Below are 54,469 nucleotides of genomic sequence, written 5' to 3' on the forward strand. Positions count from 1 at the left end.
GCCTCGACATCGTCGCGAGGGTTGCCCCCGCCCACGCAGACCAACGACGATCCGATCGCCCGCTTCGCGAACGGCAACTTCTGAGCCGCTCGCTCCGCTTCGCTCCATTCAATCGGCCGTGTCGAAGGCACGGCACAGCGACACCGCCGATCTGCTATCGTCACCGATATTCTTCCGACACCGGGTGGCAACCATGGATCTTGGGCTGAAAGGCAAAGTCGTGTTGATCACGGGCGGCAGCAAGGGAATCGGTTTCGCCTGCGCGCGCGCGTTCGCTCAGGAAGGCGCGAAAGTCGCAATCGTTTCGCGCGATCCCGCCAATCTGGCGCGCGCGTACGAACAGTTGCAACAGGAAGGCCTGCACGTGCACCGCACTCGCGCCGATCTCCACGAACCGCACAGCGCCGCCGATATCGTCGAGGAAGTCGGCGCCGCGGTAGGCCCGATCGACGTGCTGATCAACAGCGCCGGCGCGGCGCGCCGCTATGACCCGGAGACGCTCGACGCCGAGGCGTTCAGGGCGACGATGGAAGCGAAGTATTTCCCGTACATCTATCCGCAGCAGGAAGTTCTGCGCCGCATGGCGGAACGCGCGAAGACGGGCGGCGGAGAGCCTGGCACGATCGTCAATATCATCGGCATGGGCGGCAAGATCGCGAGCGATATCCACATCGCCGGCGGCGCCGCGAATGCCGCGCTGATGCTCGCCACCGTCGGCCTCGCCCACTACTACGCGCGCTATGGCATCCGCATCAACGCCATCAATCCGGGCGCGACGCTGACCGAGCGCGTCGAGGAAGCGGTCAGGCTGGAAGCCGCGCAGCAAGGGATCGAGAACGCGGAAGCGCTGGCACGCGGGCAAGCCAGAGTACCGCTCGGACGCTATGCAAGACCGGAAGAAATCGCCGACGTCGCGCTGTTTCTGGCGAGCCGCCGCGCAAGTTACGTAACGGGCGCGATCGTCCCGATGGACGGCGGTAGTGCGCCGCTCATCTGATCGACGCGCGCCGGAGGACTGGCGCTGAAGCCTCGCTGCAGCCAGACTCCCGCGCGGGCGGCTGTTGACGCGTCAGCGCCGTCAGCGCGGCCCGCGGCGCTGCCCGCACTGGCGCACGCACTTACAGGAAATGGTGCCCAACCCACCAACCCGCCGCGGACAGCAGCGCGGAGGCCGGAATCGTCAGAATCCACGCCCACACGATGTTGCCGGCCACGCCCCAGCGCACCGCGCTGAGCTTCTGCGTCGCGCCGACACCGACGATCGCGCCGGTGATCGTATGCGTGGTTGACACTGGAATGCCGAGCCAGGAAGCGGTGAATAGCGTGATCGCTCCGCCGGACTCCGCACAGAAGCCGCCGACCGGCTTGAGCTTGGTGATCTTCTGGCCCATCGTGCGGACAATCCGCCAGCCGCCGAACAGCGTGCCCAGGCCCATCGACAGATAGCAGCCGCCAATCACCCACAGCGGGGGCGCGTCGGCAAGCGACGACGCAAAACCGGTTGCGATCAGCAGCATCCAGATGATACCGATGGTTTTCTGCGCGTCGTTACCGCCGTGCCCGAGGCTATACAAGCCGGCCGACACCAGTTGCAAACGGCGAAACCGCCGATCCACCTTGCTCGGCGGCGTGCGGAAGTAGAGCCACGACACCGCCAGCATGAAAAACGAGCCGAGCACGAACCCGAGCAGCGGCGAAATGAAAATGAAGGCCACCGTCTTCATCAGGCCGTCCATGTTGAGCGAACCCCAGCCCGACTTGGCGAGCGCCGCGCCCACGAGCCCGCCGATCAGCGCATGCGACGAGCTCGACGGAATGCCGTAGTGCCACGTGATGATGTTCCAGCCGATGGCCCCGAGCAGCGCGCCGAAAATCACGTAATGGTCGACGATGTTGGGGTCGATCGTGCCCCGCCCAACGGTCGCGGCCACTTTCAGGTGAAACACGAAATACGCAATGACATTGAACGCTGCCGCAAACGCCACCGCCTGCTGCGGTTTGAGCACGCCCGTCGAAACGACCGTGGCGATCGAATTCGCCGCGTCGTGAAAGCCGTTCATGAAGTCGAAAATGAGCGCGACGGCAACCAGGCCGGCGACGACCCAGATAGCAAGTTGTATCGAATGCATTATGCGTTTTCCAGCACGATGCCTTCGATGATGTTTGCGACGTCTTCACATTTGTCCGTGATCGTCTCGAGCAATTCGTAGATTGCCTTGAGCTTGATCAGGGTCTTGACGTTGTCCTCTTCCCGGAACAGTTTCGACATGGCCGAGCGCAGCACGCGGTCGGCTTCGGATTCCAGCCGGTCGATTTCTTCGCAGGCCTTCAGGATCTGGCTCGCCTGCTTCATGTCCGACAGCAGACTGACGGCGAACTGCACGCGCTCGGAAGTCGCAGTGCAGATGTGCGCGAGCTGGCTCGCTTCCGACGTCACCGAGCGCACGTCGTACAGCGAGATAGCGGTGGCGACGTCCTCCATCAGATCGAGGATGTCGTCCATCGTGGTAATCAGTTTGTGGATTTCATCGCGGTCGAGCGGCGTGATGAAGGTCTTGTGCAGCAGGTCGATGGTCTCGTGCGTGAGTTTGTCAGCGGCCTTCTCGGCCTTTTGCACGTTTTGCTTGTGGGTTTCCGCGTCCTGCAGATTGTCGATGAGCAGTTCGAGTTCGCGGCTCGCCGAGACTATGCACGTTGCGTGCGCATTGAAAATTTCAAAGAACTTGCCCTCGGTGGGCATGAATCGACCGAACATTGGGATCCCGAAAATTGGTCACTAATGGCTGACATAAAATCGCCACATTGTACCGTTGCGGGACCTGCGCCGCGCTTTGGAAAGCGCCGTTACAACAGGCGCCTATTTGGTGCTTTACTCGCCGTAGAAATTCTGAGCACCGGCAAAATTGTCGAACTTCGTGAATTGGCCGTGGAACGTGAGCCGAACCGGGCCAATCGGACCATTGCGCTGCTTGCCGATGATGATTTCCGCGGTACCCTTGTCAGGGCTGTCGGGGTTATAGACTTCATCGCGGTAAATGAACAGGATCACGTCCGCGTCCTGCTCGATTGCACCCGACTCGCGCAAGTCCGACATGATGGGCCGCTTGTTGGGACGCTGCTCGAGACCTCGGTTGAGCTGCGACAACGCGATCACCGGCACGTCGAGTTCCTTGGCGAGGCTCTTGAGCGAACGCGAGATTTCCGAAATCTCGGTCGCACGGTTTTCGCCGGTCGACGACCCGCTCATCAGTTGCAGATAATCGATGATGATCAACCCGAGCTTGCCGCATTGGCGCGACAGGCGCCGCGCGCGCGAGCGCAACTCCATTGGGTTGAGCCCACCCGTTTCGTCGATGAAAATCTGCGCCTCGCTCATTTTCTGCACCGCGTGCGTGAGCTTGGGCCAATCCTCGTCGGTCAGACGGCCGGTCCGCATGCGGTGCTGATCGAGCCGGCCAACCGAGCCGAGCATACGCATGGTGAGTTGCGAACCCGGCATTTCCATCGAGAACACAGCCACCGGCAGGCCATACTCGACCGCGACGTATTCGCCAATGTTCATCGAAAACGCGGTTTTACCCATCGACGGACGGCCCGCGACGATGATCAGCTCGCCACCGTGCATGCCCGAAGTCATGCGATCCAGATCGACAAAGCCGGTTGGCGTGCCCGTTACGTCGCTTGGATTGGCGGTGTGATACAGCGTGTCGATCCGCTCGACGACTTCTGTCAGCAATGGCCCGATCTCGAGGAAGCCTTGCGTGCCGCGCGCGCCGTCTTCGGCGATCGAAAAGACCTTCGATTCCGCTTCGTCCAGCAATTGCCGAACTTCCTTGCCCTGCGGGTTGAATGCGTCGGCGGAGATTTCGTCGGCGACGGAAACCAGCCGGCGCAACACCGCACGATCGCGCACGATCTCCGCATAGCGACGGATGTTGGCCGCGCTCGGCGTGTTCTGCGCCAGCGCGTTCAGGTAAGCCAGACCGCCAACCTCTTCCGCCTTGCCCGACGTGCCGAGCGCTTCATACACGGTGATCACGTCGGCCGGCCGTGTGGCCGCGATCAGCTTGCCGATGTGCTGGAAGATGATGCGGTGGTCGTAACGGTAAAAGTCACTCTGCGCGAGGAAGTCGGCGATGCGGTCCCATGCCGCGTTGTCGAGCAGCAAGCCGCCCAGCACCGATTGTTCGGCTTCGATCGAATGCGGCGGGACTTTGAGCGACTCGAGTTGGGGATCTTTGGACGGTGCGTTCATGGAGAGGAATTATCGGGTAATCGGGCGGCGGCGGCGAGCGGGAAAACGAAAACCCGTGAAAAAACGGCCACAAAAAAAGGCAGGGGCCGGTTACCCGGCCCCTGCCTTGCGCCAGTCACTTCCTGGCAGATACTACCTGACGCGCAGACGCGGTCGGCTTAGACGCAGTCGGCCTATACGTGCTCGCCGATCACAGCCACCGTTACATCGATCAGAACGTCGGTGTGCAGCGAAATCTGAACAGAGTGGTCGCCCACCATCTTCAGCGGGCCTTCCGGCAGGCGCACTTGCGCCTTTTCCACTGCGAAGCCTTGCTTGGCCAGCGCTTCAGCGATGTCGCCGTTGGTCACCGAACCGAACAGACGGCCGTCGACGCCCGCCTTTTGACCGATCTGAACCGTCGAGCCCGCCAGCTTTTCGCCTTGAGCCTGAGCCGTAGCCAGCTTTTCAGCGGCAACCTTTTCCAGCTCCGCGCGGCGCACTTCGAATTCAGCCAGGGCTTCCTTCGTTGCGCGGCGAGCTTGCTTGTTCGGGATCAGGAAGTTACGCGCGTAACCGTCCTTGACCTTCACGATATCGCCCAGGTTACCCAGATTGACGACTTTTTCCAGAAGAATGATTTGCATTCGGATGCTCCTTATCGCGTCGTCGGGTTAGGCCTTGTGCTGGTCGGTGTACGGCACCAGCGCGAGGAAACGTGCGCGCTTGATTGCCGTGTCCAACTGGCGTTGATAATGAGCCTTGGTACCCGTCAGACGCGCCGGCGTGATCTTGCCGTTTTCGCCGATGAAGTCCTTCAGCGTTTCGAGGTCCTTGTAGTCGATTTGATCGACGCCAGCGGCCGTGAAACGGCAGAACTTCTTGCGCTTGAAGAGCGGATTTTGTTGCTGACGACGCTTGTCGAATTTCTTACCAGTCGGGCGGGGCATGTTCAGTCCTTTCCAATGTCCTGCAATGCTGTGATGTGAAATACCAGAGTTCTTGCGTTGCGGTGCTTTTTTGCCAGAAAGCCCGTGAAGAGCGTTTCCACGCCCATTCGACAGCCTTCGAGCTTACCGCTCGCTTCGCCCGCGGCGACCGCTTGCATGGTCAGTTCGACTTGCCTGGCGATGCCGGCCTCGACGACTTCCGTGCAATGGTGCAACGTGCAGCCCGCAATCGGAACGCCGGCGGGGGTGTACCGCACCGGTTCGCGTTCGACGACGCTGGCCGTGAGTTGCAGCCGGTTCATGAAGCCTTTGGCGAGAACGCTTGTTCTGGTAGCTTAAATAGTGCGTCTTAAGCCTGCGCTTCGGACGGTTGCGTAGCAGCCGACTTCTTGGCCTCTTCGCGCTGCACTTCCTTCATCATCGGCGACGGGCCGGTTTCGGCCTTCTTCATCTTGACGATCAGGTGACGCAGAACCGCGTCGTTGAACTTGAATGCGTGTTCCAGCTCGTCGAGCGTGGTCTGGTCGCATTCGATGTTCATGCAGACGTAGTGAGCCTTCGCGAGTTTCTCGATCATGTAGGCCAGTTGGCGACGGCCCCAATCTTCGATACGGTGGATCTGGCCACCGTGCGACGTGATCGTGCTCTTGTAACGCTCGATCATGGCGGGCACTTGCTCGCTCTGATCGGGATGCACGATAAAGACGATTTCATAATGACGCATACACACTCCTTGTGGATTAAAGCCACCCGGGCGTCGGAACCGGTGTGGCAAGTGAGAAGCCAAAGAGTGTAACCCGAATGGGGCCGGGGTGCAAGATATGGCGTCGGCGCGACGCTTGATTCGGGTGTGTTTTCAAAGGTTTAGGGACGACCTGGCGGTGCACGCCGACCCGACCGGAGGCGCGCGAGCCGTATCCCGGCCGTTGTTGCCCGCCTTCGCCAGGATACCGAAGCGCTTTTCGCACTTTCGTGCCAGCGCGGCCGCTGTCTGCCGCGTTCCAGAAACACCGCATTTGCCCGCGCTTGCCGCACCGTCAGCTACTCTCCGTGCGCCCGCTACCGCTTTGCAAGCGCGCCTTCAGCGCGGTCTCGAGCCGGCTCAGCGCGTCGGGCGCGGCGTCGGTGATGGCCCACCAGGTCATGCCGTCGGCGTCCCAGCGCGCAATCGAATACCCTTCCTGCCCAGCCGCCGCGGGCGCCAGCGTCGAGCCGTCCGGGCGCCCGCCCGCAGTTGCCCCTCCGGAACTGGCCTGCGGGAACACGTAGACATCGATCACGTGCTTGCCATAGCGGTACACCAGCACGGCCACCCGCCGATGCCCGAGGTAGTCGAGACGGCCTCCCTCCAGCGCGAACCCGCTTGCCGCCAGGTCTTCGACCGGCGGCGAATAGTCGAGCCGGCCGTTGAACCATGGCTTGACCGTATGGCGGTCGGTCGAAATCACGTCGATGTCGCGTCCCGATATCTGCGCCCGCACGTGGCTTTGCACCAGTTCATCGGTGAACGGCGTGAAGTCGGCTGGACGGCGCAAATTCAGCGTGATGACCGCCGTCGCCGCGCATAGCGCGAGGGCGAGTGCGGCGAACCCGCCCGCCCGGAGCCCGCGGCTCGCGCCGCCGACGGCCACCGGCTCGCCGAAGCCGCCTTCCGGGATGCCCCAACCGGTCAGCCACGCAGGCCAGCGGCGCGGGCGCGTCCTGGGTGCCGGATCGGGCCTCGCGGTGCCTCCAGCGGGCTCGGCCGTTCTCGCTGCATCAGAATCGGCGGCAGCAGACGCCCCGACCTTCTTCGCCCCCGCGTGCGCCCCGCTTCCTTCTGCCGCCTGATCGGCCGTAGATTCAAAGGTCGCCGACGCGTCCTCGAGCGCCGGCAATCCCGCGACGATCCTCACTCGCAAAGACTGCGGCGCGCGCTGATACGGCGCCGCCCGCAGCGCCTGACTCAGCGACCGCAGATTTTCGCTCTCGCGCCGGCAGGCATCGCAGCTCTCGATATGCTGCTGGACGCGCCTCGCATCCGGCGCAGGCAATTCATGATCGGCGTTCGCGTCGAGGAGCGGCCGTGCTTCATTACAGTTCATCCGGCGTCTCCCTGACTGGACCGGCGGGGCTGCCGCCGGGGATGTTGAGCGGCCGGCCATTGGCGGACGCGCGCAGCGGCATGACCGTCGCGGTAGCCGGCTTGCCGGCGGCCGGGATCGCGGCGCGCGCGGGGTTGCCGCCCGTTGCGCTCCGGTTATCGGCCGCCATGCGAGCAGCGCTCTCCGGCGAACCGGTCGAGCCTTGCCGCGGCGGCTCGGAATAGCCCGCGTCGCGCGGCGCCTCGCTACGCCCGGACTCACCTGCGGCTTTCCCGTCCGACGCCCCTGCCGCCGGCGTCGCCCCAAGCAGCGCCGCCAGCTTGCGACGCCCCCGGGCGAGCCGCGACATCACCGTGCCGATCGGCAGATCGGCCACCGCGGCGATCTCCCGGTAACCCATCTCCTCGAGTTCGCGCAAAACAAGCACCTCGCGATATTCGGCCGGCAACTGCGCGAGCGCCTCGTGGACCCGCCGCACGTCCTCGTCGCGGATCAGCAGCATCTGTGGATCGGCGCCACCCGCGCTCCAGCCGTCGAACACGGCGTCGTCCATGGTGTCGTCGAATTCGAGCATGTCGTGCGGCGACGCGCGTCGCCGCCATTCGGTGTACCAGGTGCGCCGCACGATCGCCAGCAGCCACGGCCGCGCGGAGTCGCCGCGAAACGTGTCGAAAAAACGAAACGCGCGCATGAACGCTTCCTGGACCACGTCCTCGGCGTCGCTCGCGTTGCCGCACAACCAGCGCGCGAGGTTGTACGCGGCATCGAGGTGCGGCAACGCGAGCTGCTGGAAGCGGCGGCTCCTGGCTGCGTCGGTTTCGCGTCGCTCGTGAGCGGCGGCGTCTGAATCGGTCTGGACCACCTCGGCCCTCCAGGGCATTGCAGCGATGCTGTGCGGCGCGTCGCAACGCGCTCCTCACCGCTTGACCGGTGATCGGCCCAGTTTATTCCCACGGTCGCCGTCGGATCGGGAAAATACGCGCAAAAAACGCGAGCAGCCGTCCACTAATAAGCCGGCCGGTTCCAGTAGTCCTCGCTCGCGTACACCTCCTTAAGATAGTCGATGAAATAGCGCACCCTCGCGGGCACATAGCGCTGCTGCGGATAGACCGCAAGAATGTCGTAGTCCGGCAGCGCGTATTCGTCGAGCACGGTTTCGAGTTCGCCGCGCGCCAGTTGCTGCTGGATTTCCCACGTCGAGCGCCAGCCGAGCCCGAGGCCTTCGGAGACCCAGCGATGCAGCAGTTCACCGTCGTTGCAGTCGAGCGTGCCGCCCACGCGCACGGTCGCGAGCTTGCCGTTGCGGCGGAAATACCAGCCGCGGTTTTGCCCGCCTTGCAGATTGAATGCGAGACAGTTGTGGCGCGGCAGGTCTTCGAGCGTTTTCGGCCTGCCGTGCCGGCGGAAATAGTCCGGTGTGCCGCACACCACGCGCCGGTTCGACGCCAGCTTCACCGCGACGAAGTTCGGATCGACCGCGCCGCCGATGCGGATCGACAGGTCGTAACCCTCGCGCACCAGGTCCACGACCCGGTCGGTCAGATTGAACGACAGCTGCAACTCCGGCTTGTCGGCGAGAAAAGCCGGCGCGAGCGGCGCGACGTGCTTGCGCCCGAACGCGGCCGGCGCCGACACGATCAGATGGCCGTTGACCGCACGCCGTCCGGCGCTCAGTTCGTTTTCCGCCTGATCCCACTCGGTCAGCAGGCCCCGGCAGCGCTCCAGAAACGCGGCGCCGTCTTCGCTGATCACTAGCCGCCGCGTCGAGCGGTACATCAGTTTCACGCCAAGGCGCTTTTCCAGCGCGTCGATGCGCCGCCCGAGAATCACCGGCGACACCCCCTCTTCCAGCGCCGCCGCCGCGAGGCTGCCCGCGTCCGCGACCCGCACGAAAGTCTCGATCTGTTTGAAGCGATCCATGTGGGTCTCCTGTGGGTGGCGTTCGGTCGCATTCTGCTTGCATTCGGCTTGGACTCGCGTCGAATCCGCGTCGCATTCCAGCGATTCCGGCCGCACTGGACCAGATTCCGCTTGCGTGGCGAGCCCCGCGTCACTCCATACTTTTTGTTCCGAAATAAGCGACCTGGACTGATCTTATCAAACCTTTAGGTCGGGCCTAAAGTTGCTCCTAACAAGCTTCCGTTCGCCCGTTCACAGCTATCCCCCAAGACATTCAGGAGACATTCATGGCCAAGATGAGAGCCGTCGACGCAGCCGTGCTGGTGCTCGAAAAAGAAGGCATCGAGACGGCGTTCGGTGTACCGGGCGCCGCGATCAACCCGTTCTATTCGGCGATGCGCAAGGCCGGCAACATCAGCCACGTGCTGGCGCGCCACGTCGAAGGCGCGTCGCACATGGCCGAGGGCTACACGCGGGCGCGGCCGGGCAACATCGGCGTGTGCATCGGCACGTCGGGGCCCGCGGGCACCGACATGATCACCGGTTTGTATTCCGCCCAGGCGGACTCGATCCCTATTCTCGCCATCACCGGTCAGGCGCCGCGCGCGCGTCTGTACAAGGAAGACTTCCAGGCCGTCGATATCGAAGCGATCGCCAAGCCCGTCACCAAGTGGGCCGTGACGGTGCGCGAACCGGCGCTGGTGCCGCGCGTGTTCCAGCAGGCGTTCCATCTGATGCGCTCGGGCCGCCCGGGTCCGGTGCTGGTCGACCTGCCGATCGACGTGCAACTCGCGGAGATCGAGTTCGACATCGACACGTACGAGCCGCTGCCGGTGTACAAGCCGAAGGCGACGCGCAAGCAGATCGAAGCTGCCTTGAAGATGCTCAACGAGGCAGACAAGCCGCTGATCGTCTCCGGCGGCGGCGTACTGAACGCAGTCGCCGAAGACCTGCTGGTGACTTTCGCCGAAACCGTCGGCGTGCCGGTAATCCCGACGCTGATGTCGTGGGGCGCGATTCCCGACGACCACCCGCTGATGGCCGGCATGGTCGGTCTCCAAACCTCGCACCGCTACGGCAACGCGACGATGCTCGCATCCGACTTCGTGCTGGGCATCGGCAATCGCTGGGCGAATCGCCACACGGGCAGCGTCGAGGTGTACACGAAGGGCCGCAAGTTCGTGCATATCGACATCGAGCCGACGCAGATTGGCCGCGTGTTCGGCCCGGATCTGGGGATCGTGTCGGACGCGAAAGCCGCGCTCGAACTGTTCGTCGACGTGGCGCGCGAATGGAAGGCCGCGGGCAAGCTGAAAGACCGCAGCGCATGGGTCGCCGAATGCCAGGAGCGCAAGCGCACCATGCTGCGCAAGACGCACTTCGACAATGTGCCGATGAAGCCGCAGCGCGTCTACGAAGAGATGAACAAGGTGTTCGGCCGCGATACCTGTTACGTGAGCACGATTGGTCTGTCGCAGATTGCCGGTGCGCAATTCCTGCATGTGTACAAAGCGCGCAACTGGATCAACTGTGGCCAGGCCGGCCCGCTCGGCTGGACCATTCCGGCAGCGCTCGGCGTACGTGCCGCCGATCCGCAACGGCCGATCGTCGCGCTTTCGGGCGACTACGACTTCCAGTTCATGATCGAAGAACTCGCGGCCGGCGCGCAATTCAACCTGCCCTATGTGCATGTGGTCGTGAACAACTCGTACCTCGGGCTGATCCGCCAGGCGCAACGCGCGTTCGAGATGGATTTCTGCGTGCAGCTCGGCTTCGAGAATATCAACTCGCCCGAGACCAACGGTTATGGCGTCGATCATGTAGCGGTCGCCGAAGGTCTGGGCTGCAAGGCGATTCGCGTGTTCAAGCCGGAAGAGCTCAAGCCCGCGCTGCAACGAGCGCAGTCGATGCTCGCCGAGTTCAACGTGCCGGTGATCGTCGAGGTGATTCTCGAACGCGTGACCAATATTTCGATGGGCACGGAGATCGACGCGATCAACGAGTTCGAGGAACTGGCCGCGAAGCGCGAAGACGCGCCGACCGCGATCAGCATGCTGGACTGAGCGTCGCAAGTCATGCGTCGCGAAAGCGATGGGCGGCGTCGCAACGCAGCGCTGCCCGTCAGCGACCGATTCGCGACGCGAATCCAGTTGTCCGAAGCATTTATTTCCCTGACCGACCCTAGAGAGACACAAGCACCATGCCGAAATTCGCAGCGAATCTCACCATGCTGTTCAACGAAGTGCCGTTCCTCGACCGCTTTTCGGCTGCGGCGGACGCAGGCTTTCATGCCGTGGAATTCCTGTTTCCGTATGCGTACCCGATTGCCGAGCTGAGCGAGCGTTTGCAGGAGAACCGGCTGAAGCTGGTGCTGCACAACCTGCCCGCCGGCAACTGGGAAGCCGGCGAACGCGGCATTGCGTGCCTGCCGGATCGCGTAAGCGAGTTTCAGGAAGGCGTCGGCCGTGCGATCGAATATGCGAGCGCGCTGAAGGTGCCGCAAGTGAATTGCCTCGTCGGGATTCCGACGGCCGGTGTGGATGCGCACGAGGCGCGCGCGACGATCGTCGACAACCTGCGCTTCGCGGCGGATCAGTTGAAGCGCGCCGGCATCAAACTGCTGATCGAACCGTGCAACGCGTACGACATTCCCGGCTTCGCACTGAACCGTTCGAGCGAAGGGCTCGACGTGATTCGCGCCGTGGGCTCCGACAACCTGTTCCTGCAATACGACATCTATCACATGCAACGGATGGAAGGGGAACTCGCCGCGACGATCAAAAAGAACCTGCCGCAAATCGCGCACATCCAGCTCGCCGACAACCCCGGCCGCAACGAACCGGGCACCGGCGAAATCAATTACGCGTACCTGTTCGCGCTACTCGACTCGCTCGGCTACGACGGTTATGTCGGCTGCGAGTACAAGCCGCGCACGACCACCACCGCCGGTCTCGGCTGGGTGCAAAGCGTGGCCGGACAAACGCGCGGCGCGGCGCACACGGCGGCCTGAGCGGTTGCTTCGACAGCTGCCCGAGCGATTGCTCGAGTCGTCGTTTCAGCGGTCGCAGTAGCGCCCGATATAAGTCCCACGCGGGACACCACATAACTCTGGAGATCCACACATATGGCAAAGATCGGTTTCATCGGGCTCGGCATCATGGGCTCACACATGGCGCGCAACCTCATCAAGGGCGGTCATTCGCTGTTCGTGAACGGCGCCCACCCGGTGCCGGAGGACCTCGCCAAAACGACCACGGTGCTCGCCAGCTCGACCGCCGTCGCGCAGGCCGCCGACATCGTCATCATCATGGTGCCGGACACGCCTGATGTCGCGAACGTGCTGTTCGCCGACGACGGCGTCGCCGCCGGTCTCACGAAGGGCAAGCTGGTGATCGACATGAGCTCGATCTCGCCGCTCGACACGCAGGCGTTTGCGAAGAAGATCAACGCGCTCGGCGTCGACTATCTCGATGCGCCGGTGTCAGGCGGCGAAGTTGGCGCGCGTGAAGCGTCGCTGACGATCATGGTAGGCGGCCCGGAAAGCGCGTTCGCCACTGCAAAGCCGCTGTTCGAACTGATGGGCAAGAACATTTCGCTGATCGGCGAGAACGGCGCGGGTCAGACGTGCAAGGTGGCCAATCAGATCATCGTCGCGCTGAACATCGAAGCGGTGGCCGAAGCGTTGTTGTTCGCGTCGCGTTCGGGCGCCGACCCCGAGCGCGTACGCAAGGCGTTGATGGGCGGCTTCGCGTCGTCGCGGATTCTGGAAGTGCATGGCGAACGCATGACCAAACGCACGTTCAATCCGGGCTTTCGTATCGAACTGCACCAGAAGGACCTGAACCTCGCACTCGATGGCGCGCGCAAGTTAGGCATCGCGCTGCCGCACACCGCGAGCGCACAGCAACTGTTCAGCGTCTGCGCGGCCAACGGCGGCAAGGCATGGGACCACTCGGCGATGGTGCGCGCGCTCGAGATCATGGCCAATCATGAGCTCGCGCAGGCGCCGGGCAACGAAGCGAAGGCGGCTTGAAGCGGCTCATCGTGTGATCGGGTTGCGCTTTCGCCGGGCAGGTCCGTTGCAGCGCGCGGTGCGTGAAATGGGCGTCGTTGCGTGGTCGTATGAACGCGGCGACGCGTCACGGCGAACCGCGACAGCAAGGCGCACCCACCGGGAAGCCTGCCGCCGGCATCACAGGCAGGAAACAAGAAGTCCATCGCACGATCATACGGTTTGCGGTGATCGCCGCATCGGCGAAACCGTCGCAAACACAGGTGGGGCGCCCGTTCGTCGCGCAGCTTGCGCGGCGCAATGGGCAAATCGTGCCGCTCTGGGCTGAGAGCGGCAAGTGGGGTCCGCAGCGGCACCCGGTGACGCCGGGGAAGCCTTGGTCGGTCAGACGTCGTCGTCGGGTGTCCGCCTGTCGGATTCATGTCATGCTTTTTCCGCCAATCCCTCGCAGCGGGTGCAATCATGCATCGCGCCTGCTTGCACGTCCGTTTGCATTTGCTTGCAACTGCGCTTCGTTGTCCGCACTATTTTTGACACATTGCGGCGCGCTTTTCTCCTACACTCGTTCGGTCTGGTTGGCTGCCTTGGTTGTGCTCGCAAGCGCGACGCGTCTCATCCGCATGACGTGCGTGTGATTCACGTCTGTCGCGCAATCTCGCAGCGAGTGCATAACCCGGTGCCCAACCTGTTCTTGTGCAACTACGTCAGGAGTGTGATCGATGGGTATTCTCAGTTTCATCAAGGAAGCCGGCGAAAAGCTGTTCGGCGCCGCGTCTACTTCCGCGCAAGCCGCCGAGCCGGCCGCGCCCGATGTCGCCGCGCTGAATAAAACCGCAGGCGACGCGATCGCCACCTACATCCGCAGCCAGGGCCTCGACGCCACCAATCTGCAGGTGAGCTACGACGGCACGAGCCACACGGTCACCGTTGCTGGAGAGGCCGCCGATCAGCCGACCAAGGACAAGATCCTGGTCGCCGCCGGCAACGTGCAGAACGTCGACAAGGTCGACGATCAACTCACCGTCACTACCCCAGCCGCCGCGCCGACGCAGTTCCACACGGTCGTGCCCGGCGACAATCTGTGGAAGATCGCCGAGAAGTATTACGGCAGCGGCGCGAACAACGATGCCATCTTCCAGGCGAACACGCCGATGCTGAAGAGTCCGGACAAGATCTATCCGGGCCAGGTGTTGGTGATCCCGGCGCAGTGATGATGCGCTCTCTGGCGTCATAGACCGTCACGCGCGGTCGAAAAGCGCGCATTAAACGGCAACGCGGCGCCTGGATCGAAAACCGGGCGCCGCGTTTTTTTATCGAGCCTGTATCGAGCCTGTATCGGCCCTTCACGCAGACAACAGACGCGTGCGGGCCGCTGGTGGTCAGTTGCGCACCAGCATCAATACGTATCGAACGCCTTTTGCAAAGCCACCGGCCCGGTACCCCCGGCGGCCAGCGCCAGCATCAGCAGAACCCGAGCCTTGTACGGATTGAGCGACCCGGCGCTGATGAAACCGAGCGCGTCGTCGGCAGCCGCGCCGTTGTGCATCACGTGTCCCGAACCCACGCGCGACGAGCGCACCACCGCCACGCCCTGCGAAATGGCGTCGGCAAGCGCGGGCAGCATCGCCGCGTGAATCGAACCGTTGCCGGTGCCTGCCACGACGATCCCACGCACGCCGGCGGCCACCAGCGCGTCTATCGCAATGCGCGACACGCCCGCGTAGCTCATCACGATGTCCACGTGCGGCCACGTCGGCCCGATCACGAATTCGGTCGCGAGCGTGTGCGCGCGCACCACGCTGCGCTGGAATTCGACGCGCCCGTCCTGCACCCAGCCGAGTGCGCCGATCTCGGGCGACTGGAATGCATCGACCGCATAGGTGCTCGTCTTGATCACGTCGCGCGCGCTGTGAATCCGGTTGTTGAACGCGACCAGCACGCCCTGCCCGCGCGAGCCCGCATGCGCGGCAACGCTCACCGCGTTCAGCAGGTTCAGCGGGCCATCGGCGGATAAGGCCGACGCCGGGCGCATCGCCGCGGTCAGCACCACCGGCTTGGCCGATTTGATAGTCAGATGCAGCAGGAACGCGGTTTCCTCGAGTGTGTCAGTGCCATGCGTGACGACGACGCCGTCAATGTCGTCGGCTGCGAGCAGTGTGTTGATGCGTTGCGCGAGCGTGGTCCACAGCGACAATGCCATGTCCTTGCTGTCGACGCTGGCGATCTGTTCGGGCGCGACGCGCGCCACGGTCGAAAACGCCGGCACCGCGGCCAGTAATTGATCGACACCGACGACGCCCGCCTGGTAGCCGGACGTATTGGTGGCGTCGGCGGCGGCCCCGGCGATGGTGCCGCCGGTCGCCAGCACGGCGATGCGCGGCAGCGTGGCGCCGTGTGACGAAGGCGGCGCTGAAGTGGTAGTTGAAGTATTCATGGCGACGATTGTAAGCGATGCGCCACGCGAGAAAAAACGGCCGCCCCCTCTCTGCGCGGCTCACGCGAAGTTTGCGTCGCGTGCGCGCGGACACCGCGCGAAACGACGCAGCGTCGCTACACCGTCAATGCAGATGGCGGACGCCGCAGGCCCGGCGCCCGCGTCAAGCCGCCTCGCGCAGCTGTGCGGCGATGTCGGCCTCGCTCAACTGAGGCGCGAACATCTCGATCAGACGGTACGCGTAGGCGCGCAAGAACGCGCCCTTGCGCAGGCCGACGCGCGTCGTGCTCGCTTCGAACAGATGCTGGGTGTCGAGCGCGACGAGTTCGGTGTCGCGCTTCGGATCGTACGCCATGGCCGCGACCACGCCGATGCCCATGCCGAGTTCGACATACGTCTTGATCACGTCGGCGTCGATTGCGGTCAGCACGACGTCGGGCAACGCACCGGCTTTCGCAAACGCCTGGTCGATGTGCGAGCGGCCCGTGAAGTCCTGGTCGTAGGTGACGATCGGGAATTCGGCGATCTCGTCGAGCGTCACATTCGGCCGCTCCACCAGTGGATGCCCCTTCGGCACGACCACCACGTGGTGCCACGAATAGCACGGGAACGTGACGATATCCGGGAAGCGGTCGAGCGCTTCCGTTGAAATGCCGATATCCGCTTCGCCGTTGATGATCATCTGCGCGATCTGCTGCGGGCTGCCCTGGCGCAGCGCCAGATGCACTTTCGGATACACCTCGGTAAAGCGCCGAACCACCTTCGGCAGCGCGTAGCGCGCCTGCGTATGAGTGGTCGCGACCACCAGATGGCCGCTATCCTGATCGGCGTACTGGCGCGCGACGCGACGCAGATTCTCCGCATCGAGCAGCATCCGCTCGATCAGCTGATGCACCGCCTTGCCCGGTTCCGTGAGGCCCGTCAGGCGCTTGCCGCGCCGGATGAAAATGTCCACGCCGAGTTCGTCCTCCAGATCCTTGATCTGTTTGGACACGCCCGACTGCGACGTGTACAGCACGTTCGCCACTTCGGTCAGATTCATGTTCTGACGCACGGCCTCGCGCACGAAGCGCAGTTGCTGGAAATTCATCTGTATGTCTCCGGTTCGGCCAGAGTGGAATTATTCGAGTGTTCGACTGCAGCGCCCGATGCTCACGCGTTACGTTGAACCGCTTGATGCGCGGGAAAAACGCGCAACGCACGCGGCACCGCGGTCACGCCATCGCCGATCCCCAGTCTAAGCTCGCGCCACGCTTCGCGATCGAGTTCGGCTTCGAGCACATTGCCCTCGCGCCCGGCCAGTTCGACCCGCACCGAGCCGCCCAGCGTCACCACGCGCCGCACGTCGACGACGATCCCTTCGCGATGCCCCGACGCCTGCGGATACAACTGCAGATCGTGCGGCCGCACATACGCGAATGCGGGACCGCGAAAATCCGCGCTGATCGCAACCGGCAGCGCAGCGCCGTCGACCACGAAGCCGCTCGCGTCGACGTTGCCGTGCAGACGGTTGGCCGCGCCGAGAAACTCGTAGACGAACGAGGTCTGCGGATGATCGTACACGTCCTGCGGACTGCCCACCTGCTCCACATGGCCGCGATTGAGCACGACGATGCGATCGGCCACTTCGAGCGCTTCTTCCTGATCGTGCGTGACGAAGATCGTCGAGATGTGCAGATCGTCGTGCAGGCGCCGCAGCCAACTGCGCAGTTCCTTGCGCACCTTTGCGTCGAGCGCGCCGAACGGTTCGTCGAGCAGCAGGACCTTCGGCTCGACTGCGAGTGCGCGCGCGAGGGCGATGCGTTGCCGCTGGCCACCCGACAATTCCGACGGATAGCGTTGCGCGAGCCAGTCGAGCTGCACGAGCTTCAACAGATCATGCACCTTCTCGCGGATCACCGCTTCCGCGGGCCGCTCCTTGCGCGGCTTCACACGCAAGCCGAAGGCTACGTTCTCGAACACGGTCATGTGGCGAAACAGCGCGTAATGCTGGAATACGAAGCCGACTTCCCGCTCGCGTGCGCCGACCGCCGCGACGTCCTGGCCGTGCAGCACGACCTGGCCGCCGTCCGCGTATTCGAGCCCGGCGATCACCCGCAGCAAGGTGGTCTTGCCGCAGCCCGACGGCCCGAGCAGCGCAACCAGTTCGCCTGGCGGGAAGTCGAGCGAGACGTTGTCGAGCGCGACGAAATCGCCGAAGCGCTTTTGCAGGTTACGAACGGTGATACCCATTACAGCTCTCCTTGCTTGAGCGGGTGTTGCTGCGTCGCATGCGCCACGTCGACGGACTGCGGGAATGAATCTGAAGCCGAACGTGCTGCGGCCTGCGCTCGTGCCGGCGCGGCGGCCGACTGCGCCGGCGGCCCGGCATGCGCGGGCACATCGCGCGCGGCCGATAGCTGCGCCGACATGTGGCGCTCGGCGAGCAGCTTGAGCGCCAGCGTCACGAGGGCGAGCAAGGCCAGCACCGACGCTACCGCGAACGCCGCCGAGAAGTTGTATTCGTTGTAGAGAATCTCGACGTGCAGCGGCATCGTGTCGGTCTGGCCGCGAATATGGCCCGACACCACCGACACCGCGCCGAATTCGCCCATCGCCCGCGCATTGCACAGGATCACTCCGTACAGCAGACCCCACTTCACGTTCGGCAGCGTGACCCGGCGAAAGATCTGCCAGCCCGATGCGCCCAGCACATGCGCGGCTTCCTCTTCGTCGTTGCCTTGCGCCTGCATCAGCGGAATCAGTTCGCGCGCGACGAACGGGAAGGTGACGAAGATCGTCGCGAGCACGATGCCCGGCACCGCGAAGATGATCTGCACGTCATGGTCCTGCAGCCACGGACCGAACCAGCCCTGCGCGCCGAACATCAGCACGTAGATCAAACCCGAGATCACCGGCGACACCGAGAACGGCAGGTCGATCAGCGTGGTCAGCAGTGCCTTGCCGCGGAAGTCGAACTTGGCGATACACCACGAGGCCACGAGACCGAACACGAGATTCAGCGGTACCGCGATCGCGGCGGTGATCACGGTCAGCTTGATCGCGGCCAGCGCATCGGAATCGGCGAGTGCTTCAAAATAGAAAACGAGGCCCTTGTTCAGCGCCTGATAAAACACGGCCACCAGCGGCACGACGAGAAACAGCGCCAGGAAGAGCAGCGCAATGCCGGTCAGCAGCCAGCGCACCACCGGTCGTTCGGTCACAGGATGGGGCCGGTGGGCGACGTGCAGCGGCGCACGCGGCGCAACGGCTACCGCGGCGCTGTCGCTCGCGCGGTTCGCACGGTTCGCGCTGTCCGCATGAGTCGTGTGGTTCACTGATCGGCCGCTCACTGCACTCCTCCGCCAATCGCCGCGACACTTGTTGCGGCGACCGCCGCCGGCCCGCTGCCGCCGCCGCGGCTCGTGCGCCGCTGCAAGTACCACTGCAAGCTGTTGACGAACAACAGCATCAGAAACGACACGACGAGCATCACTACCGCCAGCGCGGTCGCGCCCGCGTAGTCGTATTGCTCCAGCTTCGTGATGATCAACAGCGACGTGATCTCCGATTTCATCGGCACGTTGCCGGCAATGAAGATGACCGAGCCGTATTCGCCGAGCGCCCGCGCGAACGCGAGCGCGAAGCCGGTCAGGAGCGCCGGGAACACCGCCGGCAGCATGACGCGGCGAAACGTCAGCCAGCGCGAGGCCCCGAGGCACGCGGCCGCCTCCTCCTGCTCGCGCTCGAACTCCTCGAGCACCGGCTGCACCGTACGCACGACGAACGGCAGGCCGATGAAGGTCAGCGCGACGAGCACTCCCGCCGGCGTGAAGGCGATCTTGATGCCGAGCGGTTCGAGAAACTGGCCGATCCAGCCATTGCCCGAGTACACCGCCGCGAGCGAAATGCCGGCCACCGAAGTGGGCAGCGCGAACGGCAGATCGACCACCGCGTCGACGATACGCTTGAATGGAAATGTGTAGCGAACCAGCACCCACGCGACCAGAAAGCCGAACACCGCGTTGACCAGCGCGCCGCCGAGTGCGGCAAAAAACGTCAGGCGATACGACGCGAGCACCCTGGGCGACGTCACGGCGCGGACGAACTGATGCCAGTCGAGCGTCGCGGTCTTGAGAAAGGTCGCCGCCAGCGGGATCAGCACAATGAGGCTCAGATAAGCCACCGTGATGCCGAGTGTCAGGCCAAAGCCGGGCAACGCGCTCGGCTTTCGGAAGGTCAACGTGGTCATGCTGGATACTCTTTCAGTTTGATGCGTGCGTGGCGATACGGATCTTCGGCTGCCCGATTCCGGTTGATCAAAAGCGCGCCCAGGGGCGCGCTCGGACCTGGCGCGTTGCCGCGCCGCATGCCGGGTGTCGAGGCCCGGTACGGGCACCCATGCGCAGATTTACTGTGGCTGATAGATCGAATCGAACACGCCGCCGTCGGCAAAGTGGGTTTTCTGCGCGTTGCTCCAGCCGCCGAACGAATCGTCGACCGTGTAGAGCTTGAGCTTCGGAAACTTCGCGGTCAGGTTGGCCGGCACCTTGTTCGAACGCGGACGGTAGAAGTTCTTCGCGGCGATCTCCTGGCCCTCTTCGCTGTACAGGAAGTTCAGATACGCGTCGGCGAGCTTGCGCGTGCCGTGCCTGTCGACCACTTTGTCGACCACCGCGACCGGCGGTTCGGCCAGAATGCTCACCGACGGCGCGACGACTTCAAACTTGTCGGGGCCAAACTCCTTGAGCGACAGGAACGCCTCGTTCTCCCAGGCGATCAGCACGTCGCCGATACCGCGCTGCACGAAGCTGGTGGTCGCGCCACGTGCGCCCGAATCCAGCACACCGGCGTTCCTGTACAACTTGCCGACGAACTCCTTCGCCTTCTGCGCATTGCCGCCCGGTTGATGTTCGGCATAGGCCCAGGCGGCCAGATAGTTCCAACGCGCGCCGCCCGAAGTCTTCGGATTGGGCGTCACGATCGACACACCGGGCTTGATCAGGTCGTCCCAGTCCTTGATGTGCTTCGGGTTGCCCTTGCGCACCAGGAACACGATCGTCGACGTATACGGCGACGCGTTGTCCGGCAGACGCTTTTGCCAGCCTTTGTCGAGCAGGCCTTTGCTGGCGAGCGCATCAATGTCGTAGGCGAGCGCGAGCGTCACCACGTCCGCCTGCAAGCCGTCCAGCACCGAGCGCGCCTGCGCCCCCGAGCCGCCGTGCGACTGCTTGAACGTGACCGTCTCGCCGGTCTTCGCCTTCCATTGCTTGCCGAACGCCTGGTTGACGTCCTGGTAGAGCTCGCGCGTCGGATCGTAGGAGACGTTCAGCAGCGTTGTGTCGGCCGCCTGTGCCTGGCCGAGGGCGCCCAGGGTAGCGAGGGTGCCGAGCGCGCCGAACGCGAGCGCCCCGATGAGTTGCCTGGTTCTGCCCGCCAGCCCCGTGTGCTTATGGCTCATGTTCGATTTTCTCCGCGTGGTCGTCTGCTGAAGCAGCGTTTGAGGTGGTGTTTGCGTCGCGGTCACGTGCACATGAGCGCCGATCCGGAGGCCAGTCTAGCGACGGTCTTTCATCATTAAAAATAATGTTTCTTCATTTTTTTATACGTAAAAGTGGTAATCGCAGCTGGGTAAGGCGTTGCGGCACGAAAACCGTTGTCTGGACGCCGCGAATCGGCGTTTGAGCAACACGCCCCGAAGCGAACTTAAAGTAAAGCTTGAATTGCGCCCAATACTGTATAAAAATACAGTCACCTGTTCATACATACAGTGGCCATGACAAAACTCACCGCACGACAGCAGCAGGTTTTCGATCTGATCCGCCGGGCGATCGAACGCACCGGTTTTCCTCCCACGCGCGCCGAAATTGCCGCCGAACTCGGCTTTAGCTCGGCTAACTCGGCCGAAGAACACCTGCGCGCCCTCGCTCGCAAAGGCGTGATCGAACTGGCGGCCGGGGCGTCGCGCGGCATTCGCCTGCTGGCAGGCCCGGAAGACGCGCCGCATCAGTTCACGCTGCCGCACGCCAGCATCATGCAACTGTCGCTGCCGCTCATCGGCCGCGTCGCGGCCGGTAGTCCGATCCTCGCGCAGGAACATATCTCGCAGCACTACGCGTGCGACCCGGCACTGTTCTCCAGCAAGCCCGACTACCTGCTGAAGGTGCGTGGGCTTTCCATGCGCGACGCGGGGATCTTCGACGGCGACCTGCTCGCAGTGCAAAAGAGAAGCGAAGCAAAAGACGGCCAGATCATCATTGCCCGGCTCGGCGACGACGTCACGGTCAAGCGCTTGAAGCGCCGGCCCAACGGCATCGAGCTGATCGCGGAGAACCCGGACTACGAGAACATCTTCGTTGAAAGCGGCAGTGCCGACTTCGCGCTGGAAGGGATCGCCGTGGGGCTGATTCGACCCGGCGAGTTCTAAGCCGCAGGTGCGGCGCCGGGCCGGCGCGTAGGCGTCGCTCGGACTTCGCTTGCGCTTCGCCTGTCGGTCGTATCGCTCGTATCGCTCGTATCGCTCGTATCGCTCGTATCGCTTGGCCACACTCAACTGCATCAACGCTGCACCGCCTGGAGAGACTCATGGAACGCCTTGCCCGCCTGCTGCCTTTTCGCCAGTTCGGCCGTCTGCGCCATTTGCGCAATCTGGTGTCGTGCTCATTGATCGAAGCCCCGGCCGCAAGTACTGCGCCGCTGTTCGACACGTCCGCCGATGCGGCGAGCCTGCCCTCTGCATTGCCGGCGTTTGCGCGCGTCTCGTTGAACTCGGGGTTGAACACGGCCGAGCCGGCGCGGCGCGCGCCGGTGCGGGTCTATCACGGGCCGTCGCGGCTGATCATGGTCGGCACGGTCGACGCAGTGTGCCGCATGATCGACCGGTGCATCGCCGACGAAGCCAATATGCATGGCGCGGTATTCGAGGCTTGAGTGCCTGTCGGTGTCGAACCCGAAAGCGGCTGCCCGATGCATCGCGCGTAGTCGTTGACTGCGTCCATTTTTGAATTAAGTCGTCTGATATTTGCCTAGAATGGGATTGTTTCTGCGTGACCGAGGTCCACGTTAGACCCAACCTGATAAGGAGTCCCATCTGATGACAGTTCCAGGACGCAACAAAGGCATCGCCACCCGGCCGCTGATCATCACGTTGATCGTGATCGTGGTGATCGCCGTGCTGGGCTTTGCTTACGCATCACCGTATATCGCATTGAACAATCTCAAACGCGCGGCCGATGCCCGCGATGTGCAAACCGTCAATGAGTACGTGGATTTCCCCGCGTTGCGCGACAGCCTGAAGCTGCAGATCGCCGGTCTGCTGTCACGTCGGCTGGGCGCAGATAACGACAGCAAACTCGCCACGATTGGCGCCATGATCGGCGTGACGCTGATCGGTCCGCTGGTGGATGCGTATGCGACGCCGGACGGCGTCGCGGCCTTGCTCAACGGTATGCCGCCGAGCGGCAACCCCGGCGAGCGACCGCCTGCAGAGCCCGCCGCTAACAATGCACCGGTTGCGGGCGCGCAAACACCGGCGTCGCCAGCCGCCGGCGATGCCAACAGCAGCGCCGACGGCAACGCTGCTCCCGTGCAACGGCAAACGTCGGCGGGTTATCGCAGCCTCAATGAGTTCGTGGTGACTTACCGCCGTGGCGGCGAGGCCGCTGCACATTACGCGGCGATTTTCAGACGCGAAGGTCCGTTCACGTGGAAGCTCGCCGCAATCGATCTGAACGAGTGATCGGCGAGCACCACGGGCAATCACCTGACTGCCCCCTTGGCCCGTCCGCTCGCAGGGGCATCAGTGTGTGTGAAGGCAAGCCGCCTCAAGCCGCGGCTTGCTGCTGTTCCTGCGCGGAAGAACAGGCCACCAGAATGCTGCACGACACGCGGTCGAGCAAAGGTGTATTGCCCGCGCCCATCCACCATCTCGAGAGGCCGGTGCGGCAGCGATGCCCGACCACGACCAGGTCGACATGCAACTCGTTGGCGAGATTGGCGATCTCGTCGATCGGATGGCCGAACGCGAAATGCCCTTGCGCGTTCACGCCCCGCTCGGTGAGCCAGGTTACGCCTTCCTGCAGAATATCGCGCGCGGTCTTTTCGAAACTTCCGCAAGCCACATCGGTCAGCAGGCCAGCGCTTTGCGCGATACTGGAGCGCATGTCCACTACCGACAGCAGGTGCGTTTCCGCCTTCAGATCCAATGCGAGATCGGCGCCACAACGCAGAGCTTTGCGGCCTTCGCGCGAGCCGTCATAGCACAGCAGGATTTTTTGGTAGCTCGCCATGGTTTTCTCCTTCGCGCGGAAAGCGCGGTCTGAATCAATCATGGTGCGCCGCAATTGAACTGGCAAGGGATGGAAAACGCTAAGTGCGCATTTGACGCGCCCTGGTCCGGTGCGCACTGGATCGGGCATCGATGGCAACGCTTGTGCGCGCCTATGCCGCACTGCAAAAGAGGCTCCGCCGCTGCCCGAGTGCACTCGACGTTAGCGGGCGATAGCCTAGAATAGGCGGCCTTGCGGGCAATGACCGCCATTTTCCCGGAGCCTCGATCGACATCTATGCCTGAAGCCGCCATTGAATTTCAGGAGGTCAAAAAGAACTACGGCGAAAGGACGGTCGTTGACGGACTGTCGTTTCATGTGAACGCCGGGGAATGTTTCGGCCTGCTCGGCCCCAACGGCGCGGGGAAAACCACCACGCTGCGCATGCTGCTCGGCATCGCGGCACCCGACGCCGGCAGGATCCGGCTATGCGGCGAACCGATCCCCGGCCGAGCGCGCTTCGCGCGGGCGCGGGTCGGCGTGGTGCCGCAGTTCGACAATCTCGATCCCGATTTCACGGTGCGCGAAAACCTCCTGGTGTTCGGCCGCTACTTCGGCTTGAGCGCCGCGCAATGCCGCGCGGCGGTGCCGTCGCTGCTTGAATTCGCGCGTCTGGAGAGCAAGGCGGATGCCCGCGTGAGCGAGCTGTCCGGCGGCATGAAGCGGCGCCTCACGCTCGCGCGCGCGTTGATCAACGATCCTGACGTGCTGATCATGGACGAACCGACCACCGGCCTCGATCCGCAGGCGCGGCATCTGATCTGGGAGCGGCTGCGTTCGCTGCTCGCGCGCGGCAAGACTATCCTGCTGACCACGCACTTCATGGAGGAAGCCGAACGGCTTTGTCACCGGCTGTGCGTGATCGAGGAAGGGCGCAAGATCGCCGAAGGCGCGCCCAGGGCGCTGATTGCCTCGGAAATCGGCTGCGATGTGATCGAGATTTTTGGACCCGATCCGTTTGCGCTGCGCGATGAACTGGCGCCGCTCGTCGAGCGCACGGAAATCAGTGGCGAGACGCTGTTCTGCTATGTGAGCGACGCGCAGCCGGTGCACGCACGTCTGAAGCAGCGCGCCGATTTGCGCTATCTGCATCGGCCGGCGAACCTGGAAGACGTGTTCCTGCGGCTCACCGGCCGCGAGATGCAGGATTGAAGTGAAAAGGCAAACAATGATGAGCGCACTGTCTCGATAGTTGAAACGAAACTGCGAGGAAACCGCTGGGCACGCCAACCAAACGCCCGCGCTAGAGCGTCGCCACCACCACGCCCTCACCTCACGTCACCCCATCACAGCAACGCAACGGCACGAAACACGCAATGGACGCACGCACTTACGAAACCCCTGGCCACACGCCGTCAAAACAGGAACCGTTCGGCGCCTTCCCGGCCAACGCGGTGAACTGGATTGCGGTGTGGCGCCGCAACTATCTGGTGTGGAAGAAGCTCGCGCTCGCGTCGATGTTCGGCAATCTCGCCGATCCGATGATCTATCTGTTCGGTCTTGGCTTCGGACTCGGGCTGATGGTCGGGCACGTCGACGGTGTGTCGTACATCGCGTTTCTGGCGGCGGGCACGGTGGCCTCGAGCGTCATGATGTCGGCGAGTTTCGAGTCGATGTATTCGGGCTTTTCGCGCATGCACGTGCAGCGCACGTGGGAAGCGATCATGCATACCCCGCTCACGCTCGGCGACATCGTGCTCGGCGAGGTGATGTGGGCGGGCAGCAAGTCGACGCTGTCCGGCGCGGCGATCATGCTGGTGGCCGGCGCGTTGGGCTACGCGAATTTTCCGTCGATGTTGCTCGCGTTGCCGGTCATCGTGCTGACCGGGCTGGCATTCGCGAGTCTCGCGATGGTGGTGACGGCGCTCGCGCCATCGTACGATTTTTTTATGTTTTACCAGACCCTGGTCTTGACGCCGATGCTGCTGCTGTCCGGCGTATTCTTTCCCGCTTCCCAACTGCCCGCGGCCGCGCGGTATGCGACCGGCTTGCTGCCGCTTGCGCACGCTGTCGATCTGATCCGCCCGGCGATGCTGGCGCGGCCGATCGATCACGCGGCATTGCATGTGGCCGTGCTGGCAGCTTACGCGGTGGGCGGCTTTATCGTGTCGGCGATGCTGTTTCGGCGCCGGATGATGAAATAAGCTTGGCCGGTCGATTGCAGGTCCAGATAGCGAGTCGAGCACCCACCCCCGCCGATTTTTCAGTTATTGCAGTCGTGTCACGACAAGCGCCAAACGCGCGATACCAGCGCTTGCGATGAACGGACGACTCAGTCCTCGTCGTCCGTCCACGGAATGTCGACGTCGGAGATAAAGGCCACCGTCGCGAACGGACCGCCGTCCTGACGCCCGATCTTCCCATCGGCGCGCTGCCATTCGACCCGGAACACCGTGCCCGGATCGTCGGCGAGCAGGCGCACCGTGCGCACTTCATCCGGGTCGGCGTCCTCGACGGGACCATCGAGCGATATCTGCAATTCCTGCGGCCACAGTCCGTCGGCCGGATCATAAATCTTGTCGCCGTCGGGAATCAGCGTGAACGCTTCCACGCCGATGGTCGCCGACGCCTCGACGATCATCTTGGCGAGCGCGCGCAGCAACGCTGTCGCTCGCGCCGAATTCGCCTGACGGATTGCCAGGTCCCCGCGCGTCAGCGCCTGCTCCAGTTTCGGGTTGGTCTTTTGCTGGGCCATTCGATGTCCTTGGTCTTTTCGCTCTGTTGTGAACGCCACGCCGCACCGATTGCACGCGGCGCGCCATTTTTTGGGCTGAATCGTACCATTGGTGTAGGTGGCAGCATCGCGAGTCGCCGGCTGCTGTTGGCATGACCGGGCGTTGCGGCCGCGTAGCTTTTTATTGTTCGTTGTGCGCCTGTTGATCTCAGTTTAGGTCGTCAATCGGGTTCCGGCAGGGACATTTGGCTCTCGATTGGTTACGAACGGTATCGGCATCACGCACTTCGCCGGACCAGCTGGAAATGCATGCACCCGAGCGCGTACGCAAGCTCGGCGAGTAGGCCCGGCTGCAAAGCCCAGCTCGGACAGCAGGAGCGGACAGTGCCGCGCGTCGACAAAACACACCACCTTGGCCCGTGTGGCGAGCGGTGATCAGCGCGCAACGGCATGCGTCAGGAACGCAGAAGCTTTGCCTTTTCGGCAACGAACGATTCGAAACACAATGATTGTGGCAAAGAAAACGGCCTCCTAGAATCGGTCGACATTAGAGGCCCGAGGCCGAAGCCGATGCCGACCCACGCCCCGCCGCTACTGCCCCCTTCCGATGGAGACACCCCATGAGCCGCACGCAGGCGATCGAGCACGCGACCCAGCATTTCGAATCAGGCGCATTCCTTCAGGACCTCAACCGCCGCGTCGGCTTTCGCACCGAAAGCCAGGAAAGCAATCGCACCGCCGCGCTGCTGTCCTACCTGACCGACGAGATCGCGCCCGAAGCCGTACGTCTCGGTTTTAGCACGCGCATCGTCGATAACCCGGTGGGCGGCTTCGGGCCATTCCTGATCGCGAGCCGCCACGAGGGCGACCATCTGCCGACCGTGCTGACCTACGGCCACGGCGACGTCGTGCGCGGCTACGACAGCCAGTGGCGCGCGCCGCTCACGCCGTGGGCGGTGACTGTCGAAGGCGAGCGCTGGTTCGGCCGCGGCACCGCCGACAACAAGGGCCAGCACACCATCAACCTGGCCGCGCTGGCGAGCGTGCTGCAAGCGCGCGGCGGCCGCCTCGGCTTCAACGCGAAGCTGCTCATCGAGATGGGCGAAGAAACCGGTTCGCCGGGCCTCGACGCCATTTGCCGCGCGCACCGCGACGAACTGGCGGCCGACGTACTGATCGCCTCCGACGGTCCGCGTGTCGCCGCCCGCCGCCCGACCGTGTTCCTCGGCTCGCGCGGCGCGGTGAACTTCAGGCTGTCGCTGACGCTGCGCGACGGCGCACATCACTCGGGCAACTGGGGCGGCTTGCTGCGCAACCCGGCCACGGTGCTCGCGAACGCACTCGCGTGCCTCGTCGATGCGCGCGGCGTGATCGCCGTCGATGGCTTGCGCCCGCCGCCGCTCCCCGACGCGGTGCGCCGCGCACTCGCCGATCTCTCGGTAGGCGGCGGCCCCGGCGATCCGGCGATCGACGAGAACTGGGGGGAGCCCGGCCTCACGGCGCCCGAGCGCGTGTTCGGCTGGAACAGCCTGGAAGTGCTGGCCTTCAAGGCCGGCAATCCGGAAAATCCGGTCAACGCCATTCCGGCGTCGGCTTACGCGCATTGCCAGTTGCGCTTCGTAGTCGGCACAGACTGGACGCAGCTCGAACGGCATCTGCGCACGCACCTGGATGCGCATGGGTTTTCGCTGGTCGACATCGCCGTTGAGCGCGGCGCACCGGCCACGCGTCTGGACCTGGACGATCCCTGGGTCCAATGGGCCGTCGCGTCGCTCGAACAGACCACCGGCAAGAAGACCGCGGTGCTGCCGAACCTGGGCGGCACGCTGCCGAACGAAGTATTCTCCGACACGCTCGGGCTACCGACCATCTGGGTGCCGCACTCGTATCCGGGGTGCTCGCAGCACGCGCCGAACGAGCACCTGCTCGGGCCGGTCGTGCGCGAAGGGCTGCAAATGATGGCGGGGCTCTTCTGGGACCTTGGCGAGAACTCGCCGCGAGCAAAAGCCATGGCCGATGCCGCGCATGCGCCAGACATGGCGAACACCGCGCACACGGCGTGAGCCGAGAGCCGAACCAGATCGGATCGCCGGTCACGAACGGCCGGCTATTGACGAACGCGAGCGCATATCGTGCGGGCCGACGAGCGGTCGCGTTTGGCCCGTTGTTCGGTGTTCTGCTCGCCCTACGCCATGGCGCCCAGACCCATCACGCCGACCAGCGCGCCAGCGTCGCCGAGTGTGCGGTTTCATCGGGCTCGTCCTGTCGAACGTGGGCGAAAGCCGGTGAAGTTTCCACGCCGGCGCGACGCCTGCAGCAAGGCTAGAATACCGGTGCGGCGGGCGGTCCGCTTTCGCCATCCATGAGCCTGGCAGCCACTTTTTTCGATGAATCCTGAACACCTGGAACTGCTGGTCACGCGCGTGATGCCCTACGGGAAATATAAAGGCCGGGTAATTGCGGATCTGCCGGGCCATTACCTAAACTGGTTCGCGAGCCAAGGTTTTCCGCCCGGCGAGATCGGCCGCCTGCTCGCGTTGATGCACGAGATTGATCACAACGGTCTGAAGTCGCTGCTGGAACCTTTGCGGAAGCGCTGACGCTCGCGGTGAACGCCGGCTGAAGCACCGGCAAGCCGACGAAAGATGCAGCCAGCAGCCATATGAGCCTGTAGAAATTCATACAGGATTTCGCTTGCACCGCGCGGCCCGATGGACTTTAATCGGCGTACGTCGTCGCGCGATGGCGAATGATCGGAAGCCCTTGCGCCGTCGTCTATGACCTTGCCTGGCCCGCCCTGTCCATGTCTGAATTCAGCCTGTCCGCGCTGCTGGAATTCCTCGGTCACGATCTCTCCCCCGTGCGCGCGGTGATCATTTTTTTTCTGATCGGTTATGTCATCGTCGGACTGCCTTTGCATTTTCGCCGAGGCGCTGCCTCTCGCGATATCTGGGGCACGGCAGCCGGCGTGACGATGGCCGCCCTCTACGCAGCGTTTCTCGTCGGCGTCTACCCAGCGCTGCATCATTCGGCTGCCATGTTGCACTAGCGCACGTCAACGCGTCCTCACCCCTCGCCGCGCGAGGCGCCGCGCCCATCGGCAGAAGCGCAAGCTGCAGTTCCCTTTCGAAATACTTAACCAACTGTTACAGCGGTGTCGATCGGTCAAGCGCGGTACGTCGAGCGAGCGGCTGACGGCACGGCGTTCGCTGCGCATGACTCGATCGGCGGCGCGTACAGGCACGCGCCCTGCGGTAATGCATGGACACAAATACTGCTGAACTCCATCGCACGCGATTTTTCTGATGCTTATACGAAGGAGAAAATCGTGAGCAGGTTCGTTGCATCAATCGCTCTGATATCCCTGGCGGCAGGTCTCACCGGATGCGCAGTCGCACCGGCCTATGACTATTCGTACGCGCAGCCCTACTATCCCGGCTACGGTTACGCGTATGGTCCACCGTATGCGCCGGTTTACGGGACGATCGGCATCTGGGGCGGTGGTTCATGCTGTTATTACCACGGACACGGCGGCGACCATTGGCATGGTCATGGCGACTGGCACGGCGGCGGCTGGCATGGTGGCGGCTGGCACGGCGGCGGTTATGGCGGATCGCACGGCGGCACATGGAGCAGTGGCGGCGGACATGGCGGGCACGGGCATTGAACCCGTCGACGGTCGATGGCACGAGTGATCGCTGCGCGACGGCGACGGGCGGCCTCGCCGCCCGGCTTCCGAGGTTGCGTGAGGCGCTTGCCGCGTTGCGGTAAAATTGCTCTTTTGATTCGAGCCGTCTGGCCGTCCCATGTCTTCACGTCAAACTCCCAGCCCGCGCCGCGTCAGCGTTGCCCCGATGATGGACTGGACCGACCGCCACTGTCGCTCGCTGCATCGCGTAATCTCGCGCCACACGTGGCTTTACACGGAAATGGTGACAACCGGCGCGTTGCTGCACGGCGATGTGCCGCGTCACCTCGCCTTCACGCCACAAGAAGCGCCGGTCGCGCTGCAACTCGGCGGCAGTGAACCCGACGACCTCGCGCGCTCGGCGAGACTCGGCGAGCAATGGGGCTACGACGAAATCAATCTCAACTGCGGCTGCCCGTCGGAGCGCGTGCAGCGCGGCGCATTCGGCGCATGCCTGATGACTGAGCCGGCGCTCGTGGCCGACTGCGTGAAGGCCATGCGCGATGTCGTTTCGGTACCGGTGACGGTGAAGCATCGCATCGGCGTGGACGCGTTCGAGCACTACGCATTCGTGCGCGATTTCGTCGGCACGGTCGCCGGCGCGGGCTGCCGCGTGTTCATCGTGCATGCACGCAACGCGATCCTCAAAGGTTTGAGCCCCAAGGAAAATCGCGAGATTCCTCCGCTCAAATACGACTACGCGTACCAGTTGAAGCGCGACTTTCCGGAACTGGAGATCATCATCAACGGCGGGATCAAGACGCTCGATGAAGTTGATCTGCATCTTCAACACGTCGACGGCGTGATGCTCGGACGGGAGGCTTATCACAACCCGTACGTGCTCGCAGATGTCGATGCGCGCTTCTACGGTTCGACGCAAGCGCCGCTGACTCGCGAGCAGGTCGAAGCCAGGCTGATCGAATATTGCGCGGCTGAAATGGCGCGCGGCACCTATCTCGGTGCAATTACGCGTCATGCGCTGGGTCTTTACCGCGGCGAAGCCGGGGCACGCGGATGGCGTCGTGTTCTGTCCGATAGCAAACGCCTCGCGGCGCGCGAGCTCAGCATCTTCGACGAGGCAAGACAGCATCTGCGCGAGCCGGTCGGAATTTTTGAATAAAGGCCTAGGCAAATGCGATTCGTGTTCGTATAATCTCGTTTCTTCATCGACGAGCCAGGTTTGTTGGTAAGTCAAGCAGATGTCAGTGGTGGCTGTAGCTCAGTTGGTAGAGTCCAGGATTGTGATTCCTGTTGTCGTGGGTTCGAGCCCCATCAGCCACCCCAAAAGAATCAAGCGCTTAGCCCGGTCATTGCGACTGGGCTTTTTGCTTTCTCAGCCGTGTAGGCACCACGTAGGCGCTGGCGGGAAACTAGGGTAGGTTCAGGTCGACGTCGCACGTCCTCAGATTGAGGTCGTCGTCGGGAACCTCGACCTCGACCGGCGAGCTATTCATCCAAGTGGGTGACGACCTCACCCAATACGAGTTCGAGCTTCGCCGTAGCGTCAGCTTCAGACATTACGCCCTGCTCGACGGCGATACGCGCGGCCAGGGTCTGCTTCGCGGCGAGCATGAGTAGTTGGAAGGCGTTCTCATGCAGGAAGGATTCTGCGAGGTGCTCGGCTTGTCTCCCGATGATGGTCGCGATGTTGTTCCCCTCGAAGCCGGGTGTGCCCGCGTTCATCTGCGTCCGCAGGTCTATGCAGAAGTCGCGCAGGCCGTGGACTATCTCCGCTGTCGTTTGCTCTTTCATCGCGTTCCCCGTTGGTTGGTGTTGTCGGCACACTACCTCAGATTGAGGGAGTCGTCGTCGGTCGAGCAGATTGGTCTGCACCGCGAAAGTCGAGCGTCCGGGGCATCTGCGGGACATGCAGCGCAAACCGACCCATTCCGGTCATCGGCGCTCTAGGAAAGGCGGCCGTTCCTCAAGATTGAAATGGCCCGAAGAAATCAGGCAAATGCGGCGATGCTGCCTACTACACCTAACGCGTGACATGAGCGGCTGTCGTTGGGAAGTCCGCTCGATCGATGGGGTAGCCGTCATGACCAACCGCATTCATTTAGGTCGCGAGCACGATGACGCTTGCGACCCGGAACAAATTCATCGTAGCGTTCGTTGAGGAAAGCGCCGAAGACTCTGAGCTTGGAGAGGAATGGTGCCTTGCGGCCCCGATGACCGTTTGGCGAGTCGGCGACTTCCCAGCGACCATTCTGGATTTCCAGCGTTGCGTCGGTCGGGTTGCCCCATTCACCCTCGCATTTCGTACACAAATGATTCTCGTATTCGGTGAGCCAGACCTTCGCGGAGAGCGACACGAGAGACTCTTCGGCGAACTTCCGGTCGAGTGTTGGAAGATTCTGCTCGGCCCAGGTCAGGAATAGAGGTGTGATGCGTCGGATGACGGCTTCGTTTGCCGCCAACCCGGAGTGCGGTGACAGAAAATAGGCACCGCGGTAGCCGTGCTCTGAGTTGAAGAAGAGATCGAACGTCGCGCGAGGGATTCTTAGATTGAATACGACCCGCGAAAAGCCTCCCAAGTCGTCGCAGGCCTGCCTGTGAACGCAGAGAATTTCCATCTCGCGCGCGACCGCTTCCACAATCTCGCCGAACGATGGCGCCTTGAGAAGCGCACTTGACCGCTCCTTACCAATTGCCGGATCAAAGACCCACGCAGTCATGCTAAGTGCCTACGACGGCTTACTTTGTTTTCGGGAGACACTTCTGATGTATAAATCGGCGTTGCTCCGTAGCATCGAACATAGATGAGAGGCAAGGCCGCTTGCGACGGGCGTTTCTGCGCAGAGTTGTAGCAGCATCTATTCGACATACTTTGCAACGAACGCTTTGTACTCGTCCTCGGACTTGCAAATCTGCTCACTTGTGGATGGCTCCATGAGTTTGCAATTCATTGGCGGGACTTCCCAGTACTTTTTATTTTCACTAGACATCCAAGTGTACTCGGCATATTCGCGTTGCTCAAAAGCATCTAGCAACACCCGGTTGATGAACTCCTTGCCCGGGATTGTGGTCCGGTTGTCACTCTCGATCGCCATAAAGCACTTGCCGAGTCTTGTATTGTAGTGACTCTGATACGAGTCCGAATTCAGGTTCTGTTGCACCTCCTTGTAGCCGAGCGCATGAAACACTTTCTTCGCTTGCTCTGCGCACCTCTCCTGAAGCTGTAGGCTTTCCAGCCCGGATTTGTCGGCGAGCTGCGCGTTGAGCTGTTTGACTTGCCCTCGCAGCTGACCATTATTTGCTACCTCATCGGCGAGCTGCGCGTTGAGCTGCTTGACTTGCCCTCGCAGCTGACCATTATTTGCTACTTCGGCGATGAGACGCCACGCGAGGACGGCCGCAATAAGGAGCACGCCAGCGACTACAGCTTTCATTTCAGATCATCCTTTCGCCACAGGCGGTCCGAAGTTGGAGTTCAGGTTGCTTTGGGGTCTTATCGCAGAGTCCCCCTGGAACGAGCTGTTACGAGCCGGAGGGGAGAGTCTGGTTCTATTTCGTTAGTGACTGTGTCTTTAAGAGTGTCCAAACATCTGATCCACGAGGATACGTCGAACGAAAATTGTAACCAATTCTCGCGGCGTTGCCGAATGACCGCTTGTGGCCGAAGCCGTGTGAAAACGTAGGCTAAACCCGAGGTTTGTTACCAGTCTGTGCTGTACGTAATTCAGCACAACGGAAAGCGCTCTTGGCGGGGCGCGGCAATCCACATAAAATCTCAAGGACACCGTTTAGGAAAATAGCGACCCCGATGAAAGACAAGTCCGACTACTTAAGAATTACAGCCAACAATTTTGTCTTCACAGAGCGCCCCGGGAAATTATTGATCGGCTTCGAGGACACTGACGCATGGTTCAAGAGGCATGAGGTTGTATATCCGAGAATGTTCACGCCAGAGGGTAATGCGATGGGCTTCAAGAAGGAAGGCGCGGACGCTGCGATTTCCTTGACGGAATTTCTTCTCAAAGAACATCCTGAATATGCAAGGGGAACAGATTTTCAGAATCTACTTTCCGAAGTTGCGAAAGAATTGATCAAGGCTATTCGCAATGGTTCTCCATACGATAGCTATGAAAAATTCAAATCGAAGATTGCCAGTTGGTTTTCAGAAGAGGCGTCGGCTAAGACGCACTTCATTCCTTGCGCTATCTCTCCGTATGATTCACGGTCGTTCAGTGTTGGCCCTGTGACGTTTCAGTCCGTGATTAGCTTTGCTGCCGCTCATCAGATTGCATCAAAGGACGAAGTGGAAAAATTCGGATATAATCAACTAATTGAGTATGCAGCAAGTCAAGGCGCGCACTGGATCGCCCAAGTACAGACTGAAGGTTACGATAACGAGAGATCTGCTGAACACGCAGACATTTCCGTTGATATTGCTCTTGTGGCCCTGCAACTATTCATACCGCCCGCGGTCTCAAAAGAAGTCGCGAGATCAACGGCGCGAACGATTCCCCCACATATCAAAACATTTAAAAAGGTTGGGGATTATTTGAGATCCGGGTCCACGCGCGCGGACCCTTGTATAAGCTATTCCGGTCCGTATTTCGACATGATTCTAGGCCAAAACAAAGCCATACTTGAATCTGTAGGAAATCGAGTGGACGCTTTTGTTAAGGGGCAGTCAAATTTGGTGAGACTAGATCAAGCATGGTGCGACGCGGCTTACTGGTTTCATGAGGGGATATCTGAGAAGCTGGACACTGTGGCAATTGCCAAAATGGAAACGTCTATTGAGGTACTGCTCTTCGCACAGAGCACTAGCGGATGCAAAAATGGACTGCTTAAGGTATTTGAAGTAATTTACGGGTTGACCAAAAATCAACCGCTGAGAGACAACGATTCTCGAACGGTTTTAAGTTTTATCGACTCTGTTGTAACGGCACGATCTCGTGTACTTCATGGAACGTGGTCAACGCTGAATTACCGAAAACCAGCCTTGAACGAGCGTCAGCATCGTCAAGAGATCGAATTGCTGACGAGCAATCTCTTGGCCCGTTTCACATTGCATCTCGATGGCTATAAGAATACTGAAAAGCCAGAAGACAACTTCATGAAATTTCTAGACTGGATATCAACGCAAAAGGTCAGTGCGTAGACCGCTCACCTGAGCAGACCTTTCCCTGCGCTTGAGGAAAAGTGTCGGGGATGGGGTGGCGTTTCAGCACCCCACGGCTGGCGGATAGCTGAAACGCGCCCGTACGCGCTGAAACACCGGGAGACGGCAGACTTTGGCGGCGGTCGTTTACTCGGCTCGATGCTGTTGATTCCGACAACGCGGCATGCAGAATCCATGGCTGCTCATGGGATTTGGCGACGTTCACATGTGAGCCGGTTGTCGCCGTTGAGTTGCTTCGGCCTTGTCGATTGCCTCAATCTGCCCTATGAGCCGTTTGTAGGCGGGCAGCAGGTCGGTAATCGGTCGTCCCTCGCGCAACCCGGCGTTCAGCGTGAGCCGCAGTTCGCCGGTCTGGCGCAGCAGGGATTCACGTTCAGTGCTGTTCATGTGGTGGGGCTCCAGTCGTGGTCTGATTTATTTAGATCAGGCCGATCTATTTTCGATCAGATCTGCCCTACGTCGATGTTGCCAGGCTACAGGTCGTCGTCCATGTCGCCCGGCGTCGAACTCCTGTTTTTGAATTCAATCTGCCGAGTGAGCAGACTTCGCCATTCAGAACCTCTATATGTGAAAAACCTACTCCCAACCTCCCAACCCTCCCAACTCGGCCCGCAAACCCTTGCTGGGCTTGGGTTTCGTAGTTGGGAGGTGAGTTGGGAGGTGGCCCGATTGGCTCCCAACTGGCCGGTCCGAGAGCCACATGGTTATGGACTAAATCCCAACTGCTCCCAACTAGCTCCCAACTAGGAAATCCTTATTCCATGCGGGTTACAGGGGAGAGTTGGGAGGTTGGGAGAGTTGGGAGGTACTTCTCGCGTATGTGCGCGCGAGCCGGTCTCGTCTACTCAGTCGCCGTCGCCATCATCATTGGACTGGCGGGCGTACATGACGTACACGTCCCCGATGCCTTTGCCCTTGTTGAACATGAACCCCTTGCCATTGGTGCGGCGGTCGAGCATCCCAGCCTCGTGAAGCACCTTGCAGGCGTGGTCCTTTTCATAGCCCGCGATGACCTCGCCCACGAACGCGGCCTTGAACACCCAAAACACTGTCTCGCCATCGACGCGGCGTTTGTGGCCCATGAGGTTTTGAACGGCCTTGCCGTCTGCGTCATCCTTCTGCGACATGAAGCGCCCGCTCTCGTTGATGAGCAGCACGCCGTTCGCCTGTTCGAGCAGGCGTTCCACGTCGCGGTCCTTCGTGCCGAATGCGGCCAGCCAGCGAGCCCATGCGGCCATGACCCATGTGCGTGCCTCGCCGCGCGTCCAGCCGGTAATGCCAGCCTCGGACGCCATCTCGGCAGCCGCCACGAGCACGGCCCACTTACGCGTTGCGCGCTGGGCCGTAGGTGCTGCATCCGGGTGCTCGATCTCCAGGGTCGTCAGCATGTCGGCCTCGGTCGCCGTCACCCAGCCCTTGACCTCGCCATGGTGAGCGGCCAGCCATTCGACAAAGGCGCGACCGGGAGTGCCGTAGTACGAGCGCGCTGCTTTGGTCAGTTCCACAGAAAAGTCGCCGCCGTTCTTGCGACCGTGCAGGCAGTCGAAGACGCGATACGCGCCGGAGTCGGCGGGCACGTCGAGCAGGCGGATTTCCTGACCACCGCGCGGCGTCTGACCACCTTCGGCCAGGTATTGCGACATGCCGACTTCCCCGGTCGATACCATCGTCAAGCGCCATGAGCGCGACGCCACCACGCCGCCGTCCTTCGTGCCTTGAAGCCGCGATACGCCGTTCAACATTTGGTAAATCGCGCTGCCGATTTTGCGAGCGTCGCCGGAGCCGATTTCGTCCAAATACAGCAAGCCATCATTGGCGTACTCCGCTGTCCTGGTGAGGCCGAACGTTGTGCCATCCCAGCTATGCAGCACGCTCACAGGGTCGCCCCATACGCTGGCGGCGCAGTCGGCTGCCGTGGACTTGCCTGACGACGTGCGCGCGTGAAGGTGCAGGCCGATGCCGTCGCGCACGCCAACGAGTGAGAGCAGCGGGCCAGCCAACGAGCACGCGATACCAGCCGCAACAAGCGGATTCTCGCGAGCCATGAGCCCCACAGTATCGCGCCACATCTGAAGGCTGCCGGCGGCCTCGTAGGTGGCTTTCTTGGGCGTGCCGCCGTTGTAGAAGATGCGCTTCGTCGGCGTGCCTACCATGTCGCCGTTCGGCATGACGTAGCAGCCATGTTGCCAGCCGGACAGACTGACGATTTCGTACCAGTCGTCGCCACCTTCCTTTTGCAGGTAGTAGCTCAGGCGGCTGCGGGCCGTCGCCGTCGTCGCGACAGCCAGCCCTTGGTTGCGCATGGTCGCCCAGCACTCGCGTTCGCCGATGACGGCGTTCTGCATTGCCATCTGGATATGCTCGCCGTTGCCTTGGCGCTTCCATTGCAGCAGCCGGTACTGGTTACCAGCGTCATCGCGACCGTTGCCCAGCACTTCCAACTCGTCGCACAGCCACGTCGGCACCTTGCGGTCGGACTCGCCATCCTTGCCGGGCACGACGTTGATGAAGTACAGGCCGCCGTCGATAACGGCGTAGTGCGATTGTCCTGCGTCGCTCACCGGCTTGGACTTCTTCTTCGGCTCGGGATTCTTCACCGGCTCCAGCTTCACCAGCTTCATGTTGGCGACGGCGGCACGCATGGTTGCCTCCGCATCCATCTCTACGTTCATCTCGGCGCTCATGCCGTCATCTCCAAAATCGTGTCGTTCAAGTCGTTTTCGGTCTGCTGCGAGACCAGCACTTCGGCACCAGCTTCTACCCAGCGGCGTCCGCATTCGTCGGCGGCAGCGATGCCAGCCGGGTCGTTGTCCCTCGCGATAGTCAGCACTTCGATGCCCGGCACCACTGGCAGCTTCGCCAGGTTCCCGGCGTCGATGAGACTCCATGCCGGGAGACCGCACCACGCGAGCGACAAGGCAGTTTCCAGACCCTCGGCAATACCAAGACAGGTATTCACGTCAGCGTCCGGCCACAAGCGGATTACGCCGCCCTGCTTGCGATGTCCGCCCAGCAGCAGGCGCGGCGGGTCGATATCAGCCTTCGTGCCGTCGGCCTTCACCCAGGTACGGTGCAAGCTCAACGGCTCGCCGGTCAGAACGTCGGTGATGAGCGCGACAAGTGCCGGACCAACGTGCCCGGACGGGTGGCGCAGCGCCGGGTGCCAGCGCAGGTCGCCGTCAACCGGCGGGATGCAGCAGCGGCGTGCGTTCAAGTAGTCGAGTGCAACGCCACTGAGCGGCTTGCTGACGGCCCACATGGAGTGTCCCCAGTCCGACAGCACCTCGTGCTTCTCGGACGGCGCAGCGGACTTGATACGCGGCCTGCTGGGCGTCGAGAGGTGCGCGCCACGTTCCGGTTTGAAGGTCTCCGTGTAGCTGCAACGGTAGCAATGGGCCACCCCGCTCCAGTCGAGCTTGATGGTCAAGCTCAGCGTGCGGTGGCGCGGACCACGGCCACATGCCGGGCACGTGAGGCGGTGGTTGCCGATGTCGTAATCATTCCACGCAATCATGAGCGGACCTCGCGGCGCGGCAGTTCCCAGTAGCTCGTACCAAGGCGGACGCTGCGGGTCTTCTCGATGCGCAGGACGGCGCTGGCGCGCTCGATGGTGCGGCGGGAGTGACCGGCCGCGCGAGCACGTGCGAAGACGCCGTCGCCCTCAGCGATGCAGAGGTGAAGGTCGGCGCGCAGGAACTTGACAGCGGCTTCTAGTTTCGAAGCGGTGGTGCTCATGCCGTGGCCTCCAGTGCGCCGTCGTCGCCGTCAGGCAGGGACCGGAGCCACTTCGCGCCTACCTTCGCCTTCTTCGTATGAAGCGCCTCAAGCGCGCGCCGCAACGTCTTCGGGGAGATGCCCGCCTCGGTTGCAAGAGACTCGATGTTCCCGGTCGGCACGAACCCCTTGCCGGTGAGCATGTCGCGAACAAACGAGATTGCGGCGGCCAACTTGCCCTTGTCGTCGCCGGTGGTCAACTTGCCCTCGGTGGTCAACTTGCCTTCCACGTCGTTACCGGCGCAGCGTTTCACGTCGCCAAGCTGGCCGTACATCGTGGGCTTCAGCCCTTCGGGGCGCATCGCGCGGGCCTGCAAGATAACTTCCGTGTCGAGCCAGTACCGGGCAATCGGGTCCTTTTTGAGCGGGTGAAGAAATTCTTCGGACTTCACGGGCCAGCCGAACTCGGCTTTGAGCCTGTGAGGATAGGCGCTCAGGCGGCGGTACGTATCGGGCAAGTCGAATTGGCAGACGCGATGGCCGTCGAGCATGCGGTCAAGCAAAAACGCGCAGAGAGTGCCGTGAGTCGGCCATGAGGGGCACAGCGGCGGCTTCGGAATGCCGTCCAGTTCCAGTTGCTCGCCGTCGCGGCGGGCGTTAACATGCGCACGTTCGTTCGGGCTCGGCTCCTCCTCAAGGATGTCCTGGCTATTTTTTTTGTCATGGCCGTTACGCCCCGGTCAGTTGGTGGAGCGAGTCGGCGGGCCACAGCAGACGGCCATTCGGCAGCTTCATCGGGACCAGGCCGAAGTAACTGCCAGTCTGGCAGAAGCGCTTACGCAAGGTCTGCACCTTGAGCCCAAGCATCCCGGCCAGAGCCTCGGTTGTGAGCGGGACGGGAGTATGTTGCTGAATAGTCGTCATTTCATATCACCATAAAATCAACGCGAATGCGTCGGTGAATGAAGTGTGCTGACTGCCTTTAAGGCTCGCCGTTCCCGTCGGGAATGCGAGCCTAGTCGGGAATCTAGTGGGGAATTTCGGGCGTTAGTCGGGAATCTGCTGGCGCTCCAGGATTTCCAGCATGCCATTCATGAACGTCTTGAGGGACGTTGGCTTGGACCGTTTGCTGTTAGCCATGACCCACGTGAACTCGTCGTCCTTGTCGTCGCGAACGAACGCGCCCTCGGAATCGTTGTCCTTGAGCCACCTGAGCGCGGCCTTGTGGCCGGGATATTTCCTCTCATGAGCAGCCAGCAGGGCGGGCAATTGCTTCTCTGCGGCAACGCGCCACGCGACACGAGCACCCGGCTCCGCGGCGGGCGTATCGGCGTTGGCGGGTTTAGCCTGCTCGGTCAGACGAAACCGGAACGGCGTGTGCGGCTCGTGCAGGTCGAGCCATGCGTCTAGGTCCGGTGGATATGCCTCGCGCGTCATCAGCAGCGTGTCCGTCGTCGGCAGCTTGTCGGGCGCGATGCTTTGGAACGTGCCGCGCTCGTATAGATTCAGGTCGCCGGACCTTGCTGAAGCCAGCATCTTGCGAAGCAACGGCCATTCTCGGTCCCAGTGAACCTCGAACTTCGGGGTGTCGGTCGCCAGCGCGGCCTCGTGCTCAGTGATGAGCCGGACGGCATCGCAGAGCCGTAGGCGTCCGTTGGTCGCGACGGGAAGGATGTCAGTGTGCATGGTCATTCGTTCGGGTAGATCAGACCTGATCTAAGGTCAGATCAAGGTAGATCAGACTGCTTTGAGCATCGGCTGTGCGTTGCTGGCGGGCGTGAAGTTGATACCGGCCTCGTTGAGCATCCACGCTTCCAGCTTGTCGTGGTGCAGGCGCAACAAGTCCAGCGGGCGCACCTTGTAATGACGCTCGGCGGTCGCGGACGGCTTGTGGCCCATGATTTGCGCGACGATGCCGGTCGGCAGTTCGCACCATTCGGACAGCGTCGAGAATGAGCGGCGCAGGCCGTGCAACGTGACGTGCGGGACGCCTGCAATCGCGCAGACGCGGCCCAGCGCGCGATTCGGGTGCTCCAGCCGTCCGCTGCTGGAAGTCTTGCTTGAGAACACCCATTCGGACGGTTGCCACGGCTTGTCGGCGAACTGCTCGCGCATCTGCCTGACGTTCGGCGGCGTGTCGTTGATGCGCTTCAGTTCGAGCAACACGCTCATGAAGTACTGCGTCAACGGAATGACGCGCGTGCCTTCCACTTTGTCGCGGATGGTCAGGCTGCGCCACTTGAAGTCCACGTCATCCCACTTGAGCCCGGCCAGTTCCTCGCGGCGCGCGCCGGTCAGCAACAGGCCCTGAAGGTATGCCTCCATGACCGGGTTGCCGAGTTGGTGGACGGCTGCAAACCATGCTCCCAGTTGCTCGCGCTGCAACACGTCGTCCTTCGCGCCCGGCTTCGGCAGGTTGTCCTTCCTGAGCTTACTCGATACGGCCTTGCTGGCCACCAGACCGGCGTACTGCGGCTGCTCGTCGGCCCAGCCAGCGAAGATTCTCAACAGGTCGAACGCCTTCCGTGCGCGGGCCGGGCGCGTCTCGGCCTCGTCCGCCAGCCAGTTGCTGACCAGCGTCGCGGTCAGGTCCGCCAGCCTGAGCGGCATGAGCGGCGCGAGCGGGCCGGGTGCCGTCAGGCCCTTGCCGCGCAGCTTCGGCACGCCACCAGCCTGAGCAAGGTCAAGATGGTCCCGCATGTGCAGTTCACTCCACTTCGAGCGGCGGGCTTCGACGTACGCTGTCCACGCCTCGGACATCGTCGCGTTCTGGCGGACGGCTTCGACAAGACGTGCGGCGTGGTCGGCTTTTTTCTGAGCGGCCTGCTCGCGCGGGTCGTGCCCGGCGTCGATAACCGTGCGCAGGCGTGCGGCCTCGGTGCGAGCCTTGTCCAGCGTCCACGCCTTCGGGTCGCCGATGGTCACGCGGACGGTCTTTCCGTGCAGGCGCTGCTCGTAGACGTAGGCGCGAGCACCGGCAGCCGTAACTCTCAAGCCCAAGCCGGGCGTGTTGGTGTCCTGGTGCAAGGTCTGAGACTTGCCGGGTTCGCACCCTAGCGTCGATACCCGCTGCACCGTGAAATTAACCTTCATTGTCAGCCCCTCTGAGCGCGGGAGTACGGCGGGATTGGCTGAATGGCTGCGAGCGTGTGCCAGATGTCGACGTACGCGAGGTGCAAGTCGTTGTCCTTCCGGCAATCGACGCTGTCTTTGAAGTTGAAGTACGGCGTCGAGAGAAGACGGCTCGCTATTACGTCTGCGACCTGTTGGCGCGGCAGAAACGCACGCACCTGGTAGTCGCGGCCCGGAATGTGAATCTCCTCCACGTCGGGGCCGAATACGCGGCGGATGTCGTTCGGGCGGCGCGCACGCACCACAAGCAGGTTTTCGTCTTTGTCGCTGGCAATCACCGACAGCATCGAGTCATTCATCAAGAGCCACATTTCATTTCCCCCGCTGGCCAGCGCCTACGTAGGCGCTGTGTAGGCGCGCATTCTACTCGCAAATCAACGTGCGTCATCTCGGATAATGTAGGCAGATGAGGCGAGACAGGCTTGCAGTCTGCGTTTCAGGCAGATACCGCGATGCTTCGTGTTGACCTGAAATTACGGTTGGCTAGGATTGTGATTCCTGTTGTCGTGGGTTCGAGCCCCATCAGCCACCCCAAAGAATTCTGAAGTATCAAGCAGTTAAGCATTATGAGCCGTTCCGGAATGTGAAATTCGGAACGGCTTTTTTGTTTTCGGAATCGGGATTGCGCCGCGAAGCGCCATGGGCGCAAGTCAACCGCGAGCCGGCCGCACCGCGCCAATCCCTCTACGTCTTCCACGACGCAGCCCGGGAGTTCGGCGACCTGTCCTCGAAACACCAGGCACCGACCGACCTCATTGCAGCATCCACAGCATCGCCGCGATCGTGCCTTCGTCCTGGAAAACGGTCAGCACGTCCGGAATGCCTGTAATCGGGACATTGTTCACCGTCAAAAAGAACGCAATCCGCTGCCCGCTCCTCGCGTCGATATAGCCGGCGAGCGCCTGCCCCTTCAGGATCGGCGTCGTCGGCGCGGACGCGTTCACTCCGACGTAGGTGCCGGTCTTCGCGTGCACCTGACCTTTTGCGCCGGCAAGCGTCGGGTCGGCCTCGAAATGGTTGACCGTCGCGAGCGATCCATCGACCCCCAGCGCGGGCATCGAATCCTCGTACGTCGCAAAATCCGGCTTCGAGCGCATGCCGCGCAGCATCGCGATGACGGCCGCGGCATTCGCGGTCGTATCGCCGCCACCGCTTCCGTCGATGAAGTGATATTGGCCAGGCGAAATGTTGAACGTGGACGACAGTTCGCTCTGTTCCGCCGCGAGCGAGGCGCTCCTCGTCGTGGAGCCATTCTTCGCCAAACCGAACAGCATCAGGCTAACCTCAGCGCCGATGTTGTAGCTGACTTTGTTCACGTAGCGGACCTCCTGCCCGAACGGTGCGGACGTGAGTTGCGCCACCTGCTGCGCGTTCGAATACGAGCCTTGCGCGGGCAGCAACTGCACGGGGTTGGCCGCGACCGGCGCGGCCGTCACCGTCACGCCCGCGCGCGCAAGCGCCTCGATGAATACCGTACGCGCGTAATTGGACGGCTGCGTCACGCGGAAGGTGCGAATCAACGGATACGCATTGGTCAGGATCGGCACGAGTCCCGCCGGCAGATTGCCGCTCACATGGCCTACACAATTTGCCGACCCGATGCACAGCGGCGGCTCGGGATCGAGCTCGATGTCCAGCGCCGACGTCGCACTGCCGGTCGTCAGTGTCGATTGCACGGCGAACGCCGCCGACTTCGGACGCCAATCGAACGCAACGGCCGAGCCTTGCGCGCCTGGATTGAGCGTGACATCGACCAGATCGTCATTGACGAAGATCGGCCGCACGTCGAACTCGCCGCGAAAGTCGAACGGTTGAAAAAGACGGTCGTCGATCGCGACATCGCCGTTTATCGTCCTGATGCCCGCGGCAGCCACCTGGGCCGCAAGTGAGTCGTACCCGGCGAGCGGGTCGGGCGTGGACAGGACGGCATTGCCTATCGAGTTGGCTTCGTTGTGGTCGAAGCTGGTGAACGCGATCGTGCCGTCGGGATTGGCACGCCCGCCCATCGTGAGGTCGCCGCTCGCAACCAGAATCAGATTGCCGTTGAGCGTGCCGCTCGCGTCGACCGTGCCCTGCCGGTAGACCGGTGTGACGAACCGATGCTGCGCGCCGAGCGCATTCAGCGCATTGCCGGTCGAAAAAACCTTGCGCACCGAGGCAATGAACATCTGTGCACTGGAATCGAGATCATAGATCACGCGCCCGGACTCGAGATCGACCACCTGCATCGACCAGGTCGCATTTCTATAGGCAGGCTTTTGCATCACCTGCATGATGGAATCGGGAACCGTCGTCACCGGATCAACCGACCCGCCGCACGACACCAGCAAAAATGAAGTTGCAATCACGGCCCAGCGTTTGCAACTTCGATCGAAGGCCGCACTCATCTCAGGTCTCCAGGTTCGATTGATCGTTCTTGCGCCTAAACCTCGCTCAAGGCTTGCCCTCCTCCAGCACTTCCACCGGCTTGCTGAGCTCGCCGATCAGGATTCGTGCGATCGAGTCGGCGGGCGCGCGGCCATCGGGCGCGAGCGCGGTCGTCGCCCATGTTACGACGGTCGTTTGCGTCGTCGGGTCGTACACCATGAACGTATTGAAGCCGTTGATCTGGCCGTTGTGCCCATAGAACGATCCATACTTTGCGATGCCCAGACAGTAACTCGGCGAGTTCGGATCGGACGGCACGAGCGGCGTGCAAGTGGACAGGCGCCTCGCCTGCAGATCGGCGTTCAGATAGCCTCCGCCGACCATCCGTTGCACGAAGGCAGCGAGTTGCTTGACGGTCGAAATGCCAGAGCCGGCCGTCCACGCCCATGACGCGCTCGCGGTCGTGACATCGGTTGGCTGCAGGGCGCCGTTCGCCGCAGCCGCCTGCCGTTCGGGAGACAGCGCCGCGTCGGTTGCGGTCTCCGCATTGGTGCCCCACAAATAGCCGTGCGGGGCCGGAGGGAGCAGCGACGTATCGTTCTGCGGCGGCAAGTACGTATCGGTGAGGCCGAGCGGCGCGAACAGGCGCGCTTGCATCGCGTCGGCGGCGCTCGTTCGCGTCAGCTGCTCGACGATGAGTCCGAGCAGCACGGTGTTCGTATTCGAATAGCCGAACGAAGTGTCCGGCGCGAAATCCACCGGGTGGCTGAAAGCGATATTGAGCATGTCGCCGGTGGTCCAAAGTTTGTTTGGCTGCGCATCGAGCGTCTGATTGAAGGCCAGATCCTTCGTATAGTTGTAAAGGCCGCTTCGCATCGACAGAAGCTGCTGGATCGTGATCGCGTCGCCGTTGGGCACGGTCGCGATGAATTTGCTGACCGGGTCGCTCAGACTCAACTTTCCCTCCTGCACCAGTTGCAGAACCACGGTGCCGGTCCAGGTCTTCGTCACGCTGCCGACGCGAAAGTGCGCGTCGGTGGGAATCGGCGTGTTGGTGCCTCGCACCGCGGTACCGAACGATTCGAGCCAGTTGCCGCGCGGCGATCGCACGTAGACGACCGCACCCGCCGTGAGCGTGTCCACGAGCAGCTGATTGATCTGTGGACGAGCCGCCGTGACATAAGCGGGCTCGCCTGACAACTGGTCGCCGCCGCACCCGGAAAGCGCGAGTCCGACGATCAGTGCCAGGCCTCGTACGCAGAGCGCGAACGCAGACTTCGCTTCTGAAAACACAGGGAAGATAGTCATTGTTCTTTCCGCTCCGATCGCGCGCCGCAATGCATCGCTGACAAGCGAGCCCAAGGTGACTTACGAGTCGATTCGCCGACGCCCGTCGGGCCGCCAAAACCCTACGGCGCTGCGATGCCTGGAATGGCGAAGCAACGGCTTTATCCCGTTTCGTTTGCTCGCTGAGCAACTATAGGATGGAGTTCGCCGCAACGAACGCACTCGATGCCTACATTGGGATTCGGGAAAGGAGATTTGACCGAAAAAGGCGATACGACGGACCACGAAGTTGGCGGACGACCGCACACGTCATACAGAAAGCTGGGCGCGCCCTTGTTGAAACGACCCGTGCCCCGCGGTCACCTCCACGAATCCGCAATACGCCGCCGCGCGTTCGAAGCGTCCGCCCTCACGCCCCGGCCCGTGAACGTCCCCGCGCACGGGCCGCCGCACCCGGAACCGGCACAACGACTTCTGCGAGCAATTCCTCATGCAGCGCCCGCAACACTTCGACAAACGCAGACGCGAGCCGCTCTCGTGGCCGGTGCGGAGGAAAGAGCAGATAAGTTGGAAACATGATGGCCGGCACAAACGGGCGAATGGCGATATCCGGTCCGGCGTAGTCACGTGCGACGATGGGATGGGCGAGCGTGACCCCCATCCCATGCCGAACCATCTCGCAGCACATCGCGGTGTACTGCGCCTCGATCGCGAGGACCCGTTGCACCCCGGCGCGCTGGAACACTTCGTCCATCAGCGCGCGCGTGCCATCGCCGTGACACAGCGAGAGGAACGACTCGCCTTCCAGGTCCTCTGGCCTGATCTTGCGCTTTGCCGCTAGCCGATGCGTGGCAGGCATCACACAAACGGCAGCCACGTTCGACAACTGCTCGACCCCGCAATCCGACGCCTCGCTGACGTACACCACCACGCCCAGATCGCAGAACTGCGAAGTGGTCCAGTGATTGACCGTTCCCGACGTATTCACGTGCAGCGATACGGTGACGTCCGGAAACAGTTCGACGAATCGCTTGATCGCATGAGGCACCAGCGTCATGCCGGCGGATGGCATCGCGGCGATGCGCAACCGCCCGCTGCCGAGATTGCGAATTTGCGCCGCGGCATTGGCCAGACCCTGCAAGCCTACGAAGGCGCGTTCGACCTCGCGAAAGAACGCCTCGCCCTCGCTGGTCGGAATCAGCCGAACGCCGCTGCGTTGAAACAGCTGCAAGCCCGTATCACGCTCCAATTGCGCGATCAGCCTGCTCACGTTCGGCTGCGAGGTGAACAGCGCCTTGGCCGCAGCGGTCATCGACCCCGACACCATCACCGCGCGAAACGCCTCGATGTGCTTGAGATTCATCCGTATTCTCCCTTAGACGACCACCCGCAACCCATATCATCCATGCATAGGTAGGTATTTTATTCGTATTGGACGACATGAAGAGGCAGCGCGACACTGCATGCCATCGACGGGCGAGCAAGCCCGCCTCTCCCACATCGGAACTGGAGATCGTCGTCATGAGAAGAGCGTTGCATCGCAGTCTGTCCGCCCCGTCGCGCGCCGCCGTCGCGGCGGTTTCCTTCGCGGCCGTGCTCGCCGCCCCGCTCTTCGCGCAGGCCGAGACCACGCTGTACGTCGCCAATGTGGGCGGCTCGAACGAACAGGTCTACCGGCAAAAAATCATTCCGCCGTTCGAGAAGGCCCATAACGTCAAGATCGTCTACGTCGCGGGGAATTCGAGCGACACACTCGCCAAGCTCCAGGCACAGAAAGGCCATCAGCAGATCAACGTGGCGGTGATGGACGACGGCCCCATGTATCAGGCGATGCAGCTCGACCTGTGCGCCAAGCTCGACGACGCGCCGGTGATGAAAGACGTCTATCCGCTCGCCAGGCTCGGCCCGAACGCGATCGGCGTCGGCATGGTGGCGACCGGCATCGGCTACAACGAGGACGCGTTCAGGAAAGCCGGCCTGCCGCCGCCCGACTCGTGGAAGGCGCTCACCGACAGCCGCCTCAAGGGCAAGCTCGGCGTGCCGCCGATCACCAATACCTACGGCCTGCATACCCTCGTGATGCTCGCGCGCCTCTCGGGCGGCGGCGAAAAGAATATCGATCCGGGTTTCACCGCGATGACGAAGCAAGTCGCGCCGAACGTGCTGTCGTGGGCACCGACGCCCGGCGAGATGGACGGTCAGATGCAAGCCGGCGACGTGATCCTCGCGCCTTACGGCAGCGGGCGCGCCGTGGCGCTGCAGAACACCGGCTTTCCGCTGAAGTTCATCTACCCGAAGGAAGGCGCGGTCGCGTTACAGGTGGCGGCGTGCGTCCTCGCGGAAAACGCGCAGCCGCAGCTGTCGCAGCAGTTCGTGCAGTATCTGTTGAGCCCGCAAGTGCAGGTCTTGCAGGCGCAAGGCATTGGCCTCGGTCCGGTCAACAGGACGGTCAAGCTCACGCCTGAGGTCGCCGCGCGCGTGCCCTATGGACCCGAGCAGGTCTCGAAGCTGACCGCGGTGGACTGGGCCACGATCAACCAGCACCGCGCCGAGTGGACCGAGCGCTGGAACCGTTCGGTGGAACGCTGATGCGCGCCGCAGGCGTGCGTGACTGGGCCGTTATTCGCGCGGCGCGCGATCTGATGAAGGAGCAAGGCGCATGGCCTTTCTGACTCTGCAAGGCATTTCCAGGCGCTACGGCGATTTCACCGCGATCGAGCAGCTCGATCTTTGCGTCGAACGCGGGGAACTGCTCGCGCTGCTCGGGCCATCCGGTTGCGGCAAGACCACCACCCTGCAGATGGTTGCGGGTTTCGTCACGCCGACCACCGGCCGGATTCTGCTCGACGGCCGCGACATCACCCACGAACGCCCGGAAAAGCGCGGCATCGGCGTGGTGTTTCAAAGCTACGCGCTGTTTCCTCACATGAGCGTCGCCGGCAACGTCGGCTTCGGGCTGGAGATGCGCAAGGTGCCGCGCAAGGAGCGCGACGCGCGCGTGGCCGAAGCGCTCTCGCTGGTGCGCCTCGATGGCCTCGGCCACCGCTATCCGAAAGAGCTGTCGGGCGGCCAGCGCCAGCGCGTTGCAATTGCGCGCGCCATTGCCATGCAGCCCGAACTGCTGCTGCTCGACGAACCGATGTCGAACCTCGACGCGAAGCTGCGCGAGGAGATGCACATCGAACTGCGCGCCATCCAGAAGCGTCTGGGCATCACGACGATTCTCGTCACGCACGATCAGGTCGAAGCGATGACCATGAGCGATCGCATCGCGGTGATGCATCGCGGTGCCATTGCGCAGCTGAGCACACCCTACGACGCGTACGAGCGGCCCGCCACGCCGTTCGCCTCGACCTTCCTCGGCCGCACCAATGCGTTTGCCGGTGAAGTGCTGCGCCGCAATCTGCGTTGCGCGGAGGTGGCGGTGGCGGGCACCACGCTGCATGTGCCGCACGAGGGCCGTCAGGTCGGTGGATGCGTCAACGTCTATATCCGTCCGGAGAAGGTGCATCTGGCCAATGGCGACGCCCGCGTGCGCGGCCGTATCACGACGCGGGTGTTCGTCGGCAATCAATGGCTGCTGGAAGTGGAAACCGAACTCGGCAGGCTGCGCGTCGCCCAGCCGAACCTCGGCGCGCCGCCGCCCGAGGAAGGTCACGAAGTGGGTCTCGCCTGGACCGACGACGACCTGCGCGTGCTCACGCAAGATGATCAGGAGAGCGCTCATGGCCACGCTTGAAGACGGCCGCCCCGGCGCCGCGCCGTGGCTGCTGTCGGGGCCCGCGCTGCTGCTGTTCGTCGGCCTGCTGCTGATGCCGCTGCTGCTCACGCTGATGCTGTCGTTTCGTGTCTTCAGCGACGTGGCCGGCGTCACGTCGGCCTATACGCTCGCGAACTACTGGCAAGTGGTTAGTGATCCTTACTATGGCACGATCTTCCTGCGCACGGGCGGTCTTGCCTTCGCCGTCACCCTGCTGTCCATCGTGCTCGGCGTGCCCGAGACCATTGTGCTCGCTCGCATGAAGCGCCCGTGGCAGTCGTTGTGTCTCCTGGTCGTGCTCGGTCCGCTGCTGATTTCCGTGGTGGTGCGCACGCTCGGCTGGCAGATCCTGCTCGGCAACAACGGCGTGCTGAATAACCTGCTCCAGTCGCTGCATGTCACGAGCGAACCGGTGCGTCTGGTCTTCACGATGACGGGCATGATCATCGCGCTCACGCACGTGCTGGTGCCTTTCATGGTGATGTCGGTATGGGCGAGCATGCAGAAGCTCGACCCGCAGGTCGAATGGGCCGGCCGCTCGCTCGGCGGCTCACCGCTCGCGGTGTTGCGCCGCGTGGTGCTGCCGCAGATCATGCCGGGCGTGCTGTCGGGCTCGATCATCGTGTTTGCGCTGTCCGCTTCCGCCTTTGCGACGCCCGCGCTGATCGGCGGGCGCCGGCTGAAAGTGGTGGCCACGGCCGCGTACGACGAATTCCTCGGCACGCTCAACTGGCCGCTCGGCGCGAGTATCGCCGTGCTGCTGCTGATCGCCAACGTGGCGATCGTGATGGGTTGCAGCCGTCTGGCAGAACGCCGCTTGCGGCACATCTTCGACTGAGCGAGGCAGAGCGAACATGAAACAGAACGGCATGCTCGGGTGCGTCTACAACGTGCTCTTCCTGAGTTTCATCGTCGCGCCCCTCGCGGCGGTCATGCTCGTCGCCTTCACCGACAAAGGCTACATCTCGATGCCTTTCGATGGCGCGTCGCTACGCTGGTTCCGCGCGATCCTGCAGAACGACGACATCGTTTCCGCATTCTGGCTCTCGGTGCGGCTCGCGCTGGCTTCGGCGACCATCGGCGTCGTGCTCGCGGTGCCTGCGGCGCTCGCGATTGCGCGCTATCGCTTTCCCGGCCGCGCCGCGCTCACCAGCTTCTTCCTGTCGCCGATGATGATTCCCGCCGTCGTGCTCGGCATCGCGTTTCTGCGCTTTCTGTCGCTGCTGCATCTGTCGGGCTCGTTCTGGTCGCTGGTCTGTGCGCACGTCGTGATCGTGCTGCCGTACGCGCTGCGGCTCGCGCTGTCCTCCGCGGTCGGACTCGATCGCGATGCCGAACGGGCCGCGCTCTCGTGCGGCGCGAGCCGCTTCACCGCGTTTCGCCGCGTGGTGCTGCCGATGATCCGCACCGGCGTGGCAGGCGGCTGGGTGCTCTCGTTCATCCAGAGTTTCGACGAACTCACGATGACCATTTTCGTAGCGACGCCGGGCACCACCACGCTGCCCGTCGCCATGTACAACCAGATCGCGCAGACAATCGATCCGCTCGTCGCCTCGGTGTCGGCGGTGCTGATCGTCGGCACTGTCCTGCTGATGATCCTGCTCGATCGGATGGTGGGACTGGATCGCATTCTGATCGGAGAAGCGCAATGACGTTGACAAGCAGCGCGAGTCCCGACGTGCTCGTGCTCGGCGGCGGCCTCGTCGGTTCCGCGGTGGCCTATGGACTCGCCCGCAAAGGCGCGCGGGTGACCGTGCTCGACGAGGACGACGGCAGCTTGCGCGCCTCGCGCGGCAACTTCGGCCTCGTCTGGATTCAGGGCAAGGGCTACGGCCTGTCGCCGTACGCGCGCTGGTCGCGCAGTTCGGCCACGCGCTGGCCGATGCTCGCCGCAGCGCTGCTCGAGGAAACCGGCGTGGACGTCGCGTTGCGTCAGCCAGGCGGCTTGCATTTCTGCTTCAGCGACGACGAACTCGCGCAACGCCACGAGCGCCTCGCGACGCTGCAAGCCGAACTCGGCGATTACCCATATCAGATGCTCGATGCCGCCGAAGTCCGCGCACGCATCCCGCAGATCGGCCCCGATGTGCTTGGCGCGAGCTATACGCCGATGGACGGTCACGTGAATCCGCTCAAGCTCCTGCGCGCGCTGCACGCCGCGATGCAGGCGCGTGGCGTGCGGCTGGTGCCGGGTGAACACGCGCAGCGCATCGAGCCGCAAGGCGATGGTTTCGTCGTGCACGGCAGACGTGGCACCTATCGCGCGGCGCGCACGGTGCTCGCTGCCGGCCTCGGCAATCGCGCGCTCGCGCCGTTCGTCGGACTCGATGCGCCGGTCGCGCCGAATCGCGGACAGGTGCTGGTGAGCGAACGCGTCACGCGCTTTCTCGACTATCCGACGCTCAACGTGCGGCAGACCGACGAGGGCACCGTGCAGTTCGGCGATTCGATGGAGGAAGTCGGCTTCAACGACTTCACCACCACGCCCGTGCTGGCCGACATCGCCCGGCGCGGCGTGCGCGCGTTCCCGATGTTGCAGCACGTGCGGCTCATCCGCATGTGGGCCGCGCTGCGCGTTTATAGCCCCGACGGCTTTCCGATCTACGACCAGTCCGACACGCATCCCGGCGCGTTCGTCGTGACATGTCATAGCGGCGTGACGCTCGCGGCCGCGCATGCGTTGCGGATCGCCCCGTGGATCATGGGCGCGCCGATTCCCGACGAATTGCCCGCTTTTTCCGCGCGCCGCTTCGAGCACGCCCGAGAACTGACTCCCGCTCACTGACCCTCGATATGACTTCCCAATCGACCCCTACCCTGTTCAAGCCGCTAGCCGATGTGCAAAGTGCAGCCGCCGCGAACGTCGACATCCGCTTCAACGATCAACCGCTCTCAGTGCCCGGCGGCCGCTCGGTCGCCGCGGCGCTGCTCGCCTCGGGCGTGTCGCGCTTTCGTGCGACGCCCGTGTCCGGCGCAGCGCGCGCGCCTTTCTGCATGATGGGCGCGTGCTTCGAATGCCTCGTCGAAATAGACGGCGTGCCGAGCCGCCAGAGCTGCATGGTGGAGGTGAAGGCCGGCATGCGGATCCGCTCGCAGGAAGGCGCGCGCGACCTGCCGCCCGCGACCGTGACTGAATCGAGTGATGCACCGCTGGAGAATGCGCATGGCCGCTGATTTCGCTTCCGAACCGGTGGACGTCGTGGTGGTGGGTGCCGGTCCCGCCGGCATGAGCGCGGCGACGCGCACCGCGCACGCGGGGCTCAAAACCGTCCTGATCGACGAACAGGACGCCGTGGGTGGCCAGATCTATCGCGGCATTGGCCGCGCCGACCCGCGTCGCAAGGACATTCTCGGCCCCGACTATGCCGCGGGCGCCGCCATCGCCGATGCGTTCGCCGCTTGCGGCGCGCGCCACCTGATCAACGCGAGCGTGTGGCAAGTCACGCGCGAGCGCGGCGTCAATTATCTACGGGACGGCAAGATCGGCAGCTTCGACGCACGACGCGTGATTCTCGCGACCGGCGCGTTGGAGCGACCCTTTCCGATTCCCGGCTGGACCCTGCCCGGCGTGCTGAGCGCGGGCGCGGCGCAGATCCTTCTGAAAAGCGCGGGCGAGGTGCCCGCCGCGGCGCCGGTGCTGGCGGGCTGCGGACCGCTGCTCTATTTGCTCGGCTGGCAATACGTGCGCGCCGGCGTGCCGATTCGCGCACTGGTCGACACCACGCGTCATGAAGATCGCTGGCGTGCCAGGCGTCATGTGTTCGCGGCGCTGCGCGCGTGGCCGTTGCTCAGCAAGGGCTTGCAACTGATCCGCACGCTGCGCGAAGCCGGCGTGCCGATCTTCGAGGCGGCCGACGATCTGCGCGCGGAAGCACGCACCGGCGCGGATCATGCCGAACGCGCCGCCGCGCTGCGCTTCACGACGCAAGGCACGGCACATCGCATCGAAGCCGACGTGATCCTCCTGCATCAGGGCGTCGTGCCGAACACGCAATTCACGCAGGCGCTGCGCGCCACACATCGTTGGGACAACGAACAACTCTGCTTCACACCGCAAGTGGATGCATGGGGCGAGCTCGACGTGCCGGGCATTTTCGTAGCGGGCGATGGCGCGGGCATTGGCGGCGCGCAGGCCGCCGCACTGCAAGGGTCGCTCGCGGGACTTGCGGCCGCTTCGCAGCTGGGTGCCATCAGCGCCGCATCGCGCGACACCGAAGCCGCTCAGCAGCGCCGCGCGCTCGCAGACGTCATGCGCATCCGGCCGTTTCTGGACAGCCTCTACCGTCCACGCGCGAGCAACCGTATTCCGCGCGACGAGACCATAGTCTGCCGTTGCGAGGAAGTCACCGCGGGCGAGTTGCGCAAGTTCGTCGAGCTGGGCTGCGTGGGACCGAACCAGGCGAAATCGTTCGGGCGCTGCGGAATGGGACCGTGTCAGGGGCGCATGTGCGGCCTTACCGTCACGGAGGTGATCGCCGACGCGCGACGCGTGTCGCCCGCCGAAGTCGGCTATTACCGCATCCGCCCGCCGATCAAACCGCTCACGCTGGGAGAACTCGCCGGTGAGTGACAGCACCCACATGGAGGCCGACGTCCTTGTGGTCGGCGGCGGATTGCACGGCACCAGCAGCGCGTTCCACATGGCGCGGCGTGGCGCGACGGTGATCGTGCTCGAAGCCGACTACGTCGCGCGTCATTCGTCGGGCGTCAACGCGGGCGGCGTGCGCACGCTGGGCCGTCCGTTGCCCGAAATTCCGCTCGCGCTGATGTCGCGCGAACTGTGGCATCGCATGA

At 63.0% G+C, this 54,469-nt stretch carries 58 protein-coding genes and 1 tRNA gene (2 of these 59 running past the window's edge); 26 read left to right on the forward strand and 33 right to left on the reverse strand.

The window, feature by feature from the left end; genetic code table 11:
• Together ABQJ48_RS02975 and ABQJ48_RS02980 are read left to right on the forward strand one after the other, a co-directional pair.
• On the forward strand, window positions 1-84 hold the final stretch of the coding sequence (locus tag ABQJ48_RS02975; protein ID WP_367835846.1) for a C40 family peptidase. The gene continues 1,170 nt to the left of window position 1, outside the view; only the last 84 of its 1,254 coding nucleotides appear in the window; its start codon lies off the left edge, out of view; the stop codon is at window positions 82-84.
• A 109-nt stretch (window positions 85-193) separates the two neighbouring features.
• A complete protein-coding gene (locus tag ABQJ48_RS02980; protein ID WP_367835847.1) occupies window positions 194-997 on the forward strand; it encodes an SDR family oxidoreductase in 804 nt (267 codons plus the stop codon).
• 121 nt (window positions 998-1,118) lie between these two features.
• Here ABQJ48_RS02980 and ABQJ48_RS02985 read toward each other — a convergent pair whose 3' ends face one another.
• The 10 genes from ABQJ48_RS02985 to ABQJ48_RS03030 all read right to left on the reverse strand — a co-directional run bounded on the left by ABQJ48_RS02985 (window position 1,119) and on the right by ABQJ48_RS03030 (window position 9,188).
• A complete protein-coding gene (locus ABQJ48_RS02985; RefSeq protein ID WP_367835849.1) occupies window positions 1,119-2,129 on the reverse strand; it encodes an inorganic phosphate transporter in 1,011 nt (336 codons plus the stop codon).
• Window positions 2,129-2,755: a DUF47 domain-containing protein gene (locus ABQJ48_RS02990; RefSeq protein ID WP_367835850.1), complete on the reverse strand. Its 627-nt coding sequence runs from the start codon at window positions 2,753-2,755 to the stop codon at window positions 2,129-2,131. The genes ABQJ48_RS02985 and ABQJ48_RS02990 overlap by 1 nt, the downstream gene beginning before the upstream one ends.
• Before the next feature lie 114 nt (window positions 2,756-2,869).
• Window positions 2,870-4,255 carry a replicative DNA helicase gene (locus ABQJ48_RS02995; protein WP_367835852.1) on the reverse strand — a complete coding sequence of 462 codons (1,386 nt, stop codon included), beginning with the start codon at window positions 4,253-4,255 and terminating at the stop codon, window positions 2,870-2,872.
• Window positions 4,256-4,428: 173 nt separating this feature from the next.
• The gene (rplI, locus tag ABQJ48_RS03000) at window positions 4,429-4,881 is read right to left on the reverse strand and encodes a 50S ribosomal protein L9 (protein ID WP_367835853.1); all 453 of its coding nucleotides are present in this window, start codon (window positions 4,879-4,881) and stop codon (window positions 4,429-4,431) included.
• 27 nt (window positions 4,882-4,908) lie between these two features.
• Entirely contained in the window at window positions 4,909-5,184 is a 276-nt protein-coding gene (rpsR, locus tag ABQJ48_RS03005; protein WP_367835855.1) for a 30S ribosomal protein S18, read from the reverse strand.
• A gap of 2 nt (window positions 5,185-5,186) precedes the next feature.
• Window positions 5,187-5,486: a primosomal replication protein N gene (gene priB, locus ABQJ48_RS03010; protein ID WP_367835856.1), complete on the reverse strand. Its 300-nt coding sequence runs from the start codon at window positions 5,484-5,486 to the stop codon at window positions 5,187-5,189.
• Window positions 5,487-5,533: 47 nt separating this feature from the next.
• Window positions 5,534-5,908, reverse strand: coding sequence for a 30S ribosomal protein S6 (rpsF, locus tag ABQJ48_RS03015; protein WP_006048823.1), 375 nt, complete (start codon window positions 5,906-5,908; stop codon window positions 5,534-5,536).
• Window positions 5,909-6,221: 313 nt separating this feature from the next.
• Window positions 6,222-7,268 (reverse strand): anti-sigma factor family protein, encoded by a 1,047-nt coding sequence (locus ABQJ48_RS03020; RefSeq protein WP_367835857.1) that lies wholly within the window; start codon window positions 7,266-7,268, stop codon window positions 6,222-6,224.
• Window positions 7,258-8,130 carry an RNA polymerase sigma factor gene (locus ABQJ48_RS03025; RefSeq protein ID WP_367835989.1) on the reverse strand — a complete coding sequence of 291 codons (873 nt, stop codon included), beginning with the start codon at window positions 8,128-8,130 and terminating at the stop codon, window positions 7,258-7,260. The genes ABQJ48_RS03020 and ABQJ48_RS03025 overlap by 11 nt, the downstream gene beginning before the upstream one ends.
• Before the next feature lie 143 nt (window positions 8,131-8,273).
• On the reverse strand, window positions 8,274-9,188 hold the full coding sequence (locus tag ABQJ48_RS03030; protein WP_367835859.1) for a LysR family transcriptional regulator: 915 nt from the start codon (window positions 9,186-9,188) through the stop codon (window positions 8,274-8,276).
• Window positions 9,189-9,454: 266 nt separating this feature from the next.
• On the opposite strand from ABQJ48_RS03030, the gene gcl reads away from it, so the two are divergent.
• The 4 genes from gcl (at window position 9,455) to lysM (ending at window position 14,390) form a co-directional block, all read left to right on the forward strand.
• Window positions 9,455-11,230 carry a glyoxylate carboligase gene (gene gcl / locus ABQJ48_RS03035; protein ID WP_367835860.1) on the forward strand — a complete coding sequence of 592 codons (1,776 nt, stop codon included), beginning with the start codon at window positions 9,455-9,457 and terminating at the stop codon, window positions 11,228-11,230.
• Window positions 11,231-11,367: 137 nt separating this feature from the next.
• Window positions 11,368-12,177 (forward strand): hydroxypyruvate isomerase, encoded by an 810-nt coding sequence (hyi, locus tag ABQJ48_RS03040; RefSeq protein ID WP_367835861.1) that lies wholly within the window; start codon window positions 11,368-11,370, stop codon window positions 12,175-12,177.
• Between the two features lie 114 nt (window positions 12,178-12,291).
• Entirely contained in the window at window positions 12,292-13,200 is a 909-nt protein-coding gene (locus ABQJ48_RS03045) for a 2-hydroxy-3-oxopropionate reductase (protein WP_367835862.1), read from the forward strand.
• Between the two features lie 698 nt (window positions 13,201-13,898).
• Window positions 13,899-14,390, forward strand: coding sequence for a peptidoglycan-binding protein LysM (gene lysM, locus ABQJ48_RS03050; protein WP_367835864.1), 492 nt, complete (start codon window positions 13,899-13,901; stop codon window positions 14,388-14,390).
• Between the two features lie 185 nt (window positions 14,391-14,575).
• Here lysM and ABQJ48_RS03055 read toward each other — a convergent pair whose 3' ends face one another.
• The 6 genes from ABQJ48_RS03055 to ABQJ48_RS03080 all read right to left on the reverse strand — a co-directional run bounded on the left by ABQJ48_RS03055 (window position 14,576) and on the right by ABQJ48_RS03080 (window position 21,053).
• Window positions 14,576-15,613 (reverse strand): asparaginase, encoded by a 1,038-nt coding sequence (locus ABQJ48_RS03055; protein WP_367835866.1) that lies wholly within the window; start codon window positions 15,611-15,613, stop codon window positions 14,576-14,578.
• A 163-nt stretch (window positions 15,614-15,776) separates the two neighbouring features.
• Window positions 15,777-16,703 (reverse strand): CysB family HTH-type transcriptional regulator, encoded by a 927-nt coding sequence (locus tag ABQJ48_RS03060; RefSeq protein WP_367835868.1) that lies wholly within the window; start codon window positions 16,701-16,703, stop codon window positions 15,777-15,779.
• Window positions 16,704-16,765: 62 nt separating this feature from the next.
• Window positions 16,766-17,845: a sulfate/molybdate ABC transporter ATP-binding protein gene (locus tag ABQJ48_RS03065; RefSeq protein WP_367835869.1), complete on the reverse strand. Its 1,080-nt coding sequence runs from the start codon at window positions 17,843-17,845 to the stop codon at window positions 16,766-16,768.
• Window positions 17,845-18,843: a sulfate ABC transporter permease subunit CysW gene (gene cysW / locus ABQJ48_RS03070; protein ID WP_367835990.1), complete on the reverse strand. Its 999-nt coding sequence runs from the start codon at window positions 18,841-18,843 to the stop codon at window positions 17,845-17,847. Before cysW ends, ABQJ48_RS03065 begins: the two co-directional genes overlap by 1 nt.
• A gap of 98 nt (window positions 18,844-18,941) precedes the next feature.
• Entirely contained in the window at window positions 18,942-19,844 is a 903-nt protein-coding gene (cysT, locus tag ABQJ48_RS03075; RefSeq protein WP_367835871.1) for a sulfate ABC transporter permease subunit CysT, read from the reverse strand.
• Between the two features lie 159 nt (window positions 19,845-20,003).
• On the reverse strand, window positions 20,004-21,053 hold the full coding sequence (locus ABQJ48_RS03080; protein WP_367835873.1) for a sulfate ABC transporter substrate-binding protein: 1,050 nt from the start codon (window positions 21,051-21,053) through the stop codon (window positions 20,004-20,006).
• 315 nt (window positions 21,054-21,368) lie between these two features.
• Between ABQJ48_RS03080 and lexA the strand changes: the two genes are divergently transcribed.
• The 3 genes from lexA (at window position 21,369) to ABQJ48_RS03095 (ending at window position 23,330) form a co-directional block, all read left to right on the forward strand.
• A complete protein-coding gene (gene lexA / locus ABQJ48_RS03085; RefSeq protein WP_367835874.1) occupies window positions 21,369-22,019 on the forward strand; it encodes a transcriptional repressor LexA in 651 nt (216 codons plus the stop codon).
• A gap of 158 nt (window positions 22,020-22,177) precedes the next feature.
• Entirely contained in the window at window positions 22,178-22,522 is a 345-nt protein-coding gene (locus ABQJ48_RS03090) for a hypothetical protein (RefSeq protein ID WP_367835876.1), read from the forward strand.
• A gap of 163 nt (window positions 22,523-22,685) precedes the next feature.
• Entirely contained in the window at window positions 22,686-23,330 is a 645-nt protein-coding gene (locus ABQJ48_RS03095) for a DUF2939 domain-containing protein (RefSeq protein WP_367835877.1), read from the forward strand.
• An 85-nt stretch (window positions 23,331-23,415) separates the two neighbouring features.
• On the opposite strand, the gene ABQJ48_RS03100 is transcribed toward ABQJ48_RS03095, so the two are convergent.
• The gene (locus ABQJ48_RS03100; protein WP_367835878.1) at window positions 23,416-23,880 is read right to left on the reverse strand and encodes a universal stress protein; all 465 of its coding nucleotides are present in this window, start codon (window positions 23,878-23,880) and stop codon (window positions 23,416-23,418) included.
• A gap of 276 nt (window positions 23,881-24,156) precedes the next feature.
• Between ABQJ48_RS03100 and nodI the strand changes: the two genes are divergently transcribed.
• Together nodI and ABQJ48_RS03110 are read left to right on the forward strand one after the other, a co-directional pair.
• Window positions 24,157-25,071 carry a nodulation factor ABC transporter ATP-binding protein NodI gene (nodI, locus tag ABQJ48_RS03105; protein WP_367835879.1) on the forward strand — a complete coding sequence of 305 codons (915 nt, stop codon included), beginning with the start codon at window positions 24,157-24,159 and terminating at the stop codon, window positions 25,069-25,071.
• A gap of 164 nt (window positions 25,072-25,235) precedes the next feature.
• Window positions 25,236-26,063: an ABC transporter permease gene (locus tag ABQJ48_RS03110; RefSeq protein WP_367835880.1), complete on the forward strand. Its 828-nt coding sequence runs from the start codon at window positions 25,236-25,238 to the stop codon at window positions 26,061-26,063.
• Window positions 26,064-26,191: 128 nt separating this feature from the next.
• Here ABQJ48_RS03110 and ABQJ48_RS03115 read toward each other — a convergent pair whose 3' ends face one another.
• Window positions 26,192-26,614: a hypothetical protein gene (locus ABQJ48_RS03115; RefSeq protein ID WP_367835881.1), complete on the reverse strand. Its 423-nt coding sequence runs from the start codon at window positions 26,612-26,614 to the stop codon at window positions 26,192-26,194.
• 599 nt (window positions 26,615-27,213) lie between these two features.
• Here ABQJ48_RS03115 and ABQJ48_RS03120 point away from each other — a divergent pair.
• From ABQJ48_RS03120 to ABQJ48_RS03145, 6 genes are all read left to right on the forward strand, one after another.
• Entirely contained in the window at window positions 27,214-28,656 is a 1,443-nt protein-coding gene (locus ABQJ48_RS03120; RefSeq protein ID WP_367835882.1) for a M20 family metallopeptidase, read from the forward strand.
• 324 nt (window positions 28,657-28,980) lie between these two features.
• Entirely contained in the window at window positions 28,981-29,193 is a 213-nt protein-coding gene (locus tag ABQJ48_RS03125) for a DUF3820 family protein (RefSeq protein WP_106283596.1), read from the forward strand.
• Between the two features lie 203 nt (window positions 29,194-29,396).
• Window positions 29,397-29,642: a hypothetical protein gene (locus ABQJ48_RS03130; RefSeq protein ID WP_367835884.1), complete on the forward strand. Its 246-nt coding sequence runs from the start codon at window positions 29,397-29,399 to the stop codon at window positions 29,640-29,642.
• Window positions 29,643-29,921: 279 nt separating this feature from the next.
• Entirely contained in the window at window positions 29,922-30,260 is a 339-nt protein-coding gene (locus ABQJ48_RS03135) for a hypothetical protein (protein ID WP_367835886.1), read from the forward strand.
• 139 nt (window positions 30,261-30,399) lie between these two features.
• Window positions 30,400-31,401: a tRNA dihydrouridine(20/20a) synthase DusA gene (gene dusA / locus ABQJ48_RS03140; protein ID WP_367835887.1), complete on the forward strand. Its 1,002-nt coding sequence runs from the start codon at window positions 30,400-30,402 to the stop codon at window positions 31,399-31,401.
• An 88-nt stretch (window positions 31,402-31,489) separates the two neighbouring features.
• Window positions 31,490-31,565 (forward strand) — tRNA-His (locus ABQJ48_RS03145).
• 162 nt (window positions 31,566-31,727) lie between these two features.
• Here ABQJ48_RS03145 and ABQJ48_RS03150 read toward each other — a convergent pair.
• The 3 genes from ABQJ48_RS03150 to ABQJ48_RS03160 all read right to left on the reverse strand — a co-directional run bounded on the left by ABQJ48_RS03150 (window position 31,728) and on the right by ABQJ48_RS03160 (window position 33,673).
• The gene (locus ABQJ48_RS03150) at window positions 31,728-32,033 is read right to left on the reverse strand and encodes a hypothetical protein (protein ID WP_367835889.1); all 306 of its coding nucleotides are present in this window, start codon (window positions 32,031-32,033) and stop codon (window positions 31,728-31,730) included.
• A 287-nt stretch (window positions 32,034-32,320) separates the two neighbouring features.
• Complete coding sequence (locus ABQJ48_RS03155; RefSeq protein ID WP_367835890.1) at window positions 32,321-32,959, reverse strand: hypothetical protein; 639 nt, start codon at window positions 32,957-32,959, stop codon at window positions 32,321-32,323.
• 138 nt (window positions 32,960-33,097) lie between these two features.
• Window positions 33,098-33,673: a hypothetical protein gene (locus tag ABQJ48_RS03160; RefSeq protein ID WP_367835891.1), complete on the reverse strand. Its 576-nt coding sequence runs from the start codon at window positions 33,671-33,673 to the stop codon at window positions 33,098-33,100.
• 374 nt (window positions 33,674-34,047) lie between these two features.
• On the opposite strand from ABQJ48_RS03160, the gene ABQJ48_RS03165 reads away from it, so the two are divergent.
• Window positions 34,048-35,394, forward strand: a complete 1,347-nt coding sequence (locus ABQJ48_RS03165; protein ID WP_367835893.1) for a hypothetical protein — start codon at window positions 34,048-34,050, stop codon at window positions 35,392-35,394.
• A 222-nt stretch (window positions 35,395-35,616) separates the two neighbouring features.
• On the opposite strand, the gene ABQJ48_RS03170 is transcribed toward ABQJ48_RS03165, so the two are convergent.
• The 12 genes from ABQJ48_RS03170 to ABQJ48_RS03225 form a co-directional block, all read right to left on the reverse strand.
• Window positions 35,617-35,802 carry a hypothetical protein gene (locus ABQJ48_RS03170; RefSeq protein ID WP_367835894.1) on the reverse strand — a complete coding sequence of 62 codons (186 nt, stop codon included), beginning with the start codon at window positions 35,800-35,802 and terminating at the stop codon, window positions 35,617-35,619.
• A 458-nt stretch (window positions 35,803-36,260) separates the two neighbouring features.
• Entirely contained in the window at window positions 36,261-38,192 is a 1,932-nt protein-coding gene (locus ABQJ48_RS03175; protein ID WP_367835895.1) for a DUF927 domain-containing protein, read from the reverse strand.
• Window positions 38,096-38,842 carry a DUF7146 domain-containing protein gene (locus tag ABQJ48_RS03180; protein ID WP_367835897.1) on the reverse strand — a complete coding sequence of 249 codons (747 nt, stop codon included), beginning with the start codon at window positions 38,840-38,842 and terminating at the stop codon, window positions 38,096-38,098. The genes ABQJ48_RS03175 and ABQJ48_RS03180 overlap by 97 nt, the downstream gene beginning before the upstream one ends.
• Before the next feature lie 83 nt (window positions 38,843-38,925).
• The gene (locus ABQJ48_RS03185; RefSeq protein WP_367835898.1) at window positions 38,926-39,150 is read right to left on the reverse strand and encodes a hypothetical protein; all 225 of its coding nucleotides are present in this window, start codon (window positions 39,148-39,150) and stop codon (window positions 38,926-38,928) included.
• A complete protein-coding gene (locus ABQJ48_RS03190; protein ID WP_367835899.1) occupies window positions 39,147-39,680 on the reverse strand; it encodes a hypothetical protein in 534 nt (177 codons plus the stop codon). Before ABQJ48_RS03190 ends, ABQJ48_RS03185 begins: the two co-directional genes overlap by 4 nt.
• A gap of 178 nt (window positions 39,681-39,858) precedes the next feature.
• Window positions 39,859-40,053, reverse strand: coding sequence for a DNA-binding protein (locus ABQJ48_RS03195; RefSeq protein WP_367835901.1), 195 nt, complete (start codon window positions 40,051-40,053; stop codon window positions 39,859-39,861).
• A gap of 123 nt (window positions 40,054-40,176) precedes the next feature.
• Window positions 40,177-40,815 carry a hypothetical protein gene (locus ABQJ48_RS03200; RefSeq protein WP_367835903.1) on the reverse strand — a complete coding sequence of 213 codons (639 nt, stop codon included), beginning with the start codon at window positions 40,813-40,815 and terminating at the stop codon, window positions 40,177-40,179.
• A gap of 51 nt (window positions 40,816-40,866) precedes the next feature.
• Window positions 40,867-42,222 carry a tyrosine-type recombinase/integrase gene (locus tag ABQJ48_RS03205; protein ID WP_367835905.1) on the reverse strand — a complete coding sequence of 452 codons (1,356 nt, stop codon included), beginning with the start codon at window positions 42,220-42,222 and terminating at the stop codon, window positions 40,867-40,869.
• Between the two features lie 2 nt (window positions 42,223-42,224).
• Window positions 42,225-42,560, reverse strand: a complete 336-nt coding sequence (locus tag ABQJ48_RS03210) for a hypothetical protein (RefSeq protein ID WP_367835906.1) — start codon at window positions 42,558-42,560, stop codon at window positions 42,225-42,227.
• A gap of 453 nt (window positions 42,561-43,013) precedes the next feature.
• Window positions 43,014-44,648 (reverse strand): D-alanyl-D-alanine carboxypeptidase/D-alanyl-D-alanine endopeptidase, encoded by a 1,635-nt coding sequence (gene dacB / locus ABQJ48_RS03215; RefSeq protein ID WP_367835907.1) that lies wholly within the window; start codon window positions 44,646-44,648, stop codon window positions 43,014-43,016.
• 46 nt (window positions 44,649-44,694) lie between these two features.
• Window positions 44,695-45,936, reverse strand: a complete 1,242-nt coding sequence (locus tag ABQJ48_RS03220; protein ID WP_367835908.1) for a serine hydrolase domain-containing protein — start codon at window positions 45,934-45,936, stop codon at window positions 44,695-44,697.
• A gap of 388 nt (window positions 45,937-46,324) precedes the next feature.
• Window positions 46,325-47,278 (reverse strand): LysR substrate-binding domain-containing protein, encoded by a 954-nt coding sequence (locus ABQJ48_RS03225; protein WP_367835909.1) that lies wholly within the window; start codon window positions 47,276-47,278, stop codon window positions 46,325-46,327.
• A gap of 158 nt (window positions 47,279-47,436) precedes the next feature.
• On the opposite strand from ABQJ48_RS03225, the gene ABQJ48_RS03230 reads away from it, so the two are divergent.
• From ABQJ48_RS03230 to ABQJ48_RS03265, 8 genes are all read left to right on the forward strand, one after another.
• The gene (locus ABQJ48_RS03230; protein ID WP_367835910.1) at window positions 47,437-48,504 is read left to right on the forward strand and encodes an ABC transporter substrate-binding protein; all 1,068 of its coding nucleotides are present in this window, start codon (window positions 47,437-47,439) and stop codon (window positions 48,502-48,504) included.
• 70 nt (window positions 48,505-48,574) lie between these two features.
• Window positions 48,575-49,654 (forward strand): ABC transporter ATP-binding protein, encoded by a 1,080-nt coding sequence (locus ABQJ48_RS03235; RefSeq protein WP_367835912.1) that lies wholly within the window; start codon window positions 48,575-48,577, stop codon window positions 49,652-49,654.
• Complete coding sequence (locus tag ABQJ48_RS03240; RefSeq protein ID WP_367835914.1) at window positions 49,641-50,513, forward strand: ABC transporter permease; 873 nt, start codon at window positions 49,641-49,643, stop codon at window positions 50,511-50,513. The genes ABQJ48_RS03235 and ABQJ48_RS03240 overlap by 14 nt, the downstream gene beginning before the upstream one ends.
• Before the next feature lie 16 nt (window positions 50,514-50,529).
• A complete protein-coding gene (locus tag ABQJ48_RS03245; protein WP_367835915.1) occupies window positions 50,530-51,327 on the forward strand; it encodes an ABC transporter permease in 798 nt (265 codons plus the stop codon).
• Window positions 51,324-52,460: an NAD(P)/FAD-dependent oxidoreductase gene (locus ABQJ48_RS03250; RefSeq protein ID WP_367835916.1), complete on the forward strand. Its 1,137-nt coding sequence runs from the start codon at window positions 51,324-51,326 to the stop codon at window positions 52,458-52,460. The genes ABQJ48_RS03245 and ABQJ48_RS03250 overlap by 4 nt, the downstream gene beginning before the upstream one ends.
• Window positions 52,461-52,468: 8 nt before the next feature.
• Window positions 52,469-52,849 carry a (2Fe-2S)-binding protein gene (locus ABQJ48_RS03255; RefSeq protein ID WP_367835917.1) on the forward strand — a complete coding sequence of 127 codons (381 nt, stop codon included), beginning with the start codon at window positions 52,469-52,471 and terminating at the stop codon, window positions 52,847-52,849.
• Window positions 52,839-54,245: an FAD-dependent oxidoreductase gene (locus ABQJ48_RS03260; protein ID WP_367835918.1), complete on the forward strand. Its 1,407-nt coding sequence runs from the start codon at window positions 52,839-52,841 to the stop codon at window positions 54,243-54,245. The genes ABQJ48_RS03255 and ABQJ48_RS03260 overlap by 11 nt, the downstream gene beginning before the upstream one ends.
• A gap of 10 nt (window positions 54,246-54,255) precedes the next feature.
• On the forward strand, window positions 54,256-54,469 hold the 5' portion of the coding sequence (locus ABQJ48_RS03265) for an NAD(P)/FAD-dependent oxidoreductase (RefSeq protein ID WP_473094093.1). The gene runs 932 nt beyond the window's last position; the window shows 214 of its 1,146 coding nt (coding positions 1-214); the start codon lies at window positions 54,256-54,258; the stop codon falls past the right edge of the window.

This window comes from Paraburkholderia suaedae (assembly GCF_040812055.1).
Taxonomy (GTDB): Bacteria; Pseudomonadota; Gammaproteobacteria; order Burkholderiales; family Burkholderiaceae; genus Paraburkholderia.

What these genes read in the sequence shown, in the direction of transcription:
- ABQJ48_RS03205 (WP_367835905.1), bottom strand. Translation starts at nt 42,222, where the DNA reads ATGAAGGTTAATTTCACGGTGCAGCGGGTATCGACGCTAGGGTGCGAA.
- ABQJ48_RS03250 (WP_367835916.1), top strand. Translation starts at nt 51,324, where the DNA reads ATGACGTTGACAAGCAGCGCGAGTCCCGACGTGCTCGTGCTCGGCGGC.
- ABQJ48_RS03045 (WP_367835862.1), top strand. Translation starts at nt 12,292, where the DNA reads ATGGCAAAGATCGGTTTCATCGGGCTCGGCATCATGGGCTCACACATG.
- ABQJ48_RS02980 (WP_367835847.1), top strand. Translation starts at nt 194, where the DNA reads ATGGATCTTGGGCTGAAAGGCAAAGTCGTGTTGATCACGGGCGGCAGC.
- ABQJ48_RS03200 (WP_367835903.1), bottom strand. Translation starts at nt 40,815, where the DNA reads ATGCACACTGACATCCTTCCCGTCGCGACCAACGGACGCCTACGGCTC.
- ABQJ48_RS03055 (WP_367835866.1), bottom strand. Translation starts at nt 15,613, where the DNA reads ATGAATACTTCAACTACCACTTCAGCGCCGCCTTCGTCACACGGCGCC.
- cysT (WP_367835871.1), bottom strand. Translation starts at nt 19,844, where the DNA reads ATGACCACGTTGACCTTCCGAAAGCCGAGCGCGTTGCCCGGCTTTGGC.
- ABQJ48_RS03095 (WP_367835877.1), top strand. Translation starts at nt 22,686, where the DNA reads ATGACAGTTCCAGGACGCAACAAAGGCATCGCCACCCGGCCGCTGATC.
- ABQJ48_RS03110 (WP_367835880.1), top strand. Translation starts at nt 25,236, where the DNA reads ATGGACGCACGCACTTACGAAACCCCTGGCCACACGCCGTCAAAACAG.
- ABQJ48_RS02995 (WP_367835852.1), bottom strand. Translation starts at nt 4,255, where the DNA reads ATGAACGCACCGTCCAAAGATCCCCAACTCGAGTCGCTCAAAGTCCCG.
- ABQJ48_RS03115 (WP_367835881.1), bottom strand. Translation starts at nt 26,614, where the DNA reads ATGGCCCAGCAAAAGACCAACCCGAAACTGGAGCAGGCGCTGACGCGC.
- ABQJ48_RS03100 (WP_367835878.1), bottom strand. Translation starts at nt 23,880, where the DNA reads ATGGCGAGCTACCAAAAAATCCTGCTGTGCTATGACGGCTCGCGCGAA.
- ABQJ48_RS03160 (WP_367835891.1), bottom strand. Translation starts at nt 33,673, where the DNA reads ATGAAAGCTGTAGTCGCTGGCGTGCTCCTTATTGCGGCCGTCCTCGCG.
- ABQJ48_RS03190 (WP_367835899.1), bottom strand. Translation starts at nt 39,680, where the DNA reads ATGCTCGACGGCCATCGCGTCTGCCAATTCGACTTGCCCGATACGTAC.
- lexA (WP_367835874.1), top strand. Translation starts at nt 21,369, where the DNA reads ATGACAAAACTCACCGCACGACAGCAGCAGGTTTTCGATCTGATCCGC.
- ABQJ48_RS03185 (WP_367835898.1), bottom strand. Translation starts at nt 39,150, where the DNA reads ATGAGCACCACCGCTTCGAAACTAGAAGCCGCTGTCAAGTTCCTGCGC.
- ABQJ48_RS03165 (WP_367835893.1), top strand. Translation starts at nt 34,048, where the DNA reads ATGAAAGACAAGTCCGACTACTTAAGAATTACAGCCAACAATTTTGTC.
- hyi (WP_367835861.1), top strand. Translation starts at nt 11,368, where the DNA reads ATGCCGAAATTCGCAGCGAATCTCACCATGCTGTTCAACGAAGTGCCG.
- dacB (WP_367835907.1), bottom strand. Translation starts at nt 44,648, where the DNA reads ATGAGTGCGGCCTTCGATCGAAGTTGCAAACGCTGGGCCGTGATTGCA.
- ABQJ48_RS03030 (WP_367835859.1), bottom strand. Translation starts at nt 9,188, where the DNA reads ATGGATCGCTTCAAACAGATCGAGACTTTCGTGCGGGTCGCGGACGCG.
- ABQJ48_RS03175 (WP_367835895.1), bottom strand. Translation starts at nt 38,192, where the DNA reads ATGCGGACGCCGCTGGGTAGAAGCTGGTGCCGAAGTGCTGGTCTCGCA.
- dusA (WP_367835887.1), top strand. Translation starts at nt 30,400, where the DNA reads ATGTCTTCACGTCAAACTCCCAGCCCGCGCCGCGTCAGCGTTGCCCCG.
- ABQJ48_RS03255 (WP_367835917.1), top strand. Translation starts at nt 52,469, where the DNA reads ATGACTTCCCAATCGACCCCTACCCTGTTCAAGCCGCTAGCCGATGTG.
- ABQJ48_RS03240 (WP_367835914.1), top strand. Translation starts at nt 49,641, where the DNA reads ATGGCCACGCTTGAAGACGGCCGCCCCGGCGCCGCGCCGTGGCTGCTG.
- priB (WP_367835856.1), bottom strand. Translation starts at nt 5,486, where the DNA reads ATGAACCGGCTGCAACTCACGGCCAGCGTCGTCGAACGCGAACCGGTG.
- gcl (WP_367835860.1), top strand. Translation starts at nt 9,455, where the DNA reads ATGGCCAAGATGAGAGCCGTCGACGCAGCCGTGCTGGTGCTCGAAAAA.
- rplI (WP_367835853.1), bottom strand. Translation starts at nt 4,881, where the DNA reads ATGCAAATCATTCTTCTGGAAAAAGTCGTCAATCTGGGTAACCTGGGC.
- ABQJ48_RS03220 (WP_367835908.1), bottom strand. Translation starts at nt 45,936, where the DNA reads ATGACTATCTTCCCTGTGTTTTCAGAAGCGAAGTCTGCGTTCGCGCTC.
- rpsF (WP_006048823.1), bottom strand. Translation starts at nt 5,908, where the DNA reads ATGCGTCATTATGAAATCGTCTTTATCGTGCATCCCGATCAGAGCGAG.
- ABQJ48_RS03065 (WP_367835869.1), bottom strand. Translation starts at nt 17,845, where the DNA reads ATGGGTATCACCGTTCGTAACCTGCAAAAGCGCTTCGGCGATTTCGTC.
- ABQJ48_RS03225 (WP_367835909.1), bottom strand. Translation starts at nt 47,278, where the DNA reads ATGAATCTCAAGCACATCGAGGCGTTTCGCGCGGTGATGGTGTCGGGG.
- ABQJ48_RS03120 (WP_367835882.1), top strand. Translation starts at nt 27,214, where the DNA reads ATGAGCCGCACGCAGGCGATCGAGCACGCGACCCAGCATTTCGAATCA.
- ABQJ48_RS02985 (WP_367835849.1), bottom strand. Translation starts at nt 2,129, where the DNA reads ATGCATTCGATACAACTTGCTATCTGGGTCGTCGCCGGCCTGGTTGCC.
- ABQJ48_RS03150 (WP_367835889.1), bottom strand. Translation starts at nt 32,033, where the DNA reads ATGAAAGAGCAAACGACAGCGGAGATAGTCCACGGCCTGCGCGACTTC.
- ABQJ48_RS03125 (WP_106283596.1), top strand. Translation starts at nt 28,981, where the DNA reads ATGAATCCTGAACACCTGGAACTGCTGGTCACGCGCGTGATGCCCTAC.
- ABQJ48_RS03260 (WP_367835918.1), top strand. Translation starts at nt 52,839, where the DNA reads ATGGCCGCTGATTTCGCTTCCGAACCGGTGGACGTCGTGGTGGTGGGT.
- ABQJ48_RS03230 (WP_367835910.1), top strand. Translation starts at nt 47,437, where the DNA reads ATGAGAAGAGCGTTGCATCGCAGTCTGTCCGCCCCGTCGCGCGCCGCC.
- ABQJ48_RS03195 (WP_367835901.1), bottom strand. Translation starts at nt 40,053, where the DNA reads ATGACGACTATTCAGCAACATACTCCCGTCCCGCTCACAACCGAGGCT.
- rpsR (WP_367835855.1), bottom strand. Translation starts at nt 5,184, where the DNA reads ATGCCCCGCCCGACTGGTAAGAAATTCGACAAGCGTCGTCAGCAACAA.
- ABQJ48_RS02990 (WP_367835850.1), bottom strand. Translation starts at nt 2,755, where the DNA reads ATGTTCGGTCGATTCATGCCCACCGAGGGCAAGTTCTTTGAAATTTTC.
- ABQJ48_RS03235 (WP_367835912.1), top strand. Translation starts at nt 48,575, where the DNA reads ATGGCCTTTCTGACTCTGCAAGGCATTTCCAGGCGCTACGGCGATTTC.
- lysM (WP_367835864.1), top strand. Translation starts at nt 13,899, where the DNA reads ATGGGTATTCTCAGTTTCATCAAGGAAGCCGGCGAAAAGCTGTTCGGC.
- nodI (WP_367835879.1), top strand. Translation starts at nt 24,157, where the DNA reads ATGCCTGAAGCCGCCATTGAATTTCAGGAGGTCAAAAAGAACTACGGC.
- ABQJ48_RS03210 (WP_367835906.1), bottom strand. Translation starts at nt 42,560, where the DNA reads ATGAATGACTCGATGCTGTCGGTGATTGCCAGCGACAAAGACGAAAAC.
- ABQJ48_RS03245 (WP_367835915.1), top strand. Translation starts at nt 50,530, where the DNA reads ATGAAACAGAACGGCATGCTCGGGTGCGTCTACAACGTGCTCTTCCTG.
- ABQJ48_RS03060 (WP_367835868.1), bottom strand. Translation starts at nt 16,703, where the DNA reads ATGAATTTCCAGCAACTGCGCTTCGTGCGCGAGGCCGTGCGTCAGAAC.
- ABQJ48_RS03090 (WP_367835876.1), top strand. Translation starts at nt 22,178, where the DNA reads ATGGAACGCCTTGCCCGCCTGCTGCCTTTTCGCCAGTTCGGCCGTCTG.
- ABQJ48_RS03155 (WP_367835890.1), bottom strand. Translation starts at nt 32,959, where the DNA reads ATGACTGCGTGGGTCTTTGATCCGGCAATTGGTAAGGAGCGGTCAAGT.
- ABQJ48_RS03080 (WP_367835873.1), bottom strand. Translation starts at nt 21,053, where the DNA reads ATGAGCCATAAGCACACGGGGCTGGCGGGCAGAACCAGGCAACTCATC.
- ABQJ48_RS03020 (WP_367835857.1), bottom strand. Translation starts at nt 7,268, where the DNA reads ATGAACTGTAATGAAGCACGGCCGCTCCTCGACGCGAACGCCGATCAT.
- ABQJ48_RS03170 (WP_367835894.1), bottom strand. Translation starts at nt 35,802, where the DNA reads ATGAACAGCACTGAACGTGAATCCCTGCTGCGCCAGACCGGCGAACTG.
- ABQJ48_RS03130 (WP_367835884.1), top strand. Translation starts at nt 29,397, where the DNA reads ATGTCTGAATTCAGCCTGTCCGCGCTGCTGGAATTCCTCGGTCACGAT.